The 56,544-nt window shown below is 42.7% G+C and carries 68 protein-coding genes (1 of these 68 only partly in view); 8 read left to right on the forward strand and 60 right to left on the reverse strand.

Going from position 1 to position 56,544, the window contains the following annotated elements; translation table 11 throughout:
• Positions 1–270 precede the first annotated feature (270 nt).
• Positions 271–807: an NAD(P)/FAD-dependent oxidoreductase gene (locus ACFOGI_RS15030; protein WP_390274304.1), complete on the reverse strand. Its 537-nt coding sequence runs from the start codon at positions 805–807 to the stop codon at positions 271–273.
• 229 nt (positions 808–1,036) lie between these two features.
• Here ACFOGI_RS15030 and ACFOGI_RS15035 point away from each other — a divergent pair, with 229 nt between their 5' ends.
• A complete protein-coding gene (locus tag ACFOGI_RS15035; RefSeq protein WP_390274306.1) occupies positions 1,037–1,288 on the forward strand; it encodes a hypothetical protein in 252 nt (83 codons plus the stop codon).
• Between the two features lie 437 nt (positions 1,289–1,725).
• On the forward strand, positions 1,726–2,244 hold the full coding sequence (locus ACFOGI_RS15040; RefSeq protein WP_390274308.1) for a hypothetical protein: 519 nt from the start codon (positions 1,726–1,728) through the stop codon (positions 2,242–2,244).
• 439 nt (positions 2,245–2,683) lie between these two features.
• Here ACFOGI_RS15040 and ACFOGI_RS15045 read toward each other — a convergent pair whose 3' ends face one another.
• The 11 genes from ACFOGI_RS15045 to ACFOGI_RS15095 all read right to left on the reverse strand — a co-directional run bounded on the left by ACFOGI_RS15045 (position 2,684) and on the right by ACFOGI_RS15095 (position 9,842).
• A complete protein-coding gene (locus tag ACFOGI_RS15045; RefSeq protein ID WP_390274498.1) occupies positions 2,684–2,761 on the reverse strand; it encodes a putative holin-like toxin in 78 nt (25 codons plus the stop codon).
• 167 nt (positions 2,762–2,928) lie between these two features.
• Positions 2,929–4,374, reverse strand: coding sequence for a vWA domain-containing protein (locus ACFOGI_RS15050; protein WP_390274310.1), 1,446 nt, complete (start codon positions 4,372–4,374; stop codon positions 2,929–2,931).
• A 76-nt stretch (positions 4,375–4,450) separates the two neighbouring features.
• Complete coding sequence (locus tag ACFOGI_RS15055; protein WP_390274312.1) at positions 4,451–5,575, reverse strand: AAA family ATPase; 1,125 nt, start codon at positions 5,573–5,575, stop codon at positions 4,451–4,453.
• A gap of 95 nt (positions 5,576–5,670) precedes the next feature.
• Positions 5,671–6,561, reverse strand: a complete 891-nt coding sequence (locus ACFOGI_RS15060; protein ID WP_390274313.1) for a DUF6744 family protein — start codon at positions 6,559–6,561, stop codon at positions 5,671–5,673.
• Between the two features lie 158 nt (positions 6,562–6,719).
• Positions 6,720–7,277 (reverse strand): hypothetical protein, encoded by a 558-nt coding sequence (locus ACFOGI_RS15065; RefSeq protein ID WP_390274315.1) that lies wholly within the window; start codon positions 7,275–7,277, stop codon positions 6,720–6,722.
• Positions 7,278–7,401: 124 nt separating this feature from the next.
• Positions 7,402–7,689, reverse strand: a complete 288-nt coding sequence (locus ACFOGI_RS15070) for a hypothetical protein (RefSeq protein WP_390274317.1) — start codon at positions 7,687–7,689, stop codon at positions 7,402–7,404.
• A gap of 15 nt (positions 7,690–7,704) precedes the next feature.
• Positions 7,705–7,890: a hypothetical protein gene (locus ACFOGI_RS15075; RefSeq protein ID WP_390274319.1), complete on the reverse strand. Its 186-nt coding sequence runs from the start codon at positions 7,888–7,890 to the stop codon at positions 7,705–7,707.
• A gap of 110 nt (positions 7,891–8,000) precedes the next feature.
• Positions 8,001–8,645: a RadC family protein gene (gene radC, locus ACFOGI_RS15080; RefSeq protein ID WP_390274321.1), complete on the reverse strand. Its 645-nt coding sequence runs from the start codon at positions 8,643–8,645 to the stop codon at positions 8,001–8,003.
• 121 nt (positions 8,646–8,766) lie between these two features.
• Positions 8,767–9,138: a hypothetical protein gene (locus ACFOGI_RS15085; RefSeq protein ID WP_390274323.1), complete on the reverse strand. Its 372-nt coding sequence runs from the start codon at positions 9,136–9,138 to the stop codon at positions 8,767–8,769.
• Entirely contained in the window at positions 9,135–9,377 is a 243-nt protein-coding gene (locus ACFOGI_RS15090) for a hypothetical protein (protein ID WP_390274325.1), read from the reverse strand. Before ACFOGI_RS15090 ends, ACFOGI_RS15085 begins: the two co-directional genes overlap by 4 nt.
• 72 nt (positions 9,378–9,449) lie before the next feature.
• Positions 9,450–9,842 carry a hypothetical protein gene (locus tag ACFOGI_RS15095; protein ID WP_390274327.1) on the reverse strand — a complete coding sequence of 131 codons (393 nt, stop codon included), beginning with the start codon at positions 9,840–9,842 and terminating at the stop codon, positions 9,450–9,452.
• A gap of 358 nt (positions 9,843–10,200) precedes the next feature.
• Here ACFOGI_RS15095 and ACFOGI_RS15100 point away from each other — a divergent pair, with 358 nt between their 5' ends.
• Entirely contained in the window at positions 10,201–10,371 is a 171-nt protein-coding gene (locus ACFOGI_RS15100) for an ion channel (protein ID WP_390274330.1), read from the forward strand.
• Between the two features lie 65 nt (positions 10,372–10,436).
• Here the strand turns inward: ACFOGI_RS15100 and ACFOGI_RS15105 are convergent, their stop codons facing one another.
• The 3 genes from ACFOGI_RS15105 to ACFOGI_RS15115 form a co-directional block, all read right to left on the reverse strand.
• Positions 10,437–10,556, reverse strand: coding sequence for a YjcZ family sporulation protein (locus ACFOGI_RS15105; RefSeq protein WP_390274334.1), 120 nt, complete (start codon positions 10,554–10,556; stop codon positions 10,437–10,439).
• Positions 10,557–10,740: 184 nt separating this feature from the next.
• Complete coding sequence (locus tag ACFOGI_RS15110; RefSeq protein WP_390274336.1) at positions 10,741–11,415, reverse strand: DUF421 domain-containing protein; 675 nt, start codon at positions 11,413–11,415, stop codon at positions 10,741–10,743.
• A 131-nt stretch (positions 11,416–11,546) separates the two neighbouring features.
• A complete protein-coding gene (locus tag ACFOGI_RS15115; protein WP_390274339.1) occupies positions 11,547–11,957 on the reverse strand; it encodes a hypothetical protein in 411 nt (136 codons plus the stop codon).
• 157 nt (positions 11,958–12,114) lie between these two features.
• On the opposite strand from ACFOGI_RS15115, the gene ACFOGI_RS15120 reads away from it, so the two are divergent.
• The gene (locus ACFOGI_RS15120; RefSeq protein WP_390274342.1) at positions 12,115–12,507 is read left to right on the forward strand and encodes a DUF1259 domain-containing protein; all 393 of its coding nucleotides are present in this window, start codon (positions 12,115–12,117) and stop codon (positions 12,505–12,507) included.
• Positions 12,508–12,599: 92 nt separating this feature from the next.
• Positions 12,600–12,884, forward strand: a complete 285-nt coding sequence (locus ACFOGI_RS15125) for a YrhK family protein (protein ID WP_390274344.1) — start codon at positions 12,600–12,602, stop codon at positions 12,882–12,884.
• Between the two features lie 55 nt (positions 12,885–12,939).
• Here ACFOGI_RS15125 and ACFOGI_RS15130 read toward each other — a convergent pair whose 3' ends face one another.
• Positions 12,940–13,113, reverse strand: coding sequence for a YjzC family protein (locus ACFOGI_RS15130; RefSeq protein ID WP_390274347.1), 174 nt, complete (start codon positions 13,111–13,113; stop codon positions 12,940–12,942).
• A gap of 302 nt (positions 13,114–13,415) precedes the next feature.
• On the opposite strand from ACFOGI_RS15130, the gene ACFOGI_RS15135 reads away from it, so the two are divergent.
• The 3 genes from ACFOGI_RS15135 to ACFOGI_RS15145 all read left to right on the forward strand — a co-directional run bounded on the left by ACFOGI_RS15135 (position 13,416) and on the right by ACFOGI_RS15145 (position 15,167).
• A complete protein-coding gene (locus ACFOGI_RS15135; protein ID WP_390274349.1) occupies positions 13,416–14,138 on the forward strand; it encodes an oxidoreductase in 723 nt (240 codons plus the stop codon).
• Between the two features lie 67 nt (positions 14,139–14,205).
• Positions 14,206–14,535 carry an oxidoreductase gene (locus ACFOGI_RS15140; protein ID WP_390274501.1) on the forward strand — a complete coding sequence of 110 codons (330 nt, stop codon included), beginning with the start codon at positions 14,206–14,208 and terminating at the stop codon, positions 14,533–14,535.
• A 407-nt stretch (positions 14,536–14,942) separates the two neighbouring features.
• Entirely contained in the window at positions 14,943–15,167 is a 225-nt protein-coding gene (locus tag ACFOGI_RS15145; protein WP_390274351.1) for a hypothetical protein, read from the forward strand.
• A gap of 316 nt (positions 15,168–15,483) precedes the next feature.
• Here ACFOGI_RS15145 and ACFOGI_RS15150 read toward each other — a convergent pair whose 3' ends face one another.
• From ACFOGI_RS15150 to ACFOGI_RS15365, 44 genes are all read right to left on the reverse strand, one after another.
• The gene (locus ACFOGI_RS15150; protein ID WP_390274353.1) at positions 15,484–16,197 is read right to left on the reverse strand and encodes a RecB family exonuclease; all 714 of its coding nucleotides are present in this window, start codon (positions 16,195–16,197) and stop codon (positions 15,484–15,486) included.
• A gap of 149 nt (positions 16,198–16,346) precedes the next feature.
• Complete coding sequence (locus ACFOGI_RS15155; protein WP_390274356.1) at positions 16,347–16,619, reverse strand: AbrB/MazE/SpoVT family DNA-binding domain-containing protein; 273 nt, start codon at positions 16,617–16,619, stop codon at positions 16,347–16,349.
• Between the two features lie 77 nt (positions 16,620–16,696).
• Positions 16,697–17,122: a single-stranded DNA-binding protein gene (locus tag ACFOGI_RS15160; protein WP_390274358.1), complete on the reverse strand. Its 426-nt coding sequence runs from the start codon at positions 17,120–17,122 to the stop codon at positions 16,697–16,699.
• Positions 17,123–17,180: 58 nt separating this feature from the next.
• Positions 17,181–17,936 carry a hypothetical protein gene (locus tag ACFOGI_RS15165; RefSeq protein ID WP_390274360.1) on the reverse strand — a complete coding sequence of 252 codons (756 nt, stop codon included), beginning with the start codon at positions 17,934–17,936 and terminating at the stop codon, positions 17,181–17,183.
• 8 nt (positions 17,937–17,944) lie between these two features.
• Positions 17,945–19,234 carry a RecT family recombinase gene (locus tag ACFOGI_RS15170; RefSeq protein WP_390274362.1) on the reverse strand — a complete coding sequence of 430 codons (1,290 nt, stop codon included), beginning with the start codon at positions 19,232–19,234 and terminating at the stop codon, positions 17,945–17,947.
• A 396-nt stretch (positions 19,235–19,630) separates the two neighbouring features.
• Positions 19,631–20,845, reverse strand: a complete 1,215-nt coding sequence (locus ACFOGI_RS15175) for an ROK family protein (RefSeq protein ID WP_390274364.1) — start codon at positions 20,843–20,845, stop codon at positions 19,631–19,633.
• A 129-nt stretch (positions 20,846–20,974) separates the two neighbouring features.
• A complete protein-coding gene (lhgO, locus tag ACFOGI_RS15180) occupies positions 20,975–22,180 on the reverse strand; it encodes an L-2-hydroxyglutarate oxidase (RefSeq protein WP_390274366.1) in 1,206 nt (401 codons plus the stop codon).
• A 67-nt stretch (positions 22,181–22,247) separates the two neighbouring features.
• Positions 22,248–23,516, reverse strand: a complete 1,269-nt coding sequence (locus tag ACFOGI_RS15185) for a lactate racemase domain-containing protein (protein WP_390274370.1) — start codon at positions 23,514–23,516, stop codon at positions 22,248–22,250.
• Positions 23,517–23,591: 75 nt separating this feature from the next.
• A complete protein-coding gene (locus tag ACFOGI_RS15190; protein ID WP_390274372.1) occupies positions 23,592–24,575 on the reverse strand; it encodes a 2-hydroxyacid dehydrogenase in 984 nt (327 codons plus the stop codon).
• 151 nt (positions 24,576–24,726) lie between these two features.
• Entirely contained in the window at positions 24,727–25,722 is a 996-nt protein-coding gene (locus tag ACFOGI_RS15195; protein WP_390274374.1) for a TAXI family TRAP transporter solute-binding subunit, read from the reverse strand.
• Between the two features lie 37 nt (positions 25,723–25,759).
• The gene (locus ACFOGI_RS15200) at positions 25,760–27,700 is read right to left on the reverse strand and encodes a TRAP transporter permease (protein ID WP_390274376.1); all 1,941 of its coding nucleotides are present in this window, start codon (positions 27,698–27,700) and stop codon (positions 25,760–25,762) included.
• A gap of 128 nt (positions 27,701–27,828) precedes the next feature.
• On the reverse strand, positions 27,829–29,547 hold the full coding sequence (locus ACFOGI_RS15205) for a dihydroxy-acid dehydratase (RefSeq protein WP_390274378.1): 1,719 nt from the start codon (positions 29,545–29,547) through the stop codon (positions 27,829–27,831).
• 26 nt (positions 29,548–29,573) lie between these two features.
• Positions 29,574–30,299, reverse strand: coding sequence for a FadR/GntR family transcriptional regulator (locus ACFOGI_RS15210; RefSeq protein WP_390274380.1), 726 nt, complete (start codon positions 30,297–30,299; stop codon positions 29,574–29,576).
• A gap of 260 nt (positions 30,300–30,559) precedes the next feature.
• Positions 30,560–31,030 (reverse strand): hypothetical protein, encoded by a 471-nt coding sequence (locus ACFOGI_RS15215; protein WP_390274382.1) that lies wholly within the window; start codon positions 31,028–31,030, stop codon positions 30,560–30,562.
• A 309-nt stretch (positions 31,031–31,339) separates the two neighbouring features.
• The gene (locus ACFOGI_RS15220) at positions 31,340–31,429 is read right to left on the reverse strand and encodes a putative holin-like toxin (RefSeq protein ID WP_390274384.1); all 90 of its coding nucleotides are present in this window, start codon (positions 31,427–31,429) and stop codon (positions 31,340–31,342) included.
• A 125-nt stretch (positions 31,430–31,554) separates the two neighbouring features.
• Complete coding sequence (locus ACFOGI_RS15225) at positions 31,555–31,752, reverse strand: hypothetical protein (RefSeq protein WP_390274386.1); 198 nt, start codon at positions 31,750–31,752, stop codon at positions 31,555–31,557.
• A gap of 156 nt (positions 31,753–31,908) precedes the next feature.
• On the reverse strand, positions 31,909–32,055 hold the full coding sequence (gene sda / locus ACFOGI_RS15230; protein WP_390274388.1) for a sporulation histidine kinase inhibitor Sda: 147 nt from the start codon (positions 32,053–32,055) through the stop codon (positions 31,909–31,911).
• 48 nt (positions 32,056–32,103) lie between these two features.
• Entirely contained in the window at positions 32,104–32,790 is a 687-nt protein-coding gene (locus tag ACFOGI_RS15235; protein ID WP_390274391.1) for a hypothetical protein, read from the reverse strand.
• Positions 32,791–32,802: 12 nt separating this feature from the next.
• Complete coding sequence (locus ACFOGI_RS15240; protein ID WP_390274394.1) at positions 32,803–33,648, reverse strand: S1 RNA-binding domain-containing protein; 846 nt, start codon at positions 33,646–33,648, stop codon at positions 32,803–32,805.
• Between the two features lie 85 nt (positions 33,649–33,733).
• A complete protein-coding gene (locus ACFOGI_RS15245; RefSeq protein WP_390274504.1) occupies positions 33,734–35,989 on the reverse strand; it encodes a type IV secretory system conjugative DNA transfer family protein in 2,256 nt (751 codons plus the stop codon).
• A gap of 105 nt (positions 35,990–36,094) precedes the next feature.
• A complete protein-coding gene (locus ACFOGI_RS15250; RefSeq protein ID WP_390274397.1) occupies positions 36,095–36,268 on the reverse strand; it encodes a Spo0E family sporulation regulatory protein-aspartic acid phosphatase in 174 nt (57 codons plus the stop codon).
• Between the two features lie 252 nt (positions 36,269–36,520).
• Positions 36,521–36,802, reverse strand: a complete 282-nt coding sequence (locus tag ACFOGI_RS15255; RefSeq protein WP_390274400.1) for a hypothetical protein — start codon at positions 36,800–36,802, stop codon at positions 36,521–36,523.
• A gap of 112 nt (positions 36,803–36,914) precedes the next feature.
• Positions 36,915–37,139, reverse strand: a complete 225-nt coding sequence (locus tag ACFOGI_RS15260; RefSeq protein WP_390274401.1) for a hypothetical protein — start codon at positions 37,137–37,139, stop codon at positions 36,915–36,917.
• A gap of 16 nt (positions 37,140–37,155) precedes the next feature.
• Complete coding sequence (locus tag ACFOGI_RS15265) at positions 37,156–38,205, reverse strand: replication-relaxation family protein (RefSeq protein ID WP_390274403.1); 1,050 nt, start codon at positions 38,203–38,205, stop codon at positions 37,156–37,158.
• 266 nt (positions 38,206–38,471) lie between these two features.
• Entirely contained in the window at positions 38,472–39,131 is a 660-nt protein-coding gene (locus ACFOGI_RS15270; RefSeq protein WP_390274406.1) for a hypothetical protein, read from the reverse strand.
• Positions 39,132–39,400: 269 nt separating this feature from the next.
• Positions 39,401–40,483, reverse strand: a complete 1,083-nt coding sequence (locus tag ACFOGI_RS15275; protein WP_390274409.1) for a peptidoglycan DD-metalloendopeptidase family protein — start codon at positions 40,481–40,483, stop codon at positions 39,401–39,403.
• 15 nt (positions 40,484–40,498) lie between these two features.
• Positions 40,499–41,176 (reverse strand): hypothetical protein, encoded by a 678-nt coding sequence (locus ACFOGI_RS15280; RefSeq protein ID WP_390274412.1) that lies wholly within the window; start codon positions 41,174–41,176, stop codon positions 40,499–40,501.
• An 18-nt stretch (positions 41,177–41,194) separates the two neighbouring features.
• Positions 41,195–43,636, reverse strand: coding sequence for a CD3337/EF1877 family mobilome membrane protein (locus ACFOGI_RS15285; RefSeq protein ID WP_390274415.1), 2,442 nt, complete (start codon positions 43,634–43,636; stop codon positions 41,195–41,197).
• A 73-nt stretch (positions 43,637–43,709) separates the two neighbouring features.
• Positions 43,710–44,339, reverse strand: coding sequence for a hypothetical protein (locus tag ACFOGI_RS15290; RefSeq protein WP_390274417.1), 630 nt, complete (start codon positions 44,337–44,339; stop codon positions 43,710–43,712).
• 20 nt (positions 44,340–44,359) lie between these two features.
• Positions 44,360–46,951 carry an ATP-binding protein gene (locus ACFOGI_RS15295; protein ID WP_390274420.1) on the reverse strand — a complete coding sequence of 864 codons (2,592 nt, stop codon included), beginning with the start codon at positions 46,949–46,951 and terminating at the stop codon, positions 44,360–44,362.
• Between the two features lie 22 nt (positions 46,952–46,973).
• The gene (locus ACFOGI_RS15300) at positions 46,974–47,438 is read right to left on the reverse strand and encodes a TcpE family conjugal transfer membrane protein (RefSeq protein WP_390274423.1); all 465 of its coding nucleotides are present in this window, start codon (positions 47,436–47,438) and stop codon (positions 46,974–46,976) included.
• Positions 47,439–47,512: 74 nt separating this feature from the next.
• Positions 47,513–47,737 carry a TcpD family membrane protein gene (locus ACFOGI_RS15305; RefSeq protein WP_390274425.1) on the reverse strand — a complete coding sequence of 75 codons (225 nt, stop codon included), beginning with the start codon at positions 47,735–47,737 and terminating at the stop codon, positions 47,513–47,515.
• Positions 47,738–47,771: 34 nt separating this feature from the next.
• Positions 47,772–48,797 (reverse strand): conjugal transfer protein, encoded by a 1,026-nt coding sequence (locus ACFOGI_RS15310; RefSeq protein ID WP_390274426.1) that lies wholly within the window; start codon positions 48,795–48,797, stop codon positions 47,772–47,774.
• Positions 48,798–48,825: 28 nt separating this feature from the next.
• Positions 48,826–49,047: a hypothetical protein gene (locus ACFOGI_RS15315; protein ID WP_390274428.1), complete on the reverse strand. Its 222-nt coding sequence runs from the start codon at positions 49,045–49,047 to the stop codon at positions 48,826–48,828.
• A 131-nt stretch (positions 49,048–49,178) separates the two neighbouring features.
• Positions 49,179–49,901 (reverse strand): hypothetical protein, encoded by a 723-nt coding sequence (locus tag ACFOGI_RS15320; protein ID WP_390274431.1) that lies wholly within the window; start codon positions 49,899–49,901, stop codon positions 49,179–49,181.
• Entirely contained in the window at positions 49,894–50,262 is a 369-nt protein-coding gene (locus ACFOGI_RS15325) for a hypothetical protein (RefSeq protein WP_390274433.1), read from the reverse strand. Before ACFOGI_RS15325 ends, ACFOGI_RS15320 begins: the two co-directional genes overlap by 8 nt.
• A 3-nt stretch (positions 50,263–50,265) precedes the next feature.
• The gene (locus tag ACFOGI_RS15330; RefSeq protein ID WP_390274436.1) at positions 50,266–51,318 is read right to left on the reverse strand and encodes a ParM/StbA family protein; all 1,053 of its coding nucleotides are present in this window, start codon (positions 51,316–51,318) and stop codon (positions 50,266–50,268) included.
• A 102-nt stretch (positions 51,319–51,420) separates the two neighbouring features.
• The gene (locus tag ACFOGI_RS15335) at positions 51,421–51,873 is read right to left on the reverse strand and encodes a metal-dependent hydrolase (RefSeq protein ID WP_390274439.1); all 453 of its coding nucleotides are present in this window, start codon (positions 51,871–51,873) and stop codon (positions 51,421–51,423) included.
• Complete coding sequence (locus ACFOGI_RS15340; RefSeq protein ID WP_390274443.1) at positions 51,874–52,020, reverse strand: hypothetical protein; 147 nt, start codon at positions 52,018–52,020, stop codon at positions 51,874–51,876.
• Entirely contained in the window at positions 52,017–52,163 is a 147-nt protein-coding gene (locus tag ACFOGI_RS15345; protein WP_390274446.1) for a hypothetical protein, read from the reverse strand. The genes ACFOGI_RS15340 and ACFOGI_RS15345 overlap by 4 nt, the downstream gene beginning before the upstream one ends.
• 434 nt (positions 52,164–52,597) lie before the next feature.
• Positions 52,598–53,242, reverse strand: coding sequence for a hypothetical protein (locus tag ACFOGI_RS15350; RefSeq protein ID WP_390274448.1), 645 nt, complete (start codon positions 53,240–53,242; stop codon positions 52,598–52,600).
• Between the two features lie 29 nt (positions 53,243–53,271).
• On the reverse strand, positions 53,272–55,482 hold the full coding sequence (gene recD2 / locus ACFOGI_RS15355) for an SF1B family DNA helicase RecD2 (protein ID WP_390274450.1): 2,211 nt from the start codon (positions 55,480–55,482) through the stop codon (positions 53,272–53,274).
• On the reverse strand, positions 55,479–56,372 hold the full coding sequence (locus ACFOGI_RS15360; protein WP_390274453.1) for a transcription termination/antitermination NusG family protein: 894 nt from the start codon (positions 56,370–56,372) through the stop codon (positions 55,479–55,481). Before ACFOGI_RS15360 ends, recD2 begins: the two co-directional genes overlap by 4 nt.
• A 27-nt stretch (positions 56,373–56,399) precedes the next feature.
• Positions 56,400–56,544, reverse strand: the 3' portion of a protein-coding gene (locus ACFOGI_RS15365) for a hypothetical protein (protein WP_390274455.1). Its footprint extends 176 nt past the window's final position; only the last 145 of its 321 coding nucleotides appear in the window; the start codon falls outside the window, past its right edge — the gene reads right to left on this strand; its stop codon occupies positions 56,400–56,402.

Genomic DNA, 56,544 nt, shown 5'->3' on the forward strand with positions numbered 1-56,544 from the left:
TGCCTTTAGCTAACGGTTACAATGACCTTCACCGCTCGGGACTCGAACCCTAAAGCGTGCGCACATGCCGGGCACACAAAAAAGACCTCAGGGTTGAACCCTGAGGCTTAATCTAGAAAGAGGTTTTTGAAGTTTCAACAACAGGAACGGTAACAGTATTACCGGATATATGGAAGGTATACATTCGACATACAACCGAGGAAATAACTTCGGCTTCAATTGCTGTACCAATAATATGGGGTTGACTCGCGCGGTTTTCATCACTAATCGTTATAAGAGAATATCATGGCTGTTTCTGGAGACAGCTGAATTAATATATTTCTTCACGCTGTTCACTGCCCTCAACGCGTCTTGCTTTGCTCCAGCCAAGGAATTCACCTTTCCCTCAGAGCAGATGTTATCTCCCGCTGCAAATATCCCTTCCTGTGTCGTACATCCAAAGGTATCCCCTCTATCTCCATTCGCCAAAATGACCGCCTTAGAATAATGCATAACCCCATCGTCCGTGGTAATGACAAACCGAGTGTTGCTCCGTTTCTCAATCAATTCCACCTTCTTCTTTGTAAAGATAGTCGGCTGAAACGTCAGTACCTGTTCTACCAACCGCTTTGCGAACATACCTCCTGATACAGGGCTTTGCTTCCCAGCATCCCAAATCTTTTTTTTCGGGTATAGTGTAATCTTTCCACCAATAGATGACTGGGCTTCTAAAATCTTCGTTTTCAACCCACACTCACCACTATAGAAAGCAGAATACAGTCCTGCAGGCCCTCCTCCAACTATGGTGACGTCATATAAATCCTTCATGATGTCCACTCCAATCACATATAAAAAGTTTTTACATTCAGCAACCTTTGAGACAAGAAGAAAAACATTTAGTATATTTCATTAAAATATTACCCTTAAAGACATTCTTTCTTCAATTAAAACCTCAAATAAATCTATGTCGAATTATGTTGTATTTCTCCCTATTCTTTTTTATGATATAACTAAATTAGTTTGCGGAATAACTACATTCAAAGAAGTGGGTGCTTGTATGGCAAAAATCATTCCCTTTAAAACCCGTGCCCAGTTAGAACAAGAGCGTAAAGCGAAGATTCAGTCTGAGTGGGAAGAATGGTTGAGTTTTGAAGACCAGTATCTTAGAGAAACATTAAATAAAGAGAGAGCTACAGAAGCGACGGAAAAAGAAATAATTGATGATGTTAAGCAGCGTCTTACTGAAGGAGAAATGCAAGGCATTAAAGAGATTGCAGCACTTTTAGATCGTGACCTTGGCAAACAATAAAAAAGAAGTTTAGCTTGATTAGAGATAGGGTATGTATAAACATCCGCTTACTTAGCGGTGCTTATCCCTTCATAGAATGGTGCACTCCTTAGTTAGGCAACTATCCAATAGCTTTCAGCTATGGATAGTTGCTTTTCTTTTCGTTGAAAATGTTGCTTGGCTTACACACTAATAAGATAGGATGGCCCCCAAAATCAGTATCCCAATGTCGGTTAAAGTCATTGGAAAAGATGTACCAAAAAATCTGTAACACACGATTTCACATCTAAAAAGCTTTATCTTGTTCTTTTCAATAAGCAATACTTTTATTAACAAGAGCTAGGAAAACATCCTAACAAGAAAACCTCTGATTGATATGATACTAAACATTTTTAACAAGGACTGGTCCAGAATCATATTCTTGTATAAGACGTACATCTCTAGAAGAAGGTGATTATATGGCAATGTTGCCGTCGGTAGACCTCGGGCTAATGGCCGAACATCTGAAAGCGCATGAAGGTGTGATAAGCAAGTTACAATTTTATCAAAGCCAGGTTGATGATAACAAACTCAAAAAAATTCTTGAACTGCAGGAGAACATGATGCTTGCTCATGTAAAGGTCATGTTAGGCCTAATCCATCCTTATGAACAGAACTATATAGAAGTTCCTCCGCTAGTCTTCTCAAATCATCATCACGATCCGGTCTTCAACATACCCAATTCCCATCAAAAATGGATAGCATTAGAAGCTAAAAATACTGCTAAAAGTATGTCCAATAGAAACTACGTCTCTGCCTTAATGATGAATAACCAAAACGCAAGGAATGCTCACGTTGAAATGGCTTTGCAACAGTTAGCTATACAGGAAAGACTTGAAGCTTTTATTAATAGGATGGGGTGGGGATTCTTTCCAAAGGCAACGAGGGAAGAGCAAATTCAAACCTATCAACAATTCCACCACTTGTTACAGGCTTAATGTCTTCCCCTTTGAATCAAATTGATTCTGTCCAGAAACCAGTTAGAAGTTATTATCTTGGAAGAAGTCAAGAGAGGTTTAGCTTTTCCCCAAGGAGGGTATATAGTAGTGTCTGCACGCTCACACCATTAACTCCTTCATAGAGTGTGCACCTCTTACTTAGGTAACTGCCATAGCCCATGGCTATGGCAGTTGCTTTTCTTATTCTATTTATCCTATGCTGTATCATCGGCTATTCAGGAATGCTCCATGTTGTATAATCGGGATAAAAGGTTTTAACTTCTCCAAAATTGAGGTATACTGAATATAGAAATTCATAAACTAAAAAGACCGAATGGTGCTGTGAACACCAAACGGTCAAGTGTAATAGCCCTTCAAGGGGGCGACTCACTTTCGGGCAAAATAACCACCTTAATCGCTTGCCAGGCTTAAAGGGTGGTTATTTTTTATCCGACAGCATGGCTACGATCAATGTTCCGAAGGAAACCATTAGAATCAATGCTTCGAATACTGTCATCAGGCATCACCCCCTTTCTTCATACCATGAAGAGGGAGTAAGCCACCACCCATGAAAGCCTTATACACTTGACACTATTATATCAAAAATGATTGGTGAATAGTGCCTTTCTCAATAAATTGAGCATAAAAATGGGCCCCGTATAATTACGGAGCCCATACCCTTCACTAGATTTCAAGCGCGGTAAAACTCCCTTCATCGGTAAAATCTTTAATTTCTACGGTTTTATCAGAAAAGCGTTGAGGTGTGTTTCTTTTTGTTCCGATTAAGAGAGACAACACTTGGAAGCCTTTATCATGTTTTTGTTGCTTAAAGGATTGTAGATACTCCTCTGATATAGGAGCTTCCCCGTCGGTAACAAAGATAATATCCGCCTGTTTAAAACTGCTGGTCTGTATGACTTCTGTTCCCTTCCTTAACGGAGCCTCAAAATTCGTCCCGCCACCGAGATAGTTCTGGCAGACCTCTACCATCTTTTTCCCACTGATTTTCCCTTTCGAAAAGATATATTTATAAGCACTTCCTGAAAAGGGAATGAACGCAAAGTCACGCTTCTGCTTCTTCGCAATGCTCATCAAAGCAAGGGCGAACCCTTTAGACTGGGTATCTAAACTCTTCATACTGCCGGATTGATCCAGACAGAGAATGATGGGACCCTGTCCCAACGTGTCCTTCCCTTTGGTGTCATGCTGTCTCGTTTTACGCTTAGCAAACCGTCGGAGGAACTCTGTTCGGGTGGCTTCATTCTTGTACAGGGCAAGCTCTGATGGCAGTAGTCTTTCCGGGTTGTTTCCCAAGGTCACTCCACTCCTGCTGGTTGCCTTATCATGCTTCGACTTTTGTTTTTTACGGGCTATCTGCTTGAAACGTCCTGCCCAATCGGCAATCTCTTCCATCTGTGTATCCATTGCGAGAGTATCAGCTAGTTCCAACTGATCACGGAGGGGCATCTTCTTCAGTTCCGCCTCTCCGCTTCCGGCCTTCGTTCCGCCCATCAATGATTTCAGATTCTCTTTTGTATCTTTGGTGTCTTGTATTGCTTCTTCCATGACCTGTTCAAAACTTCTTTTATCCTCGGACAATGCCTGTTCGACATGGTTATGCAGTTCCTCTGATTGTTGCTGCAAATCCTGTTGAAGCTGCTGATTTTCCAACCCATCCCCATGGTCTCGACGCTGTTTCTCCAGATGGTTCTGCATGTGTTGCATTTCCCTCATATGCTTATCGAGTGCTTCATTGTCTTCCCTCTGCTGTTCCATCCACTCTTTGGTTTTCTTTCCAAACTGTACGGTGCCGATGGCTGATGAGAGGTCATCCAGACGGGTGGTCTCCCGGTAATGTTCAAAGCTTTCATCCTCCATGATTCGCTGCATGAAGGCATGATTCGTCTGGAATGAATTGGTCACTGCCTCCCTTTCTTTCAACTCGGGTTTCATTTTATACAGGGAACCCCAGATATCATTCAACAGAGCATTATAGGTCGGGAACAGGGCATCAAATTCATTCAAATCCTGTAACCCCTGCGACATGTCGTAAAGCTTTTGGAATCTCCGTCTGTCAAACTTATCACTATTGATTACCGATTCCTGTCCATTCCATGTTTGATTTTTCATGGTATCCTCCTTTTGAAAAGAGAAAAATGCCAAAGTCTATCACTTCGGCATTTTTTCCCTTCATTCTTTTTTATTTTTATCTTTCAATTGGCTCCAGCACCGAATTTGTCAGCTCATCTAAATGTTGTTTTAACTCTCTTTGGGCTGCATCCAACTCATCCCCTCTCTCGGGATACTTGGTTTTCAGGTTGGATATTTCATTCGCCAGTGATTTCATCTTCTGTGTGGCTTCCAGTACATACTCCGTGGAGGAATCTTTGCTCATCTCATCCAGGATGTCTTTGGCATCTTCTGCTATCGCCTCCAACGCATGAGCGACTGCATCTTGGGCGTAGCGATGGACAATGTCTCTCACTTGTTCCCGCTGATCCGCGTTCTCCCAGAGGACATGTTCCAGAAAAAGAATGTCTTTTACTTCGACGATTTGTCGCTGTTCAATCAATGCCTTAGCCTGCAGTGCGGAGTAGGAACGCTGCAGCCGCCTGTCGGATGGGCGTATCCCTTCGTCTTTCAACTCTTCCCAGATATCTGCCAATGTTTCATAGACATTATCAGGGATATCCACCATTTCACGAAGAAACTGCAGTCCTTCCAACTCTTTCAGCGTTATCGTGGGCATGGTCTGCCCTTTTCCCGTTCCTTTCATCATGGAAATAAGGTTTTGGCGGTCTTTGATGTAATCCACTTCGAAACGCAGAAGGAACCGGTCGAATAGCGCATCCAATCCTTCATCCTCCTCCGGATACTCGTTGCTTGCGCCCACCAGCGTCATGAGCGGCATATCCATTTCATCGGGTCCATTTTCAAACGTCCGTTCATTGATCGCTTTCAGCAGGGAATTCAAGATTTCCGAGCTGCCCTTGAATATCTCATCGAGGAATACCAGGTGTGCTTCCGGCATTTTGGAAGCTGTATTATGCCTGTAGATGCCCTGTTCCATCTCTTTCAGCATGATGCCGCCGAATACCTCGTCCGGTGTCGTATACTTGGTCAGCAGCCATTGGAAATAGTTGGCTCCGTCCATCATGTTGGATAGTTCATTAGACAGCGTGCTCTTTGCCGTACCCGGCGGACCAACCAGTAACAGATGCTCCTTGGCCAATAAAGCCACGAGCATGCCTTCAATCTGGGTTTCCCTTTCCAGATACTTTGTGTTCAATGCCTGCTTAATTTCCTTTAACTTTTCCAGGTTATTAGACATATGGATCGACCCTTTCTTATACTCTAAATAGTGATCTGTTTTCAACTTATTGGTTTTCTTACTGCCCCCGTAAGAAGGCCTTTTTTATTTCTCCATTAAGTTATTTCTCTGAGGAGCTGGTTCATCTCCGAACGAATCATCAAGATGGTTTCCTCCATCTGTTCGGATTGCTCCCGTATAATCGTTTTATAATTGCGGTAGTTTTTTATGACGGTATTAGCTTCATCGACCAATTCCTTGACCTGCCCTCTTTTCAATCCTTCTCTATTCCTACAGCCTTCTAATACGGATTGCAGATGCTCCGCCAATTTGTCGTTTACCATCTGACGGTTATCCGTCGTATCAATCACCGGAATCTTGTATCCTTCACTGTTTTCCAAAGAAGAGATGAAGCCCACCAAATTGGATAAGTCCATCGTCTTGGACGAAGGGACAAAATAGATGCCACCGTTCTTCCGTACCGGTGTCGGTGCAAGATATTGAAGGATTCTGCTCACCATGACCCGGATTTGCTGAGCTGCATAATGGTTTTTATATACATCGAATTTTCTTTCCGCTTCCTGACACAGCGGATGTGCCGCATCTGTATGGACAACAGAGGCGATCCTGTTTTGTTTTTTATCCAAGGTAATGATGGCCGCCTCGGCATCATAGGAGAGACGCTTCCCATGCTGATCCACACTTTCGATGACCAGGTTCCGCTGGACGGTGGTGGCATCTGAAAAGACCTCCCTTACCAGAACGTTCTCAAACACATCCGGGTTGGTGGTGGTCTTCCGCTGTTCCAATTCCTTGGTCGCACGCCGGAAAGCGTCCGGAGAACGAATGGCTTTCGGCATCCAGCATAAGTCCAATCCAGCCTCGGCCAGCTTTCTTTCCAGCTCGCCCGTTTGAGTCAATTGCTTTCCCACGCTGTACCACATCAAGTGGCCCAAAAGATACGAATGTTTACTTTTTACTACTGCAAGATTAGCTAACTCCGCCATCATTAAACTCCTTCATCTGAAAAGATTTTTGACAAGTAAAGGAACGTATTTCCTCCAACTTATAGCGAAAGTTGAACAAAAATACGTTCCTAAACCGCCCTGTTATTCAGCTTTCATATTTTCACTGTGCTTTTGTATTCCTCGGTTGAAGCTTCTCTTCAGTTATTAAAGGATAGTTTGTTGAGTATCCTCACCTTAATTCCTGAAATGATGGGAATACGATAAAGCCTTTTACCAGCCTCGAATCCACTGTCATAGTAAGTGACTTTCCGTTTATCATAGCCTTCTCTTGAGTCTTTCAACGTTTGGCTCAGTTCCTTATTCTCACCTTTCATTCTTTTCGTTTCTGTTCTATACCACTCATTTTCTTCTATGAGTTCCTCCATAATTAGGGAAGGCATTTTTTCAATAAGGGCATCCAGTTCAATAGTTAATTGAGGTATATGACTATACCAACCCTTACTCCAATTTTCTCCATCAATATCATAGTAATAAATGTGAACAACCCCTGTATGTCTATCGATAGAAACCTTCTTATTTCCTTGGTCCCAAGTATTAAGGGAAGGGAATTGTTTAAATTCCAAAATGTACGAATCTTTTTCTTCCGTCACTGCTGCATCTTTATAAAATAGGTTTTTACTTTTTACTCCGATGGCATAAAGTCTTATTAATTCCAGATTAATTTTGTCTTCCAATACTTGTTGAATATGTTCCATCCGTCTATTTCTCCTCCTTTTATTAATCGCTTTTCCTGCAGTTTCTAATAAAGAAAACACCTTTCCTTACCTTGTTCTATTACAAGAAGAAAAGATGCTTTCAGGTCTTTATTCACATGTTCATCTAGTACTCTCTCGGCAGCATTGCCACACAAGTGGTATGGGCATCCGTTTCTTCCAATACCACCCATATATTCTCCGGCAAGGACAGGAACAGCTTCTCTAGGACATTGCCATCCCCGTCGATCACCAGTGTGGTTCCTTTCTGTTTATGGAAAGCGATAAAACAGCTTGTGTCCGCATGCTTTACTGCCGTCTTTATCACCTCCACCATGTTTTCATGGCTGCTGATATTGTCCTTCAAATAGTTTTCCAGTTTTGGCGTAACTGCCACCAAGAAATCTTTCACCATGCATTTCTCCCCCTTTTATCCTGCATACACATGCAATTCCTTGTACTGCTCCACAATGTCATGGAAGTTATCATCCGCCCAGTCCTCAAAACAGCCATTATCACAGAAGTAAACTTCCGCCTGTTCATCGAAGAGGGCATCATCCAAGTTGGTTGGAGCATCACAGATTTCGCAGGTAACCCGTTCATCGTTCACTTTCATGGCATCGTTCTCCTTTCCGGTATCTTTTATCGGTATTCCAAAATTAAAAAAGACACTCCGGCAACCTATGTCTCCGGAATGTCTTTTCACCATTTCTATACTTGTTCTTTTTACACAATGCCTTTCTCTTTCAGACTGACAAAGTTTCGGTCTCCCAGTATCACGTGATCCAGCACCTCGATTCCAATAGTCTTTCCCGACTCCGACAACTTGTGGGTGATATGGATATCCTCTTGTGAGGGAGACGGAGTTCCACTGGGATGGTTGTGAGCCACAATCACGGAGGAAGCCGAACACTTCACCGCTTCACGAAAAAGCTCTCTCGGGTGAACGACCGAAGAATTGAGACTCCCGATGAAAATCGTCTTTTTATGCGTGACTTCATTCTTGGTGTTCAGCATCAGGGCGACGAAATGCTCCTGTTTGTACTGGCGCATTTCCTCCATGAGGTAGTCGGCGGCATCATCTGGTGTACGGATGACGGTTCCGTGCTTGTTCTCTGTCTGGGTGTACCGCTTGCTCAACAGCATCGCCGCATGGAGGGTCAGTGCCTGGTTATGCGTCAGCCCTTCCGCTTCCAGCTCATGGACGGTCATTTCAGCCAGACTGCGTACGGAATGCTCACTCAGTTTCAGCACCGTTTCTCTCGATGCGAATGGTCCCAGCACCACCGAAAGAATATCATACGTGCTGATCATGCCTTGTTCCCCGATGGAATCATACGTTGCCACTGCTTCTCTCGCTTTTTCTATCACGCTCATATTATCTCCTTTCCACACAAGACAGGAACCAGATGGCACCCGTCTTGCATGCCATCTGATTGTATGCCTTGATGGAAGGCTTATTTTTAGTTATACTGACTTTAACAAATAAATTTTATTTTTTACGTGACGTAAACCTTTGCGTCACTTTTTTTGTGCCCAATTTGGAAAGGCGCTGTTCCTCCCAGTCCAACTTGTTGAGGTTGGCTTTGGAGATGTTCAGCATCTCCCATGGGTCAATGCCTTCCAAGGCCATTTCCCCTGCCAACTCTTTCAAGTGCTGCCGATCGAATTTCCAGGAAACAGATTCATAGAAGTCCCAGACTTCCTCACCGGTATCGATTCCCCCATGCTCTTTCACATAGGATTTCAATACAGCTTTCATCTGTCTCAGTGCAGCTTCCAACCGGTTGATTTCATTGGCTAGTTGAACTGCCTCCTCCTGTGTTTGCAATTCCTCTTCTTGTAATTTCAATGCGGTGCTCAATTCACTTCCACTCCTTTATTCATGTTTTGAAAAGAACCAATGCCCCGAAATTCCACTTCCTTCGTGGAGATCAAGAGAAAGATCTGATAAGCCTCTTTCAGACTCAATCTCCTGACCTCTTTTTGACCGGATAGGTGGAAATACTGTTTCCCCTTCCGTACCAGGAACTGGTTCTTGTTGTCCTCATCTGCAAATGCGATGAACACCTTCTTCTGCTTTTTGTACCATGCATAAGACATGGACATCCTCTCCTTTGGATAAATTTTTATATTAAAAAAGCCCATTAGTCCCGTGGGGTCTAATCAGCTTCTTTAATCGGTGTTTATAGAGTTACGTTTTGAATGGAGAAAGTCATCTTCTTCCTCCCGGGTCAACACATGAAAATGAGATTGAAGGAACTCATCCAGAAGCATATGCTGCTCACCAGCCAGTCCGATGAGATCATCGATCGGTATGATGCCTTTTACCTTCTTAATGCCTAGGGATTGCTCGATGGTATGCATTTTCTGCGCACTACGTTCACCGACTACAACCAGCATCAATTCTCCTTGCCTAATTGGAAACACATCCTTTTTGGCACGGCTGGCACACACTACCTCCGCAAGCAGCGGCGACTTCTCTTTGAATCTTTCCTTGTACTGTTTCCATTCATTTCGTAAATCTTTTTCAGTTTGGAATCGAATATAGGATTCCTGATATCCCATTTGTTTTTCACTCCCTTTCTGTTGATTTTTATATAATAAAAAAAGCCGACCAATCCTCGGAGGGATCAATCGACTCTTTTATTAGCATGAAAAAAGTATTGCAGACAGCAATACTTGCTATATCTAGATTTGGCATTTATTTGTATTTATCGTGTCCGATAATATACCGCCTTTTTTCGTTTCATGTGGAAATCACCAAAACCAAAGGCCAGAGATGCTTTATGCCGACTCTCCTTCTTGAAGAAGGTGTGACGACCGCTGCACAGGATGCAGATTGAATACTTAATAATATACTGTTAGCTTACTGGAATAGTCTGAATTTGTCAAATATGAAATGTCAGTTGGACAACGTCCCTAGTTGTTAGTTCTGGTTTTAGTCACCATCCTATCCGTAGGTTATGGTGACCTTGTTCCGGTAGGACCAGCAAGACTTTTCGCCCTCCTAGAAGCCGGAATCGGTCTTCTGCTGCCATCCGCCTATTTCATGAAAGCCATCAGCAGTTCTGATAATAAGAAAGAGGAAAATTAAACAGCAAGAACCCATCATACCTTTGTCGGGTTCTCTGCTTTTAAGGGAAAGCCATTATTTAATGATTAATAACCTCCTCCGAAACTACCTACATATCCGCCTGCACCAACAATAATGAGCAGGATAAAAAGCACGACAATTAAAGCGAAGCCATTTCCAGAACCGAAACCTTCACCATAGCCCATACATATTCCCTCCTTTACTGTGGAATCACTATTAAGGTATGGCAGGGAGAAAAATCAGTGAGGTATAACTGTTTATTTTAGCAGAACCTGTACATTTTGCTTACACACATCAAGTATCAGCACTATCATTCGATCTCACTAAAAATGGGAGTACTCTCTGAGCACTCCCATTTTTCTGGATGCATTATGACTGTAGCTGTACATAAAATCCCTGGTTCGGATTCCATTCAGCAAATTGAATGTCACTTAATGGATAATTTCTTTTCTTAAGTTCGTTCAACAGCCAATTCCTGTCTTTTCCTGCCTGTTTGAGAGCAGGATTGTTTATATCTCCCTCTTCCACGAGAAGGTAAGTCAGACTATTTTCAGGAAATTCTTCTTTAAACTCCTGCCGGGAAACGGGTTCCTCTCCAGCCCTTTCCAGTACGGTCAATTGGCCGCTGTTTTCCAAAATAGCATAATTAACTTGGCCAATCGAGAATATTCCCTGCATCCGAAGCAGTTCACGGACCTGTTCCGTTTCCAGCTTATGCTTTTTCATTGCCTTCATATTGATTTTCCCATTTTCAATAATCAAGGTAGGGCTTCCTTTTATAAGGTGACGCCAGTTATCAAACTTCTGCGTGGTTGTTTCAATGATATAGATCAGAATGGTCCAGATAGCTAAAGCTGTCAATATGTGGCCCACGTTCGTCGAACTGCTGTAAATTCCCTCTTCAATTATTCCTCCTAAAATCAGCGCATAGACGAAATCCAAAGGAGTGACCTGGGCCATTTCTTTCTTGCCCAGTAATCGGGTCACAATGATAACTCCAATCATGCCTACTGCTAATTTGATGGCAATAGATAGAAACATCATCTTAAGCTGTCTCCTTTCCGTGTGTTTGATTGATACATACCCCTGTGTACAACAACCTAAACGATAAGAACCCCTTCAAAACGGATCGATTCTTCTTCAAACAACAAGCATAGTAATAAACAGGCATCCTATTAAATAAGGAGCAGGAGAACCGTATATAACCCACCGCCTAAGAAGAATGCCATGAAGCTGCTCCGCCTCTCTTCCGGCAGTTCTTCTTTCATCACATTCAAGAGGACACTACCGGCAAGAAACGAGAATAACAATGCTGTAGCCAGTTCATTGATTTCCACAAACTCCCCTACCAGTCCTCCGAGAAGTATCCCAGCAGCCAACAACCACTTGCCATAATGGTCATAACTATCCTGATAGCTATCCCGTAAAGCATGGTCATTGGTAATAAATACATAAGCGACGGAGATTCCACCTGCGGCTGACAACAACTTGCTCCTAGGGATATGGCTGAGAAACGTCATATGTTTGGAAGACAGATGAACTGCTATAAAGCCGGCAAGGCATAGGATACTCCAAAGATAAAGCATCCTTCACCACCTTTTCTTCAATCTATAAAGTCCATTCCCCAACCATAGAGTTGGTATGTGTTTGCCTCGGGAATAAAACTCCCCGCCAAGAAGGTGTTTACCCATGCAACCGTGAAAGGAAATGGTATATGAGTCTCAAAAAAAGGAGCTGATTTTAATGGCCGATCTAGAGAGCATAGCAAAGAAATTCGGTGACATCTTGGGCGCAGAAGCCTCCACTGAGGATGGTATGGGAGCTGTAGAGAAGGAAAGAGATTTAGATGTGACGGTACAAGGACGCCCATTCAAAAGTGAACTGAGCATGGAAATTCACTTTGAGGCTTTAGAAGATGATGGAACTGCCCTCAACCATGCAGAAATCGTCCTTCTCCCCGAAGAGATTCCTGATTTCACCAGAGCCTTGGGTAAGAACGACCTGACCATTACAGCTTTGCATAATCATTGGTTGTTTGCCAAGCCAAGCATCAAATACCTGCATGTCCAATCAGTGGAAAAACCCGAAGAGTTCGCAAAGAAATTAGCCGATTCCATTGAAGTTCTGAAAGTCTAGATGATCAAGAAACTATCCCTGAATACACAACAGGGATAGCCTTTTTTTGCACATTATGTTTAAGAATTTATCACAGAAAAAGGAGGTGTAGAATGCCGGGAGTAAAAAACGAAAAGAATTACTATGATATTCAAATGGGTAAATTCGAAGTCTTCTTTCGGAAAAAGTATAAATTTCTATCTATCGCCAATGACATCGGCCTGGGCATATGGTTTCTAGTCGGAAGCATCTTATTCTTATTCCATTCGACTCAGACGGCGGGAACCATTCTCTTCATCATAGGCAGTGCGCAACTGTTAGGGCGACCCATTTTAAAATTGATGCACGCATTCTTTGTGAGAAAGGACACACAAAGGAGTCAGAGTGGTAATCACTGAATTGCCCATAACAAACCCCCATATCTTTTCCGATATGGGGGTATACCATTATTGATTACTTCTTCTCGTAGTAGGCTGCTTCCCTACTGGATGGGGACGGCGGGAAGTTTTCGCCTTTTTCCAAATCGATTTCCGTATCATCGCTCTCATTATTTCCGTTCACCAGACCGACGACTTTGTACGTTCCATTCTCAGGTGCTTCTTGTCCTGTCTTAAATTGTTCTGCCATTTTAGAACACCTCCAGATAATTTTAGGAAGTAGTTATTCCTTACAACCTCTATTACACTGTAAGCTTTTTCTTAAACCTCTTTTATTATAATCAGCCTGAATGCTCAACAACAACTTTGATAAAGTTGATTTCTTGATTATATTAAAGCATCAGCACCATAGACATAGAAACCTTCTAGGAGAGGAAAATAAAGATTGGGCAAATGGAATAACATTCTCCCATGAAGCAGGTTCATTGAAGTATCATACGAAGCCCTTTTATAATTTCATTGTGCATCTAATTGAAAGAAAGGACGTAGGTGATGACATACGATCAGTTATTCTCAACTTTTAGGCTAGGCAATCATTCACTGGATAGCCGTTTTGTTGTGGCACCGATGACACGAATTTCCGGAGAGAAAGATGGGCGTGCTTCGGAAGTGATGAAACATTATTATGAACGCTACGCCAAAGGAGGGTTCAGCATCGTCATTTCGGAAGGAATCTACCCGGATGAAAGTTACAGTCAAGGCTACCTGGGCCAGCCTGGCCTTGCCAACGATGCTCAAGTCCAATCATGGAAACCTGTCGTTGAAGCAGTCAGAAATCATGGAGCAAAGTTCATCGCCCAGCTTATGCATGCAGGCGGGCAATCTCAGGGGAACACGTTCACCGATGAAACAATCGCCCCTTCTGATATCGCACCCAAAGGGGAACAGTTAGGTTTCTATGGAGGTTCCGGGCCATTTCAAACCCCAAAGGCCATGACCAAGGATGATATTACGGACGTAAAGGATGCATTTGTACAAAGTGCTTTACGTGCTAAAGAGGCTGGTTTTGACGGCGTAGAATTACATGGTGCCAATGGTTACCTACTTGACCAATTCCTTACCGATTACCTTAACAAACGGGAGGATGAATACGGTGGTTCTGTAGAAAAGCGCCTTCGATTATTACTAGAGGTGATTGAGAAAGTTCGAAGTGCGGTTGGTGAAGACATTGTCGTAGGCATCCTCTCAGATCAAAGTAGCAGACTCTGCTCATAAATGGACAGGCGGCGAACAAGAGGCTGAGTACATTTTCTCCAAATTAAGTGAATCAGCCTTAGATTATATCCACGTTACGGATGGAGATGCAAACGCACCGGCGTTTGGAGAAGGTACTCGCACATTAGCGGAAGCAGCCAAAGACTTCGGTAGTCTCCCTGTCATAGCAAACGGCAAACTTGGTGATCCAGAGAAAGCTGAGCAATTGTTAAAAGAGGGAAAGGCTGACCTTGTATCACTCGGTACGAGCGCTTTAGCTAACCCTGATTTTCCAAACCGCGTCCAACAAGGCAAAAAGTTAAAGAACTTTGATTTTGAGAAAACACTCTTGCCTCAAGCTGGAATCAAAGAGCATGAACTTCAAGCGGAACTTGTCCATAGTCGCAAGCTCTCTTGAAATGACAAGATATAAATTACAATAAGAAATAAAACCGCACTGGGACCAGAAATATTATGCCCTTACCCATAAGAAACGCTGGTAGGCTATTCGCCCCCAGCGTTTCTTATAGTTTACACATATGCTAAAGCTTCAATGGACCAAACTGAGGATAAACTTCGAAGAGGAGCCAAAGTTGGGGCCATTTCAGGTTGCACCTTCTGCAGTCTTGCAGGCCTGATTGCTAAATTCGGGCTTATTGACTGTGTCGAGATATTTTCTCATTTCCTTCCCCGTTTTTCGCTTACTTATCAGTGAGCATCAAACTTCATCATTCTATACCCCAGACCTAGGCAGTCACCCACTCCTTTTTCAGCTAGGTGAATAACATGAAGTGTTGTGCTATTAAAAATAACGGGGGTTTTTTCATGCAATTTGATCAAAAGCTAAAAAGTCTTTTGGACGAAGCGAGCTTATATGGCTTGATGGCTAAAAGGTATGAATACAGCGATCCACAACGACATATGTATTTTTACCAAAAACATTTTCAAGCAGTAATGAAATTGGAACAGCATTATATGATGATGGAAAGTCATAACAACAGTAGTCATAATCATAGCCATCATCAAGCCGGCAACTTTCCGATGTATTAGCATACAATAATAGGTTCAAACATAAGAGCCTTTTCCTTATTCCTCTCCTTGAATAAGAAGCTAAGGATGTTTTTAAACGATGTTATTAATCATGATAAGATCATAACTGAAATATATGTACTGCGGGACACAATCTTAGTATATCTTTAGTTGATTAGGGAAGAATTCTATTGCTGGCTCTTAATACTCCCTTATTAGCCCCTTCACGTTGAAGGGGCTTACTTTATGACTATAAATTTGAAGGAAAATGAGTTTTACTATAATTCTAGTTACAAGCCCGGTTAATACATTCTACACCCAAAATACCACACGGATATCATCCAGGCGGTATTACTATCATATTTTCTAAAATACAGTGACCAGCAAACGGGCAGTGACCACACTGGCGTGATGGCTTTGTCGGGAATAGCCTATCTGTTCCTTTCGGCATAATTTCCAGCAGCTCCAACCTTTCATTGATTTCATCTGCTGTATCCAATGCCCACCTTCTTGCTTCTTCCATTTCTTCCTTACTGAATATCTTTCCCTTTTCTTTTCTAAAACGTAAGAAGTACAGGATTCCCTCTACTCTATCTATGTCTATTTCTTGGCTGATGGCCCAAGCATATAAAGCCAGCTGCTTATTATCCTTTACTCCGTAAATTGATCTGTTCGTCTTCCAGTCTGTAATCGCTCCATCAGGTGACACCAGATCAATATAGCCCTGGATTTCCGGTGCGTTATGTCTCTCCGATAGAGGGAGTTTAAAATACACCTCCGTTTTTCCCATATTAGGCCTAACGGGTGCGCGTTCCACCAAGTTTGAAATCTCCTGATGCATCAGTTCTTCATGGAACCCCGCCGCTGCATATCCATTCATAACGGCCTCTTCATGGCTGAATCCATTGATTATATCGTCGATGGACTGGTGAACCGCCTTTCCAAGAGCCAACGGCTTTGTTACAGGCTCTTCTTTTCCTAAGATATACTTGTTATAGAACCGGTAAGGACACTGTCTGTATAGATTCAAGCGTGAGAATGAAAATATCAAAATATCACCTCTTCGTGAAAACATAAAAAAGAGGAAACCGGGATTAACGCCAGATTCCTCTCCATAACTAATAAAGTGTTTATTATTACATTCGCTTAAAACGCCTTCTGTTAATTAATATTCTAAATCTTCTTCTTTTACAGGGACAGTCACCATACTTCCTTACCTTCAGGCTTTCCCCAATCCACTTCTTCATGCTTATTATCTTCCGTGATCTGGGAACATAACTCTTCTAAACTCGGCTTCCGATCAACCGGCTTTAGGACCATGTTATTTCCTTGCACCGTCAGTTCCAATTCAGATCCCTTATCTATTCCCAGCTGTTTTGCAATACTTTGTGGGATAGGAATGCCCAAACTGTTTCTCCATTTCTTTACCTTGATTATCACTATGGTCACCCTTTTTCCAAATTGTCTATGCATTATAGCTTCATCCTTCACTTCTGTACCTACCAGTATATACATTTTAAGAGTGGGGATGCATTAGGATAACCCAACCTCTAAAATGGCAAATCGTCATCATTTATTTTCACAGGTACACCCTGACTCTGATATGGATTACTCTGTGAACGATCCTGGTTATTTTTTTGATTCCCCTGTCCATTCTGGTTACGGGTGTCAAGAAACTCCACGTGATCGGCAACCACTTCAGTAATGAATACCGTCTTTCCGTCCTGCCCTTCAAAAGAACGGGTCTGGATACGGCCCGTCACCCCTACTTGAGAACCTTTCCTGCAATACTGTGCCGTGTTCTCCGCGGGTTTCCTCCATACCTGACAGCGAATGAAATCTGCGTCCTGACTGCCTTGATTATTCTTGAACGGACGGTTCACCGCGAGCGTGAACGTTGCCACGGCATTTCCTTTTTGGGTATATTTCATTTCCACATCTTTTGTCATACGACCAATCAATTGTACGTTATTCATTTCATAAAACTTCCCTTCGATTTGATTTTTGTTTTTAACCTTGGTAGACTGAACCAAGTTAAATGACTTTTTGTGTGACACGTTTCTCTTTCGAAACGTGTCTTTTTTTAGTTTCCATGTGGGCTGCATAGTGGATGAACATGATGTTCAGAAGCAATGTCTCCAGTTCGAAGTCCATGGTTTTCAAACAGACCCTCCATGCACTCCTCCCCAGTTCCGTTCCTTCTCTCGCCCAATCCGCTGCAGCTTCCCACGGTTTCAAAATTTCATCTTGGATCCGTGTGTACATATTCGGGATATAAGACTTCCAACAGCTTTGTATCAACCATACCAATAACTCCTCTTGGCGCTTCTCCTGATTTTCCAGATGAGCGATGCAGATGAACAGGGCATAATGCACCACCAGTTCATCGTGCACATATCGCTTCCAATCTTTGATGACTTCCTCCCGTTTCTGCAAGAAGTCTTGGAATGATTTTCTCTTGTATTCCTTCCAACCGATTCGATCCAGTTGATAAGGATTCAGCAAGCAGGCCGGATGCAGCTTTCTCTTCTTTTTACCAAAGTACTTTTCCTTCACTTCGTTGTAAGACTTGCCGCTGAGTTGCATTTCAAAGTCGAGCACTCCACCGGAAGCCTTACAGTACCAGCACTTATAGACGTTATCGACCGTGTTCAAGGAAAGATAGTATTTCTTCGGCTTGTTGGCATCCTCCTCGCAAAACGGACATTTGCACCGAGTTTCCTTCTGGCCGTAACTCCTGGTTTCGAAACGTATTCCATACTTTTGAGCAACATCCAGAATGCTAGGCAACACGACGATCACCCCGCTTTTTCGGCTGGCTGAACAACATCAACCAGAAAAAGGAATCCATTTTCTTTTTTCAAGATGAGACTGGCGTCAGCTCCTTGTTCCAACCTCTCTGCCTTTTGAACAGCTACATTTCCACGCGCAAGGATCAGTTGATTTTTGCCATCAATAACGCCGGCGATCTTCGCGAATTTCTCCGATGCCTTTTCACCGATTATGACGTTTTGGATGAAGACGTCATAAGCATTACCGGATTCTCTCTGAGCTGAGGGCTCCTGTCGTTCGCTCTCAGATTCTTGAGCAGTCTCTTCTGGCTGGTCTGATGGCTGACCGGTTTGGCTCACCTCTGCGTTTTCACCGTCGTTTTCTTGATTTGGAGTTGTTTCGGCATAATTTTGAAGGAAATAGAAACTGTTTTCCTCGTAGAGTTCCAACTCTAAAATTTCTCCTTCAGTTACCTGTTTTAAGGATTCTATTAATCGTTCATCCTTCACCAATACCTGAAATTCCTTCTCTGATTCTTTGCTTTGAACTGCCAGCAACCCGTATTTCTTCTCCGAGGAGGTCGTCTTGATATCAAACGATTTCACTGCCACCTCATGAGTGAGTGTTTTTTCATCCGGTTGGGTCGCTTCCTGTTGATCTTCTTTAACAGGTTGCGGGCTTACGGACGCCTGCTGGTTCTGTGATGTTTGTTCTGCGCCCTCTGTCGGCATGTCTTCATCCAGCCCGATTTCCTCCTGCGTATGAAGTCCTCCCAGTGGGAATTGCCGACGCAACACAAAAGTTTCTGCTATCTTGACAATCATGGCGCTCGGTAAGGTATCCCACACATTTGGATTGCCATACCGGGAATTCTGCCTTCCACTGTTGGCTTGGAAGTACTCCTCGAAATCGACAAAAACTGCGACTGGATGATGGGTCTTATGCTGCATGATGGCATATGCGCCTAGAATCTTCCCCCGTTTGGTGCCGAATTGGTGCCTGACCGTCCCCTCAGAAGGCAAGAATTCGAAATGGTCGCCTTCTTTCACAACGTTGGCGTTAGGAGGTCCGACATACCCCGGCTGGCGAGTGGCTACACGAAGGAGCCCGTCCCTTGTGGTGATGAACTGGGTCTTGGCTCCACGTTTGGTTTCATAGCGCTGGAAGACGATATCCCCCAGCAGAGGATTCAGCCCGAAGTTCTCACAGACTTCGAGGAAATGTTCGGCTTCTTCCTGTGTGCCATTGGCTGGTTTGATAAACCGATTCCAAATCAGCGACTTTTCATTGTTAGTGAATTGAATAGCTTTTCCCATGATTTCACCCACTCCTTCATAAAATTTTGTGTGATATGGCTACAGACAAAAACTCGGTCAGGTCATACCATCACTCCCTTCATTGAGGTTTTTATATACATAAAAAAAAGCCAGTTGACCCCATAGGTATGGGATAAACTGGCTTTTATAAGCAATAAAAAGCGTATTGCGAGAGCAATACACTACATTTTTTAATATCTTGAGTTTCTATCGCTCACTTTACTAATAAATTAAACCTTCCTAGAGGTAGAAATTCATCGGATGGTAAGAAACATTTTATGTCGACTCTGCCTCAAAATTGAGGATATGACGACTTTCATCATTCAGATGACTAGCATACATAGTTTATATACAATTAAAATAACAGAGAATTGTTAATACGTCAATTTGTATCCTTTATAATAGGGCTATCTGTCTATCCGTATTAAGATGCTGAGAGGTTTCAACCGGAAGAGTTAAGCTCAAGTTGGATATCTTTAGATAGTGTTGAATAGCAAGTGCACAAGCACCCATTACGCAGGCGTTATTATCAAAATTCGATATAACTACTTCACATTTTCCACCTACTGCAGTAATCAGTTTGCTTCTAATCTTTTTTATAATAAAGCGATTAGATTTAATTAGCTGACTATCTAATACAATAGTTTCAGGATTACATAGTCTAATAAGATTAACAAGACCAATAGAGAGATTGTCTATAAATTGTTCCATTAAATTACAAACAATAGCATTTTGTTCTGAAATGCCTTTTTGTACATCTTCATAAGTTATATCATTATTATTCATCTTCATTGATAACTGTTCAAAAAAACTTAACTCTGAAACATATAGTTCCCAACAACCTAAGTTCCCACACTGGCAGGGATAACCATCTGGATATATAATCATATGACCTACTTCTCCAGCATTACCATTATAGCCTTTATAAAATTTACCATCAATTAAGAGGCCAGCGCCAACACCAGAAGATAAATTAACAGCTAATAAATTATTTGATTTGTGGTATTGGTAGACCTTCTCCGCATATGAGGATAAGTTATTATTATTCTCAATGGATATAGGTATGCTTAAATTCTTCTCTAAATCTCCTTTTAAGTTTTTATGTCGCCATTGAAATTCTGGAACAAATAGAACACTTTCGTCTTTATTAACAGGTCCATGAACACCTAACATTACACTAACAATTCCATAAGTACTTGTTGAATAGTAATCCATAAATCGTTGAATGTGTTTAGCCAACAATTGAATAATGTATTCATAGGAATGGGTGGCTATATTAACCTTAACACTCTGAACTGGCCACCCCTGTAAATCCGATATGTTGTATTGGATTAGATTATAGTCAAGATCGATTCCTAACACATATCCAGAATTACGGTTTATTGAAAGCATTATAGGTTTCCTGCCGATAGTATGATGTTCTCCCTGTGGCTGTGTCTCAATAATTAAATCTTCTTTTAACAGATTTGCCACCTGGCTAGAAACTGTTGATTTATTAAGCCCAGTGTTTTTTGATAAACTAGCTCTTGATATAGTTCCATGTTCTATTATTTCTTTAATAATTATGCTTCTGTTTATCTGTTTTATATAACCTCCATCACCTTTATGCATGTCCACCCTCCCAAGTATTTTTAAAAATATAGACATAGGAAACGACTAAGTATCCTCAAGAGGTCTCACAGAAATACAATTTCCAAAGAGACGTAGTTATAACACAAGAGCCCTCACTTCGAATCTAAACTATCGTACTGCATAAGCAGATCTATTTGTGATTTTACTAACAACTTCCTTTCCTATTTCTAGAGAAGCTGTTGCTGCTGGAGAAGGTGCATTACAGACATGTAGACTATTTTTTCCTTGAATAATGTGAAAATCATCGACAAGCGATCCCTCGCTGTCTAATGCTTGTGCCCGGACACCAGTGGGTCCTGTTTCCAAATCATCTTCTTCAATTGAAGGAAGTAAATACTGTAAACTTTCTACAAATTTCTTCTTACTTAAAGATCTGGTCATTTCTCCTAAACCCTCTTTCATATATTTACTTGCTAGATTCCAGAAGCCTCTATAACTCAGGACTTCAGTCAAATCTTTAAAGTTTATATCAGTTTTTTTATAACCTTCTCTTTTAAAGCTTAATACTGCATTTGGTCCTGCCTCAACGTCTCCGTTAATCATCCTTGTAAAATGAGCTCCTAAAAAGGGGAATTCTGGATTAGGCACAGGGTAAATTAAATTATTTACAATTCCTTTTTTATCTTCTTTCAGCTTATAGTATTCACCCCGGAAGGGTACAATTTTCATATCAGTGTAATAACCCGAAAGCCTAGCAATTCGGTCACTTTGGAGTCCTGCACAGTTAATTAAAAATTTAGTTTTATAAGTGTGTTTATCTGTTTCTATAGTAACTTCCTCTGAAAATTCATTTATCAATTGAACCTGTTCTGATAGGTTTATCTCCCCTCCATGTTCATTAATGATTTCAGCAAACTTACTTGAAACTAGTTTATAATCAACAATGCCTGCTTCCGGTACATATATGGCCTCTACCCCATTTACATATGGCTCAATTTCTAACAACTCTTCTTGATCAATTTTTTTTAAAGAAAGACCATTATGCTGTCCTCTTTGGTATAAGTTTTCTAGGAGTGGTTTTTCTCTTTCATTTGTGGCAACAATTACTTTTCCACATATTTCATGATTAATTTCATGCTTTTGGCAGAATTCTACCATTGATTCGTTACCTTTTTTGGCAAATCGAGCTTTTAAACTCCCAGGTTTATAATAAACTCCCGAATGTATAACACCACTATTGTGACCCGTTTGGTGTACGGATAGATTTTTTTCCTTTTCAAGAATAAGTATTTTACTATCCGGGTATTTTTCAGTTAAAGCTTTCCCCACTGACAAACCTACAATTCCTCCGCCAATAATTGTAAAATCATACATATAAGTACCTCCTAGTTTTGAAACATTTCTACCTTTTACATCGTCAGCCTTAATGTGTGCTAATGATTTAATGGTTAATTATATTTGCATTTGATAGTCTATACTTTAGTTCATTATTAACATAGTCCAACTCTATCTCTTTCACTATTTCATAATCTGCATTTTTATTATTTAATTTATCTATAACAACTTGAGAAACAAATATATTAGTTAAATCAAGCGTATTAGCTATTTGAATTAAGCTAACTTTATTTATTTCTATTCCAGGACCCAAACTTTTTAAAGCTGATTCAATTGTTTCTTGTTCCCCTTCATATGTGAGTGGAATCATTGCCCTCTGTAAATAAGTACTAGTAACAGCATTCATATAGGTGGATTTCCTGTCAATTTTTTTTACCAATTTTTCTGTAGTGAAATCAGCCAAACCTATTCCCTGGGCATTACCATGGGACTTCTCAGCTAAGTCAAGAACAGCAATCTTTTTAATATTTGGAACCTTAGGTTCAGGGACCCCTTCTATTCTCCAACGACCAATTATATTGGGATCCATCCCAGTTCCGCTATAACATTTACCCATTTCTTCAACTATCAGTAAATCAATATCTTCTATAGGAAGTGCTGGCATTAATTCTTTTGATTTCTTCAGTAATTTGGTTTCTTCTTCATGCCAATTCTCGGGGTCAACCCCTTTAATAATCGAAGTTTGTTCATAGCCGTTCTCTACAATGGCAAGACCTATGCAAATTTTAGAATGTTTAAGTGCATAATTTGATACCTGGAGAATATTATGCTCCATTTTATCGGCGCCCTGTGAATGGACGAAACTGGCTCCCTTTTGTTTACCAAGACCAATTGTAATCATTTTACTCAAACCACTTTCTACTTTTCCTTTAAATGCAGTATGTACCTTGATACGATTGACCACAATAATACCATCTGCTTGAGCAGCATATTTGTCTATATAAACCGGTAAACCGTCTCCGGTAGTGCCGAGTTTCATTACGTCCATTGAGGAATAAATAGGTGCCCCAACAGATTCTTCGGTAATCCCGATGTGCTGAAGAACTTCTAACTGTCCTTCTTTTGTTGCCCCCCCGTGACTTCCCATTGCCGGTATAATAAAAGGCTTCAGTTCTTTTTCTTTCAAGTAAGTAATTGTTTCTCTTAGAATCTTCACGATGTTTTCTATACCTCTACTACCAGCAGTTACAGCTACCTTTGACCCTTTCTCAAGTTGTTTTATACTCTCACTATTTTGCAGTTCTTCTCTAACACTTTTTTTAATATTAGTTATTTCTTCCCCACTAAATTTTTGTCTAATTTGATATAATTTCATACTCCTTACTCATCCCTTTTATTGTTTTGAAGTGTGAACCCACCTTCTAGAAGATCCGTACATCTACACAACAAGTTAATTAATATTTGAGATACGTAGCTCTTGAACTATATTTTCAGGGGCTTTGTTATAAACACCTGCTACAAGATTTTCAGCTGCTTTAAATGCCATATCTAGTCTGGTCTTCTTTGTGGCGGAACCTACATGAGGTAATGTGATAACATTACTCATATCTAGGAATGGGTGGTTTATTTTAATCGGCTCTTCCTCATACACATCCAGCCCTGCTCCCCTTATTTTGTTAGCTTGTAATGCGTTTATTAAAGCTTTTTCATCTACTACTTTGCCTCTTGAACAGTTAATTAAATATGATGTTGGTTGCATCAATTCGAAGTCTTCTTTTCCAATAAAATGATATGTTTCGGTGGTTAAAGGAAGCATTATCAAAACAAAATCTGAACTCTCCAATAATTGATTTTTTTCCATGTATTTTATGTCGTATTTATCTTCTAATTCCTTCTTTCTAGTTCTTGAGTGGTAGGAGACTTTCATTTCAAATCCTAGCGTAGCCCTTCTGACTACTTTTTCGGAGATGCGTCCCATTCCTATAATGCCCAGATTGGAATGATGAACATCCTGTCCAAAGAAGGAAATCTCGTTTGTTTGGCCCCATTTACCTTTCTTTACATACTCGTTAAGTTCTCCAAGTTTCCTAGAGGTCATGATTATCAGCCCCATTATTGTATCGGCAACTGTTTCATCCAACACATACGGTGTATGTGTGCCTAACACACTTTTGTCTTTCATCGCTTGCAGATTAAAATTATCATATCCAACAGATATATTACTTACAATTTTCAGACAAGGGGCTTTACTCAATAGCTCATTTGTAATATTTAAATTGCGTGTTAATAGCCCATCAACATTTTTTATTTCCCTATAAAATAGTTCCGGTGAGTTCATCCATCGCCTATTGCCTATTTTATATTCACAAAACTTCCCAATATATTTTTCTACTTCAGGTGGTATGGGATCTGTTATAAAAACTTTAGGCTTCATAATTTTTCCCCTCTACAATTATTTTTCCTTCCTTGTACTATACTCTTTTTGAGATGGTAACTTTTTGTCGATTAATTCTATCTTCGATCTATAAAAGAATATAGGGCAAGGCTTCTTCCTTGCCCTAATAAAGGTTTAAGAAGCTAAAAGTTTAGTCTTCTTCGTATAAATGGTCTGGAATATCAATCCCTTGCTCCTCATAAAATTTAAGAGCACCAGGATGTAATGGAGCAGGTAACCCATCCAATGCAGATTCAAGCTCTATGTTCTCTGCTGAAGCATGAATTGCATGTACTTCGTTAAGATTTTCATACATTGATTTTGTTAACTGATATACCACATCCTCATCAAGGTCAGCCCTTACAGCCAGCAAATTAGGCTGGGCAATGGTTGTTATATCCTCATCTGTGTTTGGATAAGTTCCGGCAGGGATATTAAATTCGAACCATGCACTAGCAACTTCATTAATAGCTTCTAATTGTTCGGGAGTCACTTCCAATAAGGAAGCATCCACACCACTTGCATACATATCTGTGATTGCTGCGACCGGTGTGCCACCAGGTAGTGAGCCACCATCCAAACGACCATCTCTCATTGCAGAAATAATATCATCATGCCCTAGATGTTCGGGGTCAACATCATCTCTCGAAAGACCAACTCCCTCCATTATTGCAAGAGTAGAAACCTCAGTACCGCTGGCTTGAGCACCAATAGAGAAAGAAGAACCTTCAATATCTGAAATTGTACCGCTTTCAATGGCGTCATTCATCAAAACAAAATGTTCTACATTTGGCCATAACATCGAGATAGTACGTAAATCCTCATAAGCGTTTCCTTCAAAATTCGCGACTCCATTATAAGCTCTGTCTGCCATCAAACCTTGCACTATTGCTAAATCCGCTTCCTCATCTCTCATTAAATCAATATTTTCCACAGACCCAGCAGAGGATTGTCCAGTTACACTAATACCCTCTTCCTCAAAATGTTCCGTCCAAAAATTCCCCAACCCAACACCTATAGGATAATAAGTCCCCCCAGAGGGAGCTGTTGCCAATGTCAGAAACTGATTGGCATTTCCAGCTGATTGTGAGCACGCTGCAAGTACAAAGACAAATAGAACCATTGCAAAGCTTTTGATCATTCTCATTCTAAATTCCTCCTATTTTTGGTTTTATCTTTTTGTATTAGGCTACTGATGTTCGTTTATTTTTCTGTCTTCCCTTAAGACTATGGAAGACTAGTACCGCAATCAAGATAGTAATACCGCTTAAATCTGTTAGCAAGCCCGGCTTTATCAGTAAGAATGCAGTAGCAAAGAAAGCAACAGTTTCTGGGATGTTTAATTTGGCTGTTAAGTAATTATTAGTAGCTACAGAAAAGGCAAATACACCTACCCCCCCTGTAACTAATGTGACAATAACATTTAAAATAGAAATCGGTTCCCCTGTAGAGGATTGCATAACCATTATTGGGTTATAGGCAATCATGAAAGGAATAATAAAACCAGGAAGAGCTATTTTTAATGCAGTCCATGAGGTTTTCATTGCATCTGCTCTCGCGATACCGGCAGCCGTATATGACGCCAATGCCACAGGAGGTGTAATATTTGATAAAACACCAAACCAAAACACAAATAAATGCGCTGCTACCGGGTTTACACCGGCTTCAATTAAAGCGGGAGCCACTGTAACTGCTACGACAATATACAAAGCTGTTGATGGAAGTCCCATACTCAAAACAATACAAGTAATCATAACCATTAAAAGAATTACCCAAAGATTTCCACCAGCAATTGAAATAATATTATATGCTATCGTTGATCCCAGCCCAGTCATCGTGACCACAGCTATGATAATACCCACTGATGCACACGCAATACCAACTTGAACGGATCCTTTTCCCCCATCAATTAATGCGTTCAAAAACTTAGTCAGATTGATACGATTTTCTTTTTCTGTGGTAAGCCAACTGGCTACAATAGCCAATATTATTCCAGCAAATCCTGCATATAGAGGAGTTCTCCCCATTATTAGCGCAACAAGCACAACTATAATTGGGAGTAAAAGTGCCCCTCGACTCTTAAGTACTTCCCATACTTGAGGGATAGAGTCTTTATTTAGTCCTTTAAGTCCTTGTTTTTTTGCTTCAATATGAATGGAAATAATCAAAGCTAAATAATAAAGAAAGGTAGGAATAATAGCTGCAAACACTATCACCGTATAAGAAACCCCTAAGAAACCAGCCATTATGAATGCAGCTGCACCCATTATTGGTGGCATGATCATCCCACCCGTTGAAGCAGTAGACTCGACTGCGGCTGCAAACCTAGGTTTTAGACCTATACTTTTCATTAGTGGAATTGTAAAACTTCCGGTGGTTGCAACATTGGCTACGGCACTGCCATTCAAAGACCCGGTTAGTGCGCTTGTCAATACAGCAACGTGAGCTGGACCACCTCTCCGCTGCCCTGCGATAGCAACTGCCAAATCATTAAATAACTTGGAAGCGCCACTTGCGTTTAGGAAGGCTCCAAATAAAATAAATAATACAATATAAGTAGAAGCAATAGATAGAGTCATTCCAAAGATACCTTCCGTAGTCATATATATACGATACATCAGTCTTTCTAAAGAAAACCCGGCATGACCAAACATTCCCGGAAAATAGGGCCCAAACAGAGCATAAATCAATGCCAAGCCAGACAATAAAGGTATAAATATACCTATTGCCCTACGTGATGCTTCTAGTAAAACCAGAATGGTAATCACCGCGAACACATAGTCTTGGAGGATAGGTTGTGATGCGCGTTCAACGTGTATAGTGGTATATGAAAAAAATATATACATTACACCGACAATACCAATCAAAGTTAAAATTACATCAGAGAGTTGAAATCTGGATTTTAAGGAATTTTTCCTGGGGGGATAGAGTAAAAAGGTTAGTATTAACAAAAATCCTAAAAATGCCACGTTTCTATATATTTCTTGTATGTTCATCAGCCCATTTACAGTGATAGCAAAACTGGATAGGGTAGCCGCTACAATACTAATAACCAGTTTTTGCTTTCCTGTTAAGTTTCTAATTTTCCCACCTGCCCCTTGCTCCTTCAACTGTTCATCAGCCATGTAATATCTCCTCCCTTTTGTTGATACAGTTGTTCCCCATTATATAGAAACGCTTACATCCTTAGGTTAACTAGTAGGCCTCCTTTGCCGTAACTACATTACTATTATACTTTTCTGCCCTAAAGCAATCAGCTATGGGTAAACCTCATAGATGTTTGACTCTTATTTGACGTTAGGAAATCAAAATCACAACCCTCATCTGCTTGTAGTACATGCTCTCTATACAATTTTGGATAGCCCCTGTCATAATCTGTGAAAACAGGTGGATTAAAGTCTAGTTTTCGTTTCTCTAATTCTTCTTCAGAGATTAAGACGTCTAACACACCTTTCTCCATATTCAATTCAATAATATCCCCCTCTTTAATCAATCCAATTGGACCACCAATTGCTGCCTCAGGAGCCACATGTAAAACTACTGAGCCGAAGGCTGTTCCACTCATACGACAATCAGAGATTCTTAACATATCCCTCACACCTTGTTTAAGTAATTTATCCGGTATTGGAATCATTCCTGCCTCGGGCATCCCTGGTGCACCAACAGGACCAGCATTCTGAAGAATCATTACACTATCTTTATCAACTTCTAGTTCAGGATCGTTGATTCTATTCTCCATATCCTCCAATGAATTGAAAACAACTGCTCTGCCTTTATGCTGGAGAAGTCTTTTTTCTATAACAGCTTTCGGCTTCATTATAGCTCCATTGGGTGCAAGATTACCGAACAAAACCCTAATACCTCCTTCAGGGTATAATGGATTATCTAATGGCTTAATAATATTTCGATAGACAGGGTTTACCACGATATCTTCTATATTCTCTCTCAAAGTATTACCTGTAACAGTTACTTCTTCTAAGTTCAGTAATGGCTCCATTTCCTTTAGTAAAGCCGGAACTCCACCAGCATTATAAAAATCTTGCATTTGATATTCTCCTGCTGGTCTGAGATTTGCCAAGAATGGAGTGGAATCGCTAAGCTCATTAAAGCGGTCTAATTCCAAGTTAATCCCCAGCCTTTTTGAGATAGCAGTTAAATGAATTACCGCATTAGAGGATCCTCCAACAGCCATAAGAAGCCTAATTGCGTTTTCAATAGCCTTCTCTGTCATTATGTCAGAAGGTTTTATATTTTTTTCTACTAACTCAACGATACTTTTCCCTGTTTCCTTTGCGAGACGAAGTCGTTCATTCACTGTGGCGGGCGTAGCAGCTCCCCCAGGCAACATCATTCCCATTGCTTCAGCACAAGATGCAATTGTACTGGCAGACCCCATAACCATACAATGGCCAGCAGTAGGAGCAAGTTGGGCATTTATATTATTTATTTCTTCCTCACTAACTTCTCCAGCTTTATATTCCTGCCAATAGAAACGGCAATCAGAGCAGGCACCCAAAGTTTGTCCATTGTATTCTCCATTTTCCATAGGGCCACCAGTGAATAGAATTGCTGGTTTATCAGCACTAGCAGCTGCCATTAGCTGCGCAGGGGCCATCTTATCACAGCCACCAATTAGCACTACACCATCTATAGGTTGGGCAGAAATCATCTCTTCAGTATCCATTGCAACCAGGTTTCTATACAGCATTGTAGTAGGACTAGTAAACATCTCACCTATTGAGATGGTTGGAAATTCAAGAGGAATTCCTCCAGCCATCAAAACACCCTGTTTGATAGCGGCTACCATTGGCTGTACATGAGAATGACAACGGTTAACCTCACTATATGTATTACATATACCAATTACTGGTTTTTTAAAATCTTCTTCGTCATAACCAAGGTTTCTTCTGAAAGCCATCTTTATAAATTCACTAAACCCCGCATCTCCATAAGAAGTGCTTTCTCTTTTCATAATGAATCCTCCTCTATAATATTTGATTACAATGATGACCCTCTTTGACTTATACTCTCATTGAGATTGGTATAGCCATAAATCACCACCTCTTTATTACTCTCCATGTGGGAAGCCATATACTCACGAGCTTTCTTTGATTCCCTTTTCTCTATTGCCTCAGCAATCATAAGATGATAATTAACCGCCTTTTCTTTCATTGGTTGAATATTTGTGTAAGATCTAGCTTTCCTTAATTTATCCTGTAATTGCTCGTACATTTCAATTGACACATCATTATGAGTGGCTTTAACAATAAGTAAATGGAAATACATATCCTCTTTTTTAGTTGATTTGTTTAGTTGGACTAACTTTTCCATACGTTTTGCAGAATCCATAATCCCTTGAATCTCAGTCTGGTAAGCCTGTTGAGCAGCAATTTCTGCAAAAGCCGGTTCTATAATACTTCGAACCTGTATTAAGTTCATAAGTTCAATGATTGAGGCTGAAGGCTTCAACTTAGCATTTTCTTCTAAAACTTTATCCTTGCCGAGCTCATTTAAGAAAGTCCCTCGTCCTTGTTCAATTCGGAGGATATTTCTGCTTTCCAACACCCTAAAAACTTCCCTAATTAGTGAAACGCTTACATTTAATTTATTAGCAAAATCTGTTAGGTTCGGCAATCTATCCCCTTGTTGCCATTCACCTGATTGCAAGATGTCTTCAACTTTAGTCATAGTATTATTAAAACGATGATTATCACGAATTGACACTATTTTTCCCTCCCTTCTAAATACATCTGATATATCTTTAAAAATTAATATACATCAGATGTATTTAAGGGTCAAGCCGTAAATCCAAATTTTCTCAAAATTTTTCTTATTAATAACATTTCGATCGTGGTATAGGAAGATTTAAATAATGAAATAAAATCGTGAAAAAAAGCCAGTTAACCCCATCTACATGGGTTTAACTGGCTTTCCTTATCTATATTTATTAAGCTTTTGTTCTCCTTTACAATTTAGAATTCTATTTACACTCTATTTGTAAATTGGAAAATCAACCTGACGATGAAAGATATCCCAATAAATATGAGTAACCCAAAAAACAGATTTTTTACCGTCATCCAAAGCATACTAGGCTCCCCACTATCTCCATCGCTTCCTTTAATTCGTGTAAATTCTCCAATTTCTTGTTCTACTTCTCCATCGCTTACTTTATAAAGAAGTGTATCTCCATCTGTTAATTCAAAGTACACCTCTGTAACCCAATCTTTATAATAATAATAAACGTCATCCTGTACAACTTCTAAACTATCTCCGTCTCTCTCATATTCTACTGTAAACATATCTTCTATATTTATTGTTGCTGTATTATTATCCATAATTTTAATATCGTACCGCGGTTCGCCGTCTGTGCTATATTCTCCATAAAACTCCGGTTTACCACACGCACTAATAACCAAAAGCATAATAAATATGGCAAATATATATATTCTTTTCACTTTATCACCTCCTCTTGAAATTACACTTTAGGATGGGGAAAAGACTAGTATTATAACGAACAACCATCTTTATGACTATTTTGAATTAAAGAATCAGGGTTTTCAACTCCTAATTAATATCAACTGGGTTTCGGAGGGGTATCTTAACTTAGTTTTAAAATCGAATAACTTCAGGTATAATAAATATATAATCATCGCATAAAATAAAAAGAGACCGCCAGTGCGGTCACACTAGCGGTCTTGTACAACAGCCCTTCAAGGGGGCGGCTCACAGAGTGGGAAAATAACTACCCAAACGCTTGCCAGCTTTTATGGGTGGTTATTTTTATGACTTGACTGAATCGCAACCAGCAGTGTTCCAAAGGAAATCATCAGAACCAACGATTCAAATACTGTCATCAGGCATCACCGCCTTCCGATATGGAAGTCAGGGAGTGAGCCACTACCCATGAATGCCTTGCTGTACAGGATAAGTATAGCAAAGATTACCGTTCAATAATAGAACATATCTTCTCTTAGTTCATTTATGCTTGCCTGTTTAGACGATTCCTCTTACCCATCACCGATTTCACTTTCCATTGTTTATCCGTTTCCATGTTATCATTTAGCTTATATGCGAATTTCTTAGCTGTTTGAAGATCCGGGAACGTTTTAGGTGTTTGGCTGTTGGATTTCGTCAGTATCTCAGTTGAATCTTTTATTCTCCGTACAAGAATAAACATTTCATTCAACTCCCTTCATGATTCAGCTAGACTCGCTCTGGTATCATTTTCTCATATCCCTCCTTATATATGTGGCAATTAACAAAATCGTCATTATCCTTTAAAATCCGTAAATTATTGAGCCTTCATTATACATCTCTGCCGTAAATGGAAAGGTTAATTTTTGGATGATTGCCTTAAACGATGCCACAATTGTCTCCTCTCCAGCTCCTCTTCCAACAAAGAGATGAAATCTCCATCTAAATTCATAGACAGAGCCTTTTCATACGCATGGATCAACAGTTCATCTGATAGATGTTGCAACGTCCTCCCCCTTTTTTCTCCTTCATTCAGATAGACACATGAGATAAACTAACCTTCTTTGACAAATTCCCCATCTTGATTCAGCAGATAAAACAACTTTCCCTCGCCTGCATGTAGGTCTTCATCCGTGGTGATACGCAACTTTATTTCTCTAGCATACATCGCTAAGGGCTGGAGATGGTTCAAGGACTCCACCACAATGATAAGCCGTTCCTGTCCAATCCCTTTCCATTTCAGGTGCATGATCAAGTCCTTGATGTCACCCCGGGATACATAGATATAGAACAGCTTCCCTTGAAACTCGATGGCCCCTGTAAAGGGTTCGGGGGCTGGGATGATTGTCGACTCGGGAAGATATGGATACAGTTCAAAGAACATCAATCGTTTCAAAACGTCTTTCATTCGGTATTCCACCCAGTAGTTCGGTTCATAAGGGACACCGGCAATCACCGCTCCCACCTGTCCCAACGTATAAACAGGCATGATTTGCTTGTTCACACACAGTTCATGACGCACGATTTTCTGTTCTTTTTCCATCCGTTTCAATCGCTTTTTCGGTAAGCGGAACAACCGGGAGAGCTGTCTTCCCCCGGCTATTCCTATCTTAGCTATCGCATCCAATGCGGCACATTCCTTGGGTGATTCGTCATTGACATAGTTCATTTTTTTCAAGTTGGACGGCAGGCGTTTCCAGTGCAGTTCCCACGGCCGTTCGATAGAGAAAGGGCTTGTCATTGGGATGCCTCCTTATAATACCCGGGTAATGCGCGTGCGGATCTGTTCTTTCTCCGTATTGATGTTATCCACGCGCACCAGTACCCGGTCGTCTTTTTGGACGTTCTGGAATTTCAAGTGACTGGAGAGGGAATCGACTCCCGGTTCCAACCGGACGAACACGCCATATTCCCGGACTCCTGATACCTTTCCAACGTATTCCCCGTTCTTCTGGTACCGTTTCACGCAATCTGGCCATGGATTCTGTTGCAGGGCCTTCGCGCTGACCTGTACTTCCTTCTTGTCCTCGTCGATGGACAAGACTTTCACTTTCAAGGCATCGCCTTCCTTGAATTCCTCATGCAGATCGTCAATCCAACCGTAGCGAATCTCCGCTATCGGGAGGAACACCTGAATGCCGCCGATATCCCCGAGCATATAGTCATCGCCCACGTGGCGGACGACTGCCGGGATGACATCGCCTTCCTCTATTTTCCGGAGGGTGATGTCAGCCATCTTTTCCAGCGCCTTGGTCCGGGACCCGGTGAACAGTTCATTCTCCTGGTCGTAATTGAGCACCATGAAGGCGATATCTTGTCCCGTCATGGAACGCAGCTGCCGGAGGTTCTGCGCCCCCGTGAATTCCAGCGGAATCAATCCGCGAATCGAACCGACACGGACGACTGCACAGGCGGTCTTCTCTTCCCCGTCCGGTCCTACTTTTTCGATGCCGGAGATCGGGGCATAAAGGATTTTGTTGTTCTGGTAGGCTCCATAGATTTTCATCCAGTTCTCCATCGTGTGGTCCTGCTCCTGGTCCACCATCTTGGCTGGGTCAAACCCCTCGATCATTACCTTTTCATCCAATTCTTCTGCCATTACAAATCTCTCCTTTTAAAGTGATTTTGAATTCCTTTTAGATACTTTTATATAGAAAAAGCCCCTCTCTCTAGAGAAGGACTTTCTAATCCCAGAAGCCGTCGCTGGATGCTTTGGGTTTTGCCGTTTCTAATTGGTTCTTGTGTTCCATTTCTTGTGTGCTTTCTTCCTCTTGCTTTGAGGCTTCTGTGGCTGACTCGTCATTCTCTATTTGTCCCTGCAGATAATCTATAGGTGCATCCACTGGATTGGATGGTTCTGGCTCAGGTTTTTCATCAACCGATTTATTCTGTATTTCATCTTGATCTGCAACCGTAGGCGGTTCGTGCTGAACAGGTGTGGACGGTGGTTCTTCGTGCATTGATACGTGTTTTGTTTCTTCCATCGCCTGCCGGTCACCCCAGTGTCCAACAGTTCGCTCCATTGATGTGTGATTTGCAGGCTGAACCGTATGTGACTGTTGCAGGGTCCTGCTTACGTTTGAAATCCGTTTTAATCGAGCCATTGTCCCAGCCCCGGCTTTTTTCAACCCGTTATGCAGCCTGACCCTGAGGCGGTTGCCTTCCCACTCCCTCTTTTCCTTCCAATCGGCTGGCACCAAGTTCCCTCTCGCAAGGGAAGGTTTTTGCATGGCCGCTTCATACATGATTTTGTGAATGAAGCTGTATTTCGGCAGGTTATCCATGATGTCGGTCGGGTCGAAACGGTACTCCTCCGACTCTGTATCCCTATAGGAATCCGGGAAAAGGTTCGGCAGGAAGATCCGGTGTTTGTACGTCGATTGCCGCATGACGATCTTGTCCTTCCCGAATTCATCGGCAAATTCCTGTGCATCCCGGAAGCCGATGCCGTTGAAGCATAACTTGTTCCGGCAATTGGTCATGATGGCCTGCTTCATGGCACGCGGGCTGATATCCCCCGCTTCCACCTCCAGCTGTCCGAGGGATTGTGAAGCCAGAATGCCGGACACTTTGTAACTGGCAGCGAGCGACAGGAAAATCTCCACCTGCGGGTTGATGTAGCGTTTGTACTCATCGATGAACATGAAGTGCGGCGTTCTGGTGTCTTCGGTTCCCGGACGACGGAAGGTACCGTTCTGCAAATGCATTATAAGGAACTGTCCAAACGCATCCCCGGCTTTCTTGAGGGTTCCGAGAGCCGTATTCACGATAAGCACCCCGTCGTTGGCAAAGTGTTCATCCACCTCCAGGTCGCTTTTTCCGCACATGATGTTCTTCAACAGCTCATTGCTCGTGATATTCTCCAGCTGGGCGCGCAGGCCGATGACGAACTGTTTGTATTTCTCCGCCATGCTTCCGAGCAATTCATTTTCAATGGAATGGACGAGGTCGGTTTCCCCATCCCGCATCCGCAGCTCATTGGTCCGCTGCTCCAAGAGTTTCAAGTCTCTCAACGTCTCCAACACTTCCATCAGGTCCACTTCATCGCCCTTCAGTTCCTTCAACAGCCTGGTAACATTCCGGGCTGCCAGTTCCTGTACATTGGCGAAGAAGGCGTCCTGTTTCCCGAACAAGCCGCGCAGGACAATGACGGTGCCTTCCACCACATCTTCCACATTGCCCTCCATCGGATTGAACTTATGGGTATCCGGGCTGGTGGGGTCGATGTAAATATAAGGAATGTCCATTTCATCACAGAATTCCTTCACCTTCTCGGCGAACTCCCCTTTGGGTTCCACCACCGACAAACCGAGCTTCTTCCCCTGTTTCTTCTGCATGAGGAGTTGATAGATCATCGGCTCCAAAACTGATGCTGTTTTCCCGGACCGGGTAGCTCCGACCACGAGCATATGGGTGAACATGTCTTTTCCTTTCCACACGATCGGAGTGTCGCTATGTTCCAGAGAGTTTCCCAGCACGGTCACGATCTCCTCGCTGTTTTTACTCTTCGACTGTTTCAGGTCTTTTTTGTATTCCGTGTATCCTTCCTGCGGCTGTTCCGTAATCCGCTGGTTGCCCCTCTTTTTGCGATAGGCGGACTCCGCTCGCATGAACATAACATTCAAGTAGATTCCCAGCGTCCCGAACAGGAGGAGGGTCATCTTCATCATGAATTCCCTTGTCACCATCTGTTCCCATTGCCAAACCTCATATGCCATGGCACTGAGGAACATGACGATAAACAGCGTGACGGTAAGACCGACTAGGCGTTTCACCACGGGCGAAATGGTTATTTTCCCGCTCCATTTATGCATTAAATAGAATGCCAAAAGTGTTCCGGCTGCACCCAAAGGAAACAGCGGACTGGGGATGACTGCCCCCTGGAATAGGAAAAAGCATCCCGTCAACGCAAGAGTGAAGCCGATCAGGGTTATGGTCATTAGCAATTTGTATCACCTCATTATATAAATTGAGCATAAAAATAAGCACCGCTCACACGGTGCCCTTGCCATTTACCTTATTCTGTTTTTTGTATATATGGTTTTCTAGTATCGTTTTCCTTGTTGCAATTGATTTAAAAGGTTGTCCAATTGTTGGCTGCATCTGACGGTCATCGGGTCTGTCAGTCCTAACATCAAGCCGAATTGAATCATTTCCTGTTTTTTTCGCTTTATGAGTGCAGATAGGTCCATGTCCACGGGTTCGATCACTTGCTCCATGATTCATTTCTCCTCTTCTTCATCTTTAATAGGCCTTTCGTTTGAAGACCCAACGAAATTGATTATGACAACTTTCCATCATCAGGGCAACAGTTTCGACAAAAGAAGTCATATTACCGCGAATTTAGGTAGCCGATATGACAATCACTGTGTCGATGATTATCACATTCGCCTTTACTTTCAGTTTGAGCCATAAAAATAGCACCGTCATAAAGAACGGTACTGCATTGGAATGATTTTATTTCCTTATCGCTAACTCCTGATCCTATCCACCTTCTGCCTCCCCTTTTCCAATAGATACGAAGTTATCATACTGCATAAGGAAGCAAAAGATAAGAGATTGCCGTATGCCAAGAAATATATACTGTACCCGAAGTCAAAGCCGATACCAACGCTGCCGAGTATCAGACCAATCGTCAGTATAGAGCCGAATATCCAGAGATTAATGTCTGCACTAGTTTCATATCTTATTTGTATGGTTTTCAACATGATAGACGTTAGCAGGAAAGCAACGGTTACATGTAGATAGATCATTTTGCTTCTCCCCCTTGCTGTATATATTGTAGTGAATTGCAATAACTGTGCGGCTTAGTCTTATGTTTCTTCATATACCGGACTCTTTCCTGCATTATTAATCAAATATTTGCTAGTAGTTTTCCCTATACCGTCTCATATTCTCGATGGAAATCACATAAGCCAGCTCATCGGCGAGCAATACTTTCATTGCCTGCAATATCCGTTTTTGTATCTCCGGCTGAAAGGTTTGCAGTTCCTTGTTCAACGACCGTTCCGAATGGGTATGCCGGGTAATGCTTTTCAACTCCCTCAATATTTCATACGTAGGATAAGCATGCTGATTTTCAGCTATCATGTTTTTCCTCCTATCATTATTTGTTCCTCAATACCGGCTCCAATATCTCTCCACCTACTTCCAGAAAATGCACATGATGGACATGCTGCAGAAGTGATTCGTGTTTCGGGCGGAGTCCCGGATGTGTGAGCACCAGTACCTTGCGACCGTTACGCTCGTACCTGTCTTTCCGGTATTGCAGGATGTGTTTGATTTTGATGAGGTCGGTGTCCAGCAGATTGAGAAAGTACATTTCCTCACCTTGATAACGGACTATTTGGCTGAGCCCGTCTGGATGACCTCTTGCTGTATTGTCTGTTTCACTGGCTGGTACGTGGAGTATCCCACGGTATGCCAATTCTCTTATTACCTGTTCTTCATTTGCCCGGAATGCCAGAAGATAATTGATCCCGAATGTTTGCGGGAACACCTTCAGGCTTTTACACTCCGTGATGACCCTGCTGTCCATCAAGCGATCCACCACCTGGCTGAAGCTTTCCTGACCCTTCGTGAAGAAGGCATAGGTATCGAAAAATCGGTGCTGTTCCATCTCCCGGATGATTTTCTGCAAATTTTTGGCCGAGGTGCTGTGCAGGAATGTGTAAATGACAAAGGCCATGCCGTCCGGGGTTGTCACTCTCCCCTGCACATTGGTGGAACGGTTCAATCGGTACTGCTTCTTCACGTCCCGGCTGTCCTGGACCGTCCACCCGGCTTGTTCCAGCTTGATCAGGATATTGTTGGTGGTAAGCACGAAAGGCAGGTGGAACCGTCTGACCCGGAGATCGTCCGCTCGACGCTCCGCCGGATAGCCCTGCTTTCGCAAGCAGGCGATACCGGCCTCGCTGATGCGGTGGTAGTTGCCCTGTCTGCTTTGTCCCCTGATATAACCGCGTATCGGCTCCGACCGGATGTAGCCCGTATTGCGGAGGATGTTCAGCTTGCGATAGGTGTAGGGCATGCTCATCCCGTGGAATTCGCTCACCTGCCCGGTGCTCAACGCGCGGTAGTTGTATAGGTTTTTGAGTATCTCCACGTCCAATGGCTGGAGCTCTTTCACTACCGGCTTTTGAGTGGTTTTCGGCAATGTTTTCACCTCCTTTCTCCGTTCGTGCGGTGGCTGTTTTGTTTCGCCATTTCTTCGTGACCTCCGTACTGTCTCAACAAAACTATCCAAAAATCCCCTTACCCTCCCAGTTCGTACCCGAGTTCCATATATGCCTGTAAATTAACTGTGTTCAAGCAACACTGCATGTACAATATCAATTTAAATTCATATAAAATATTGAGCCATTTAAAAAAAGCTAATATTATACATAGGAAAATGTGTCATCCTCCATGTAAAACATTAGCTTACTTCCCCCATAATTCTTGCAAATGCTTTGTCTCCAGGTAGTGGCTCGTCTCCGGTTCTTCTGGCGCTTGTTGCCAGCCTTCTATCAGTCTCCTCCTACCGACCTCTGGTATCTTTTTCAGATGGTGGCTATGCTGTTCAAGATAGTTCAGGAAGTCCACCTTGTTCTCCTTCTCCAGGAGGTAGACTTGTATATGGTTCTGCTTATCTGGTAATCCTTCTTCAACAATAGATAGCTCCTTCCAATTATCATCCTCCACCAGCCTCGTCTGCCGGATCGCATCGATAATATACTTCCGATTCCTGTTATCCAAATCCCGAATGATACCATCCTTGAAGTGATGCTGAATAACTAAAACTGCGCGGTTCAACGGTGTTTCAACTTTGGAGTAATCATATTCCTCTAAGGTAATACGGTGATAATAGTTACGGATCAAGGCCAGATACTCCCTATCACCCTCTTTATACAATGGGAGCATCCCATCATAGGAAAACTGGTAGACCGGGTAACCATTCACCATAAGAGGTGTAGCTTTTGCCAAGGGGTTGCCCGGTGCAGAGGTATTCCTCTCTTCCGGTTCAAGTTCATATAGTCGCCGCATAGTCTCTTCCTTGAACAGTTCCACACATTTCAGTAATTCCAGGTAGTGTGTTCTCATTATTTCATCTTCCTCTCCCATGTCCGACGTGATTTTAGCTAAAGATACATTGATATACCTAAAAACTACTTTCCATTAGTCAGACGTTACTAGAAAAATAAGTTTACAATATAATGAACGTCCGACACAGACATAGCACATCTTTGTTATACTAGGATTCTCCCCCTAAATATATGTCCGACGTCTGTTCCCTCCGGCGTCGGACGGTTTAATTCATGCATGCCTTTACAGCGATACATCCACCCCCTTTTTAACGTCATACATATTGATTAACCTCCCAAGAACTTCTGCACATAAGGCATGGGATCAACTTGCTGAAAATCGCCATCTTCTTTAATATGGACTTCGAAATGCAGATGGACTCCAGTCGAATTACCGGTAGTCCCCATTTTCCCTATGACTTGCCCAGCCTTCACCTCTGTACCGACCGGTAGTCCCGGTTCCATCAAGTGCGCGTAGTATGTCCGCATTTTGTCTCCATGCTGAATAACAACCAGGTTTCCGAATCCACCGATACCGTTTTGGGAAACTACCACTTTCCCATCCATGAATGCGACAATCGGCTGTCCAAGGTCATTTCCTCCGGCCACGTCAATACCAGCATGAAAGTCCCGGTTCCCCCTTATTGTTCTGTAACCATATTCTGAAGTGAGGTTTTTCGTGTGAGGCACCATCCATGCCATGTCTCCATGGATTTCCACGTTGCCTCCCTCTTTCGGGTCGTACCCATCGTTATACAACTGGTAGTAATACAACACATCATCTGCATACCAAGTGGCATGGTTATAAGCCAATAACGCTTCTCGCAAGCCTTCATTCCCATTGATATAGGGAGACAAATGGTTGGCGGCAGCGAATATCGCGTCCTCTTCTTCCCACGGACTCGCCTTTCCATTACCATTTGCATCGACCCCGAATCCCCCGTACTCCTCAATTTTGTCTGGATCTGTCTTAATCTCTTCAGGTATCTCGACACCTCCCAGACCTTCGCAATCCGGATATTCCCAGCCCAGCCAGCTGCATGGCATGAATTGTAAATGTCCTTCAGCTTTTACCGGAGAAATCATATCTATGGAAGAGAACACCGTTTCGACTCGATGAACCGCTGCCAATAGAAGCCAGGGTATCCCGTATTCCTCTCCAGCATCTTTATAGATAGGAATGAACTGTTCGGGTATCTCTTCTTCCGCTATTTGTGATGGGGCATGATGATATAGATATTCTTCCTTCTCCCCAAACTCAAAACCAATAACAAATAATAGGATAATCCCCAGACCAAACAAGATGGCGAGACCACCCAGGAATCCTAAACCGATGAATGAGCCTAGTATCCATTTGATTATCTTCCCCATGGCTATCCACTCATTTTAATAAGGAACATTCAACATGTAGTTTTGTACTTTGAATGTCCCTTCTTCCTCTTTCATTTGGAGTGTATAATCCATGCTTTCTTCTGCTGTTTTATTTCCCTTACTGTCAAAAACGCTTCCTTGTATACGTACTTTCCAGATTAACTGCTCCTTGTTTGGTTCATAGGGTTCATAAACATCCATGGACTCTATTTCTTTATAGGACACCGCAGCTGTCGGCCTCGGATTCTCCCTTTTCAATTTCTGGTACATCTCATCGGTCATATATGGTCTGGCATTTTCGATATGTTCCTGTGGCTCCATCCCGTTAAAGGGATAATACTTTTCTGCGAAGTTTCTAGCTGCTTGACGAGATGCCTCAATTGCGTCTTTAGAAAAGTGATCGGCATATTGCCCTTCCGGAGGAGTGAGCTTTTCCATTTCAGGTATGTCGATTTGTACCTCCTCATCGTGTTCCTCCGTGATTACATCACTTTCCTTTGGCTGATCGTCTGTTGCAGGCTCTCCCACAGCTTCATAGCTTCGAACTTTCTCGCTCTGTTCCTTGCCGGAAGAGGGACTAGTCTGTTCCTCCAGTTGTTTCTGCTGGTTACCAACGAAAACAGCATAAATAAAAAGCGCAATGGCAACCGCCATCACGCTGTACACGATAATGTTTTTTGTTCTGTCACTCATTACTCGGTCACCTCTTTCCTAATCCAACGTCGGGTAGTCATCTTCCTTTTCTTGTGGTGGCATCGATTTTTCTAAAGATATCATATTGGCTGAAGCCGTATCTCTTTCCTTTACTTGCTCCCGGTAGCTATTAAAATTTGTTGTATCTGCCTCTGGTGGCTCTTTCATAGATGGCTCAGTTTCCTTTGGCTGAATGGATGTTCCTTCAGGAATCTCATTTTCTAATACGGGACCGGTAGATTTGATATGTCCTTGTCCCTCCATAGCTGGAACTGAATTACTTTCCATCTCCCTCTCCGTTACATTCCCTTTTTGGATGCTGCCTTCCATTTCCGCTGACCCCGTGATTGGTGAAGTTACATTTTCACTATATAAATCAGGGTTCTCATCCATCCACTCACTCACTTTATAAGAATCATCATGGAGTACTTCACTTTTGGCTGGATCAACAGACGGTGTGCTCGGAATATAATTCGTCTTGTCAGCATACATATCCGGTGAATCTTCTACCCAGTCACTAGATTTAGGCAAAGGCTGTGTTCGTATACTCGGGTGTTCACTTTCATTCTGCGAATCCATTCCGTTCATAGGGCGGAGGCGAGGATATTGTCCCTCTAATCCTCTGTCTTCTTGATTTACCTCTCTCTCCATTGGTTCAGCCTGCTGACTGGAGGAATCGGACTCCTTTATATTCTTAAGGCTTACACCTTGTTCACGTTGCTTGTCCTTAATAAGCTGGGACTGGCCACGTTCACCAAAGGAAGTGATATGATGAACTCCTTTACCTGACATATGATTGTTGTCCTGCTGATTTTTCGTTGCATTATCAGACGGCAACTTTCGTAAGGAGGCCATTTGATGTGAACGGTGAGCATGCATTCCGCTTTTGGCAATGTCACCGACATTCCCCTCTCCGGTTGCTGCCCTTCCTATTGCTCCACCTACATTCGCTCCTGCAATAGCTCCTGCTCCACCGGTTGCTACTGCCCCAACTGCTGCTCCTGCCGCCGTGCTGGTTCCCTGTACACCCTTTTTCAACGGGTTTGTCAAACTGCCCATTCCTTCTCTAAGTTCCTGAACACCTTGAGATCCAGCTGAGAATATGTTTCTAATCCTATTCCGTAGAAGGAAAATAAGGATTAACAATACAAAGTGGATGAGAGCCGCGGCAGTATATGCTTCCACCGGGCCGTTGTTATCTGCAACTATAAAATCAGCTTCGTATAATAGATCGGATATGGCAAAAACGACGAGAGCCGTAAATGATACGACGACTTTAAGAACCAATGGCAATCCCAATTCAATGAAATACCGTTTAACCACATTAAATTGTCCTGGAATAGCCCCAAACAGCAAAGCGAAAGGGGCGAAAATGGCAATCAGCATAAACCAGAACTGAAAGACCAGCAAAGCGATGGATAGCAAATAAATCGGAATGGACACAACCCCATTAATTCCCAAGTACATAACCGTAAAAGATAGCCGAGAACGGATATTATCGTAGAGTAAATGTTCATTTTGATAAGCATTTAGCTCACTAATTATCGCTTCATAACGTTCTTCTGAATTTGGCTGCTCCTTCAAAATGTTATTCACTCTATTAACAGCTTCGCTCTTGCTATCAGCTAAACTGTTCAAGTCGGTTTCCCCATACATCATATATAAATAGGGGCGATCTATAAACAATCCCCAAATGTTATCCTTCATTCCATCTTTTAGGCTCTCTTCATCTAGACGAGAGGTTGTAGAAGGTTGGGCTCCATCATCCACGTCCTTGGAGTTACCTGCTAAGACTAGAGAGCTTGCCTGTGTAGTGATTTGGTTCAGCCCAGTTAAAAATGGGGAGTAGTTTGTAAATAGCAGAATAGCAACCGTTAAAGCAAGTGTCGTCTGAATAATCGTTCCAATTGATGCAACCATCGATCTTTTCCATACCATGAGAAACGCAGCATAAATAACCGCAAACACGGCTGCAAAGATAGCTAGATTTCCGAAGATACCGGAGCTGGTGATATGTCCATCCCCACTTATCCCTGTTATGCCTCCCATGATATCGTCTAGTTTCTCAATGATTGTATTGATGAAGTTAAATTCATACGCAAAATCTAGGGAGGAGAGCATGAAGTTAGTCATAAGGATGTTCATATCAAATGCGATATTGGCTAGATAATTAAACATTTCACTCATTTTCTGTGTTATTTCATCAGTATTAAGAAACCAAAGATTGCCCCGGATATTATCCATGAAGTTTTCATCTTCATTTATATCTTCCGGAACCGCATCTAAATAATAGTATGATTTACCGCCTTCCTTGAAATCTCCTAACTGGTCTTCATGTGTCTCTTCCTCGACTCCCACACTATCCTCTGCATGTATTGGTTGTATAATTCCCATACCGATACTTAGCAAAATTACTAGCGTAATAACCCTATTTCTTTGACTCAAAATTGTTTTTTTCATATATGAGCATAAAAAATAACCCCTTCATAGAAGGGATTATCCTTAAGCTGAGTCCTCCTTTCATGTTTAGGTTCTACTCAAAACCATACTCATCTTCCTCAGAGTCTTCAGCTTTCTTATATGGATGAATAATTGTTCCTGAATCTTTACCATTTACATCTTCAGGTATACTGTCTATAAATTGTTTAATCTTCCACTCGCCTTCTTCGTTTTGTTTCATACTAATAAAGTTTGAATCTCCATCTTTAAACTCATAGCCTCTCCAAGGTTTGACATAGTATATAATCTCTTTAGAGTCTTCATCATAAACATAGTCATATCTTCGTATCTCATACTCATCGTTCAATTTATCAAAGTCTTTAAACCCTTCCGCTCCGGATTTCTTATATTTTCCATACTCTTCAGGGTCCACTAAGTCACTGGCATGCAAATCACTGCCATCTTCTTTCACAATACCTGTGACATATGGCTCGTTTTCAAGTTTTTCTTGGCCAGCTGGTGACAACATGGAATGTGCCTTAGGGATATTCAGCTCAAACCCAGCTTGGTAGAACTCTCGTGCTATTTCATCGGTTTCCTCAAATACCTTCTCCTTTTCCGTTTCAGCAGATTCGTCCGAACTAGCATCACTGTTTGATGAGCATCCAACAATCGTCAACAAGCTAACAATCAACAATGCCAGCCCTATCAATTTCTTGTTCATGTGTTCACCCCTCTGTTAATTTAGGAAGTCTGCATCAACTCCCTTTTTCGTTCTTCCTCCGTTGCAGTGGAAGAGTCAAAAGCTTCTATTAAATCTCTAAATATCGCATCGACGTGGATGACTGCCGTTCGGCCGAATATATCCTGAAACAGGGCATCTCCACGCTCCAGATTCTTCAGAATATCGATATTTTCCTGTGTCTGGGGTAAGTTGAAGTAATTCAGCATTTCTTTGGCTTCTTCTGTTTTCCTCAAGCCAAAGCTGAACTTCATCCCCATGTTCGCAACTTCTTTTCCGTGGTCAGAAGCATTCTGGGACCCTTTGATCAGCGTGGTGTTGTAGTAACGGCCCATCCGTATAATGAAATCCATCAATTCCGCACCAACTGCACTCCGCTCAATCACACTTGCTTCATCCTGCAAAATGAACTTGTGCTTCATCCGGTCCTGGTTGAACATATATTGTTTGGTGAATGCAGTTAACGATATCATAATCGCTTCAGAGATTTTGTGCTGCGGTCGTAACTTCTTTGCCGAACCGCTGGGCAGATTCAAGTTTTGAACCATGAGGACCTGGATTGGCACCCCCGTCTTCAATACTTTGTATTCCTGCCCAACTTCTCCAAACAGCAATTTGGCCAGCTGGTTGCGACGCAGGGTTTCCAAAGTGCTCTTCAGCCTCTCCACCGACGTATGCCGCACCGATGTCATATGCTCATGCTGCTCTTCATAAATGTTCTGCAGATACGTGATAACTGCCCCGATACAAGGGTCGTCTTGTTTTGCCACTGCTTCGATCGCTTCACTGAGCAACGTATACGCATCATCGTCGATATTCACGTTGACCAGGTGTGACAGGATATCCATGCAGATGTCTTTGCCCTCTTCGATGTTTGTACTCGTACGGAACGGATCCAGAGAGCCGGCATCCCTTTCATCGGTGCCCATTTCCCAGACAGAAATGTATTCTTTTGGGATGTAGGGCAGCCCATTCTTCCAATCCTTCCGGTCACCTTTCGGGTCAATGATCAATCCTTGTGAGCCCGTCAGTGTAGCCAGATAGACGAATAGATTCATGAAAAAGGATTTTCCTTTCCCCGTCATCCCGGCAACTAGTACGGAGATGGAATCGAAGACGTTATTCAGATTCTCGTAAGCTTTTGCTGCAAGGTCCGGCTTGATGAAAACCGGCTTATGAAACTGCTTGGTATAACCAATATAGAAACCACGGTTGTCGCCAATATTCGTAGACGCCCCGAACATCATCCCTGCCAGAATGCTCGGTGAAACATGCATTTGGTAATCTTTATTGAAGGATTTAGAGCCAGGGATTGTTTCCATCATGAGATTCAATTGCTCCCCATATGGAGGAAGTACAGAAATGCCGAACCGGGAAAGTTCATTGGTCAATTGCTCCACCCGCGTATTTAAGTTCTGCTTATCTTGGGCACTCACCTTGAACACGAAAGAACAACTGTAACCCGGCTGCCCTGTCTGTTTGAAGTAGTTCTCCATCTGGATGGCGCCCTGTTCCGATTCGGTAACGCTCAGATCAACAGCTTCCTCTCCTTTGGCAGCTTCCTGCCGCTGGTCCTTGAATTCCAATCTGGCATTGCTTAATTTCTTTCGTATGAACTTGTTAGATTGATAGTTTGCCCGTATCGATACACTGACCGGGAAAGGCATGCGGGCTTGGATATGGTACAACCACTCGAAGCCAGGATGCATGCTCATATCATCCATGTTACTGCATATCACATACTGGGAATATAGGTCTTTCACTTCATTATCAATGATTTTACTGGATAATAGGGTCTTGGGACCAACTTCTTCAATATTGGCATTTTGCAAATCGACAAATGCTTTTTCACTCGGCCGTACAGCTTCATGCTTCTTCTCGTTGGAATCAATTCCCTCTACCATATAACCGGATGCAAAACCTTTTCGGTACGTGACATCCTCATGAGTCGGAGAGACCGAATAGGTCTTTTCCGCCAAATAAATGATTTCTGATGTAGTCGCAGGTTTCACCAGCGAAGAAAATCCGTTAACCATGTTCACAATCAAGCTCTCTGCCTGTTCCTGATAGGCTCGGATGACTTCCTTCGGGATATCGTATGGATCCAATCCTACTGCATGATATACGGGGGAACGCAACCCCTCTAAAAAGTTCTTCAGCTGATAGATCGCTGAGTTCCCCATATTCAGGGACTGAATGCTGTTTTTGGCTGGGTCCAATTGGATACCCAAGTAATGGACATACTCTCCCGACTCGTTTCTTGACCGTTGCTGATTGAGTTCATCCTCCACTTGCTGCATCAAATGGATTCCATTTTCTTTTAACGGGTAATCCAACCGTTCCAATTCCTGCTTGGTCTGGTTCATGATACCGCTGACATTCATGGGTGTCGGATCGATGAGGAAATGCAGGTCATGGCCGTTGTTGGCTAAAAACCCCAATTGCCTCTGGAATGGTTTTATTTTATCATCGAAATCCAGAAAGTCATAGCCGAACCCTTCAATCCGATAGTACGCCCAGACCGTTTCATCCCGGGCAAATACTAGATTGTCTTCGATATGCTTCATCGGGAATTCGAGAATACTGGTTCGCATTTCTATCTCCTCCCAACCTTATTTACTTGTAGGTAACGAACCCACTGTATCGGTATCTTTTCTTCCTCCATAACCTCTTCCTAACTCCATAAGTGTAGTTACCGTGAAACACATGGTTCCTTTCTTTTGGGATCGCCCTCCCTCGCACGTAAGTGACAGAGCTTGATTGACGCAGATGATAGGAAATCAACGACCGGAAGAAAGCAACCGGGGAACGGTTCTCCGTCCCCACATCAGTTAACAGCCAGGCAAAAGTGATGGGCAGAACAAACAGGATTCCCGGCGGCAGCCATTGAATCAATCTGCCAAGCACTGGCGTGACATACCAAATTCCTTCGATTGCCGCGAATACGAGAAAGTACAATAACCCTTTTAACGGTACCGGCCTTCCGAGTTTCACTCCGAAGATTTGGTAGATTTTCCGCTCAAACTTCAGAAAGTTATTGATAACGTACAGTGGAATACGTTTCTCTTCTCCCTCTCTCATTCTTCTCTCTCCTCCTATCTTTGTACCAGTGAAAGAGGAGCAAGTGTCATGCCCCTCCATTGGTACAGCATCTCTTATCCACCCCCGATATTCAATTTATCGCTGAACCATTCGGACAGGGCTAAGATTGAGGAAGGATTCAATACAAAGATGCCGATGAAAGCACCTGCAATCAGGACACCTACCGCAAAGATCCATGCCCGTTTGGCGACAGCGACAAGCAGCAATACCAGGATGACGAAAAACAATACATATTGTAATTCGCCTGTGAACCAGTTGAATAATGATTCCAATGACATTGCGCATCATCTCCTTTCTAATTTAATTAGCAATCTACTCATTGCTGATCGCTTCTATCTGCTTCTCTGCGTTCAGTTTAGAGACGACGTAATGACCGTCCTTCTTTTCCACGACGAGTTTATAGACCGCTCGGAATGCAGTATTCAATTCCGGCTCCTTGAAGGTAGCTTCCGTAATGACAATAAACTGATTGTCCCGCTTTCCCTCATACACTTCTGCATTGTTCACTTCCACAAAATCCAATGCCCCGTGTAGTCCGTTCTGATATTCCTCATCCGTCAGAATATAGCTCAGCTGGTCCTCCGAATCCTCCACATAACTGGAGAAGAAGGTGTCCAGAAAACTCTCGATGTTTTCCACCTCGGTGTTGTCTTTGACGGAAGTCAGTGTCGTTTGGTATCGATTCTCTTCAATTTTTACATCCGTTTCTTCTACGACATGGGTGATGAATGGCAGCTCGTACACTCCGTATGAACTTCCGTTGTAGACGACCGGGACTGCAAAATATTTACTGATGGCCTCTGTCTCTTTCTCCTTTTTCATTTGCATGCTGACGTGAAAGATAATATGTGCTTTCCGGTCAGTGACCTCATCCACTTGGCGGAGATGAACCCCTTGGACACTCGAGTTCCACTCAAGTCCTTCGGTGACGAGTCCTGCTTGTCCATCCAACCCGTCTGCCAAGTACCGGGAGAGTCGCTCTTGGCGATCCTCCCAGCCTTCGTCATCTGACTTCCATGTGAAATAGTCTCTGGCAAAGCCTTTTGCAAACTGAATCGCTTCTGGTTTTGTTGCAGGGTTCAGCTCAACTTGTGCTTGTCCCTGATTGGACTGTGCGGAATTCGTATCTGACGTGATGGTGACCAGCACGACCAAAAACATGAACGAAAAAAGGAGCCAGAAAGTAACGGCTCCAAGCTTTCTCATTCGAAAGGTTTTTGGACGTATTGGTTTTTCTTTCTTCGGTTTTGCTGCTAGGAATTTTTTCAGCCTTTCCCATAGGCTTATGCTATCCGATTCCTTATGGAGCTTCTTTTTCTTCTTTTGAATCTGGTTCATTGCTCATCTCCTTTCTGCCCTCATCCCTTTATATCCGCTTGTTGGAGCCAAAGACGATGAAAATGGCGATGATAATCACGAAAGTGGTCACTGCGCCATAGCGGACGAGCGACATATTATATAACTGCACAATATGCGCTTTGAATTCCTCCCACAATGGTTGCAATGAGGGAAATTCTTCCAATACCAGGCTTCCGACAATGAGAAATAGAAAAATCCCCAGTATCAGTGCAAGAAAAAAACGAATCAATCTGCTCTCCCCCTTCCTTTTACTACTTGTCTGAGTTGAATCTGTAACCTGTCTTGTATTCCACATCCCCCCTTTCAAGGGCATAAAAATACCCTGTCTCAATCAGACAGAGCATTAACCATGCAAACTATTTAATTACCGATTTCTTTTTTAGCTTGGCGTGCCTTCTTCTTTCCTTCTTTGCGCCGATACCAGCTTATAATTTCCATTTGTGTCTTCTTTCCCTTGATATCCTCCCATTCCATCATCGCCATCATTTGCTTTAATACTGGAAGCGTCAGCAATTCCCTTGGAACGATGGAATCATTCAATTTCTTATTGATAGTTTCCATTGCCTTTCTCATATGCTGGATTAATTCCTGTTGTTTCGTTATCCTTTCTTTTTCCATCTGCTTTCTATTATAATTTATTCGCCATATATTATAGATTCCCAACACAATCATAAAAATGACGGTCCAAGAAAAGGCAGCCGCCAGATTTGCAATAAGATTTATCAACCCAAAGGAGGGTAGCACCCCCATTCCCTTCACGGACAGAGTAATCCCTACAAGAAAGCATATTAGAAGAATAAAAGGAGCTAACTTCCAATAGCTCGATCTCTTCCAAGCATATCGATAAGGGCTTATTTGGCCTATTCTTCTCTTTTCCCACCATTTGTTCAGGCTCTTACGGCAGTTTTCGATATACGGGTTCCCTTTTTGAAGGAGGTCCGTCCTTAGCAACATAAGCCGATAGGTCTGATGGATATCCAAGGTTTCCATTCGATTCACTTTCTTAATCAATCTGTTGATCCAGAAACGATTCAGCCGTACCTTTATCGGGATTCCCAAGTGACACTCGCCCCTTTCATCCATTCCCATTCATCCCAAAAGAAGAAAGAAAAGCATTCGCTGTATCAGTAATAGCCCGATTGCTCATATCTTCTTCCTCCCTATCTGTTGCTGCTTCTGGCATCTGGGTACTTCCCACCGTCAATTGCCTTATGATTTCTCGGTCACTATCCATTTGCTCTTGTATCTTTCTCAGTTCCTGCATCACCTGTTGAAAGTCTCCTTGTTGGTTCTGTTCTACATGGAGGTATTTCACCGCTGTACGCAGCAAAAACCGTATGGCTTCGCTTCTTTTGTTATCGGGCAGCCCTTCGAGAAATTCATGAATCGCTACATCTTTATCTGTCAGGCGGAAGCTATACCGTTTCTTCCAATTCGTTGCCATGGCTTATCCCATCTTTTTGGCAGGTTGCTGCTGGGACAGAGCTTTTCCCAACCGCAGGTACCCGATAGCATTCGCAAATTGATTTTCCAACACTTTTTCCAAGCGGTGGTCGAAATGGGGCTGGATGAACGCTTCAAACAGTTCCCCTCCTCCTCCAGCAAGAAAAACGGCATCGAACAGGTCGCTCTCTTCCGCCCAGACACCCTTCAACCGATCCGCTATATTTGCTGCGATGGACTGCTTGCTGTTTTGAATGGCTTCCGAGAATTCAATGCGCTTCCCTTTATAAGGGAGAAACTCATTCTTCAGTACTCTGCTGATGTTCGATTCACTCAAGTCAGCTCCGCCCGTTGTGGTCTTGAATACCTGGCGGATATCCCGATGAAGGTTGATCACACCTTCATCGACGGTTCCAGATAGCTTTGCCTTGGGAACGAATGAACCGTTCTTCTGCATCTCCACTACAACATAATCAGTGGTCCGGAAACCGATATCAATCAGTGCTATCATATTTCCTTCTTCCATCAGTTGTGGATAGACATATTTACCTTCATGATTCATGAGTGCAGAAAAAATTGCTGACGCTCCCTGTGGGAAAATCATCGCCTGATTGATGTTGATCCTCTTTTCTCTTCCAGCCAATGGTCCGGACTTCCATCTCGTAACCGGCTGTATTCCCAAAATGGACTGCCGAAATTCTTTCGCCTGTGACTGATAGAAGTCCAAAGGCAATCCTGTCGATACTTGCACCATGTCGTCTTCGGTCACCATTTGGATCGCCGCGTTCAGTAATATCTGCGTGTAGATGTGACTGAATCGTTCCCGTTCGAATATACGGGAGGCTGAGCGTGATTCTTTGGCCAGTTCTCCTACAAAGTATGCCTCCTCCTGATATTCCAGGTGTATATTTTGGATATCATCGGGAGTTTCACCCAGCACGCTTGTAATGCTCCGGTTAAAACCTTTCCCGACCAGAGATGGAAATACGATTCTCCTTCCTGATGAAGATATTGCCTTTACATATCCATAACCCAAGTCGACTGCAACTTGTTCCATATCTATGTCCTCCTTTTGCTTTCAATTCCAATGACACTCCATACATTGGAATTATCAACTAAATTAAATAAACAGTCGGATGTTGGCTGCCGTGCCGTGTTTTCAGATGAGAGTCGATATTGTTGTGTGAGCGATATACCATAATGCTAGAATCGCTGTTATCCGATCAATGATGATAAACATCATCCGATTAGTGCTTATTCCAATGAATTTTGGGGCTGGGTAAAAAAACTTCACCCTTCCGGTTAGCATATCACCTAGAATATGAGCCAATATCCCAGTACTGGTTCCCAGCCATACCCATGTCTGCGTAAAAGGGTATAGTATCATTCCCGTCAGAACTGCAAACAGCAAGGAATGGGTAATCGTCCGATGACCAAACACTTTATTGATCGGATAAGCAACGGGCCAGAAGAGCCTGCCAACTTTTGATTTGGGCTCATCCAAGTCTGGGATGACTGCAGCTATCCCTCCAATGATTGCTCCTCGCCAGTCTCCACCTGTAATTAGATGTCCGGCTACCATTCCGGATAAACAGTGGGTACTCCATTCCATTTATACTAACTCGTTCTCTCTTAATTGTTCCGTGATTCTCAGCTCTATCTCTTCGACCCATCCTATACACTCCGGGCAGATGAACCGGTCGTTCTTCTCCTCTACATCCTCTCTCTGACGCTTGCAGATCGAACAAGAAGTCTTCATCCTCCATCCCTCCTTATCTCAGTCAAAAAACGTTTCACAGCCTTTTCTGTCTCCCTTTCAAAGGCACTGTCGGATTTACTCTGCAGATACCACAAAAACCTTTCTAACTCATTCATATCTATCAACCTATTCTTTTCACTCATGCTTTCACATCCTCTCTATGATTAAATATTGCTTATTGCACAAGAAGACTAATATTGGGTTGAGGTTATTGAACCAGCCCATTTATCCCCTTTCGTATTCTCCTGTCCCTGTATTTAGAGAAGACTACATGATGATATTGCGCGACCAATCCTCCCCCCCCTAAAGCTTGAGCTTCACTCACCAATCTCAGTTGTATATATAGAGAGTGAGAAAAGGGCACCATTCCTGAAATGGCGATAAATCCTGCTACATCAACTTTCATAGCAGTTTTAGGGTGTGGCATTTTCGCCACACAGGTGTGGTTTTTTTGCCACACCCCCTTCTCATACGTCTCCCTTTGTAATAGGTGTGGTTATATTGCACACCCTACCCAGCGAGTTTCTTTTATCCTTGCTAAATCAACGATTTGCCGTGTGGTTATAGACCACAGGCACTATCGCTTCTTTAGTTGCAGATAGGTTTTTCTCCGATACAGCCTTCCGAACTCGCTGCCATTCTTCAGCCATAATTTCCATGGCAGGTGTACCTTTTTCCTCTCCAAACGATCAAATTCCATAACCAGTCTGGATAGCGTAGCATTGATACGGTTGCGGTCTCCCGAGTAGATGATTTCAGGGTTCATGAATAAAGGGCGTTGTGTAACACTCCGCTTATATTCCTTGATCTCCTGTACATTGGCAAATTCGAACAGCATCCCTTTCTGCAACAGCCGGGATATCAGCTTGCTCGTCGATGTCCTTTCCCTATCCAAGTAACGGGCGATGTTGGAGATGCTCATGAATTCATTGCTTTCCCGATCAATGATTGCGTTGGAATGCAACTGCACCAAAGGCATGAGAGAAAGGAGTAATCCGATCTCGCTGTTTGTCAGGAGTTTGCTTTTGATCACGGTGTCCAGATTTTCCTGTATAGCCTGACAAAATGGCGCATGGTTTTTCTTCTTCAGCTTAAAAAGACCATACCCCTGTTCATTCGCTTTGTTCTCTTCCAGGGATATGGTCGTTAAATCTATATGATTTTGTGCATCTCTTCGTCTAGCTTGATGTTCAGCTTGTTGAAAATCGTTCTTCCTGTTCATTGATCCTTCCACTCATTTCCGTCCAAATTTCACTGACTAAGGGCTACCCCTCCCTTTCTATCTTTTCGCTTTGCCTTTAACCGAACCAGCCGCTCGGCCAGACTGCTATTTCTCTTAGCTATTTGGTTGTTTTGAATGGCTATATTCATTGCTTTGTCGGTGCCGATGAACACCACCTTTTCCCTCGCTCTGGTCATGCCTGTGTATATCAGATTGCGGGCCAACATCACGTAATGGCTGGCGGTCACCGGCATGATAACGATGGGCGCTTCTCCACCCTGTGATTTATGAATCGTTATGGCGTATCCCAACTCCAGTTCTTTGACATCATTCTTGGCATAGGAGACGACATTCCCATCGAAGTTCACTTCCATCAGTTCTACCGGGTCGCCATTATCACCCCTCTCAAAGGTAAAAGATTGAATGATTCCCATGTCACCATTGAAAACTTGCTTGTCATAATTCGTTTGGATTTGGACGACTTTGTCCCCCTTGCGAAAAAGCCTTTTCCCTACCTTCCACTCCAACTTTTCGGGGGAACGCGGATTAAGAGCTTCCCGCAGCTGTTCATTCAAAGCTATCGTCCCTGCAGGTCCTTTCCTCATAGGGCTCAACAACAGAATGTCTGATAGGGAATAGCCCATTTCCATGAATCGCTTGGCACTTTTCACCATTAATTCTGCTATCTTCCCGGGATCTTCCTGCAAAAGAAAAAAGAAGTCACCTTTTTCTTTATCGAAAAGTATGGACTTCCCCTGATTGATTCGATGAGCGTTATTAATGATTTGGCTTTCCTGTGCCTGACGGAAGACCTCTGTTAGTCTTACAGTTGGAATACCTGCATGAATCATATCTCTCAGCACGTTCCCTGGGCTGACAGAGGGCAATTGATCAATATCTCCTACCATCAATACTTTCGTGTCAGGGTCAAGCGCCTGAAAAAGATAACTGGCTAAACTGACGTCCACCATCGACATTTCATCCAGCACCAATAGTTTGCATGGCAGCTTGTTATCCTTGTTATACTCCGGACGTTCACCCTGCCGGTAGCCAATTAGTCTATGAATGGTGGAAGCTTCGTGTCCGGTAATCTCGGACAATTTCCTGCTCGCTCTGCCGGTCGGTGCCGCGAGACTAATTGAATCTTTGGGATACATTTTCTGATAGATATCAATCATGGCCTTTACTACCGTTGTCTTCCCCGTACCGGGTCCTCCGGTCAGGATGAGGATTTGCTCACGAAACAATTGCTTGATGGCTTCCCGTTGTTTTTCAGCGAGGATCATTTGATTCTTCCTTTGATACTTTTCCATCTGCCTGTCACATTCGGGCATACCTCGCCCATACCGTGAACCTCTCATTTTGGAGAGTTTCCGGCTCAATTTCTCTTCCTGCTGATACAGGAATTTCGGGTATATACATTCGTCTTCGTTGACGATGAGTTTTTCTTCCAAGCACATCAAGCTGTCTTCCAACTCGTCCATGGAAACCATCTGGGACGGTTCCGACTGATGGTTCAAAGCCTTTTCCGTTTCTTCCAGCAATTCTTCTTTTGGGATATACGTATGCCCTGAGTCCATACACCTTCTCTGTAGAACATATTGCAAGCATGCTTCGATACGGTAGCCTGATGTCGGCATAATCCCTATCCTTCTAGCAATCTCGTCTGCTTTTTGAAACCCTACCAGATCTAATTCTGTGAGCTTGTAGGGATTTCTTTTGAGGGTGGCCACAGTGTTCGCCCCATACTCCCGGTAGGCTCGCAAAGCCATGTTCGCGGTGATGCCATACACGAGCAGTTCTGATACGATTCTCTGTACTTCGTAGGTAGATATCACACTATCTACAATCTTCTTCGCCCGTTTCTTGCCTATTCCCCTGATCCCCAAAAGGCAAGATTCCCGTTCATCGGAAATAACCTCTAGCGCTTTTCCTCCGAATTTCTGTACAATCTCCTCTGCCTGCTTCTTTCCGCATCCCTTGACCAGTGAAGAGGTGAGAAGTGCCAGGATCTGTTCTTCCGTCTGCGGGATAGGCCTTTCCCACGATTCCACAGCAAGCTGCTCCCCGTATTTCGGATGGTTTTCCCATATGCCCCTTACTGTCACCGTTTCCCCTTTTTCCACGCCGTAGATATTGCCTTTGATTTTAATCTCTTCAGACTCCGTCCGTAAGACTGCAATCAGGAAATCATCCTTTTGGTACAGAATGCGTGTAATCGAACCGGTTTCTTCCTTCATTCCAACACCGCCTGGGCATAATCAACCCAACGTCTTAAACGGTAGAGGAAATCAGTGGGGCTTTTCCATGTGGCTGAAGGCATACCAGTCCCTATTCCTTTCCTGTACAATTGGCGGAACAAGGCAACAGGCAGGCGAACCATCTCCCGCTTGTTTTTGATGAAAGCCCGAACTCGCTTCATCATAGGTAGAGGAGCTTGCTTCATATCTTCCACTTCCTCCACTACATCCGTATGCATGTCCTCAAGCGACTCATCCAATAACTTTCTCTCTTCACTATCCTGCGACTGGTTCACCCGTTCCAACAAACTGTTTTGTTCTTCCAGGTGCTCCTCATAAGAGAGAATTTCATTGAATTGCAGTTCCACTTCCGGTGACATTTCAACCTCTTCAAAAAAGGCATCGACTTCCTCTTGAGGGATGTTCATCTTGCTTGGAAAACCGGATACTTTGGGAATGGATTTGATCAAGTGCCACAAATGGTTCGGCAGATAATGGAAGTTGTTCTCCAATTCGATAAGGATATACCCTTTTAGAACACTTCCGATTTTCTTGGAGGAAGGTCGCAGATTTTTCAGTCTTGCCGTCAAGTGCTTGATCTGTCTGCGGTACTCGTCCATTATGTCGGAAGCACCCGTAGAGACTTTCATTTCTTCGTATGCGACACGTAAATTGCTCAGACTTGCTTGTATCCGCTGTACAAATAAATGATTGGATATATCTGTATCGGTTAATTCGTTAAAATCCATTTCCGTCCCCGTCTGAGTAAATGTCTCCAACGCGTAAATCGCTTTGACTGCATCATCACCTGACCGTTTTAACAGGTCGCCCAGCATTTTCTTGACCGCTATCTCAGATCCTGTGCGCACTTGAACAGCAAAGAATGACATATCTTCCACCTCCTTTTCACGTGAAACTTATCCAAATACCTTCTTTGGCATGTTTTGTGCCAGCCCATCGGCCAACACGCTGTTCTCTCTGATCCATTTGAATACCTCGTCTCGCGGATATCTGGCCTTTACGAACTTGGATTTAGGGAATCCAGGTGTAGCCACAATTTTA

The organism is Virgibacillus xinjiangensis (assembly GCF_042643145.1).
Classification (GTDB): Bacteria; Bacillota; Bacilli; order Bacillales; family Amphibacillaceae; genus Virgibacillus_O; species Virgibacillus_O xinjiangensis.

Bases quoted from the DNA above. Each gene is read 5' to 3' on its own strand.
- ACFOGI_RS15105 (WP_390274334.1), bottom strand. From the start codon at position 10,556: ATGGGCTATGGTGAAGGTTTCGGTTCTGGAAATGGCTTCGCTTTAATT.
- ACFOGI_RS15170 (WP_390274362.1), bottom strand. From the start codon at position 19,234: ATGGGAAAAGCTATTCAATTCACTAACAATGAAAAGTCGCTGATTTGG.
- ACFOGI_RS15270 (WP_390274406.1), bottom strand. From the start codon at position 39,131: ATGAGAACACACTACCTGGAATTACTGAAATGTGTGGAACTGTTCAAG.
- ACFOGI_RS15030 (WP_390274304.1), bottom strand. From the start codon at position 807: ATGAAGGATTTATATGACGTCACCATAGTTGGAGGAGGGCCTGCAGGA.
- ACFOGI_RS15250 (WP_390274397.1), bottom strand. From the start codon at position 36,268: ATGGAGCAAGTGATCGAACCCGTGGACATGGACCTATCTGCACTCATA.
- ACFOGI_RS15340 (WP_390274443.1), bottom strand. From the start codon at position 52,020: ATGAAGACTTCTTGTTCGATCTGCAAGCGTCAGAGAGAGGATGTAGAG.
- ACFOGI_RS15295 (WP_390274420.1), bottom strand. From the start codon at position 46,951: ATGCGAACCAGTATTCTCGAATTCCCGATGAAGCATATCGAAGACAAT.
- ACFOGI_RS15035 (WP_390274306.1), top strand. From the start codon at position 1,037: ATGGCAAAAATCATTCCCTTTAAAACCCGTGCCCAGTTAGAACAAGAG.
- ACFOGI_RS15160 (WP_390274358.1), bottom strand. From the start codon at position 17,122: ATGAATAACGTACAATTGATTGGTCGTATGACAAAAGATGTGGAAATG.
- ACFOGI_RS15235 (WP_390274391.1), bottom strand. From the start codon at position 32,790: ATGACAAGCCCTTTCTCTATCGAACGGCCGTGGGAACTGCACTGGAAA.
- ACFOGI_RS15125 (WP_390274344.1), top strand. From the start codon at position 12,600: ATGCCGGGAGTAAAAAACGAAAAGAATTACTATGATATTCAAATGGGT.
- lhgO (WP_390274366.1), bottom strand. From the start codon at position 22,180: ATGTATGATTTTACAATTATTGGCGGAGGAATTGTAGGTTTGTCAGTG.
- ACFOGI_RS15175 (WP_390274364.1), bottom strand. From the start codon at position 20,845: ATGCATAAAGGTGATGGAGGTTATATAAAACAGATAAACAGAAGCATA.
- ACFOGI_RS15205 (WP_390274378.1), bottom strand. From the start codon at position 29,547: ATGAAAAGAGAAAGCACTTCTTATGGAGATGCGGGGTTTAGTGAATTT.
- ACFOGI_RS15130 (WP_390274347.1), bottom strand. From the start codon at position 13,113: ATGGCAGAACAATTTAAGACAGGACAAGAAGCACCTGAGAATGGAACG.
- ACFOGI_RS15090 (WP_390274325.1), bottom strand. From the start codon at position 9,377: ATGTCTTATGCATGGTACAAAAAGCAGAAGAAGGTGTTCATCGCATTT.
- ACFOGI_RS15320 (WP_390274431.1), bottom strand. From the start codon at position 49,901: ATGGATGAAAGGGGCGAGTGTCACTTGGGAATCCCGATAAAGGTACGG.
- ACFOGI_RS15195 (WP_390274374.1), bottom strand. From the start codon at position 25,722: ATGAGAATGATCAAAAGCTTTGCAATGGTTCTATTTGTCTTTGTACTT.
- ACFOGI_RS15220 (WP_390274384.1), bottom strand. From the start codon at position 31,429: ATGACAGTATTTGAATCGTTGGTTCTGATGATTTCCTTTGGAACACTG.
- ACFOGI_RS15260 (WP_390274401.1), bottom strand. From the start codon at position 37,139: ATGATAGCTGAAAATCAGCATGCTTATCCTACGTATGAAATATTGAGG.
- ACFOGI_RS15185 (WP_390274370.1), bottom strand. From the start codon at position 23,516: ATGAAATTATATCAAATTAGACAAAAATTTAGTGGGGAAGAAATAACT.
- ACFOGI_RS15135 (WP_390274349.1), top strand. From the start codon at position 13,416: ATGACATACGATCAGTTATTCTCAACTTTTAGGCTAGGCAATCATTCA.
- ACFOGI_RS15330 (WP_390274436.1), bottom strand. From the start codon at position 51,318: ATGGAACAAGTTGCAGTCGACTTGGGTTATGGATATGTAAAGGCAATA.
- ACFOGI_RS15350 (WP_390274448.1), bottom strand. From the start codon at position 53,242: ATGAACAGGAAGAACGATTTTCAACAAGCTGAACATCAAGCTAGACGA.
- ACFOGI_RS15145 (WP_390274351.1), top strand. From the start codon at position 14,943: ATGCAATTTGATCAAAAGCTAAAAAGTCTTTTGGACGAAGCGAGCTTA.
- ACFOGI_RS15155 (WP_390274356.1), bottom strand. From the start codon at position 16,619: ATGCATAGACAATTTGGAAAAAGGGTGACCATAGTGATAATCAAGGTA.
- ACFOGI_RS15325 (WP_390274433.1), bottom strand. From the start codon at position 50,262: ATGGCAACGAATTGGAAGAAACGGTATAGCTTCCGCCTGACAGATAAA.
- ACFOGI_RS15190 (WP_390274372.1), bottom strand. From the start codon at position 24,575: ATGAAGCCTAAAGTTTTTATAACAGATCCCATACCACCTGAAGTAGAA.
- ACFOGI_RS15280 (WP_390274412.1), bottom strand. From the start codon at position 41,176: ATGAGTGACAGAACAAAAAACATTATCGTGTACAGCGTGATGGCGGTT.
- ACFOGI_RS15070 (WP_390274317.1), bottom strand. From the start codon at position 7,689: ATGGTGAAAGATTTCTTGGTGGCAGTTACGCCAAAACTGGAAAACTAT.
- ACFOGI_RS15290 (WP_390274417.1), bottom strand. From the start codon at position 44,339: ATGAACAAGAAATTGATAGGGCTGGCATTGTTGATTGTTAGCTTGTTG.
- ACFOGI_RS15060 (WP_390274313.1), bottom strand. From the start codon at position 6,561: ATGGCGGAGTTAGCTAATCTTGCAGTAGTAAAAAGTAAACATTCGTAT.
- ACFOGI_RS15225 (WP_390274386.1), bottom strand. From the start codon at position 31,752: ATGTTTATTCTTGTACGGAGAATAAAAGATTCAACTGAGATACTGACG.
- ACFOGI_RS15255 (WP_390274400.1), bottom strand. From the start codon at position 36,802: ATGATCTATCTACATGTAACCGTTGCTTTCCTGCTAACGTCTATCATG.
- ACFOGI_RS15200 (WP_390274376.1), bottom strand. From the start codon at position 27,700: ATGGCTGATGAACAGTTGAAGGAGCAAGGGGCAGGTGGGAAAATTAGA.
- ACFOGI_RS15345 (WP_390274446.1), bottom strand. From the start codon at position 52,163: ATGAGTGAAAAGAATAGGTTGATAGATATGAATGAGTTAGAAAGGTTT.
- ACFOGI_RS15240 (WP_390274394.1), bottom strand. From the start codon at position 33,648: ATGGCAGAAGAATTGGATGAAAAGGTAATGATCGAGGGGTTTGACCCA.
- ACFOGI_RS15335 (WP_390274439.1), bottom strand. From the start codon at position 51,873: ATGGAATGGAGTACCCACTGTTTATCCGGAATGGTAGCCGGACATCTA.
- ACFOGI_RS15115 (WP_390274339.1), bottom strand. From the start codon at position 11,957: ATGCTTTATCTTTGGAGTATCCTATGCCTTGCCGGCTTTATAGCAGTT.
- ACFOGI_RS15065 (WP_390274315.1), bottom strand. From the start codon at position 7,277: ATGGAACATATTCAACAAGTATTGGAAGACAAAATTAATCTGGAATTA.
- ACFOGI_RS15055 (WP_390274312.1), bottom strand. From the start codon at position 5,575: ATGTCTAATAACCTGGAAAAGTTAAAGGAAATTAAGCAGGCATTGAAC.
- ACFOGI_RS15110 (WP_390274336.1), bottom strand. From the start codon at position 11,415: ATGATGTTTCTATCTATTGCCATCAAATTAGCAGTAGGCATGATTGGA.
- ACFOGI_RS15275 (WP_390274409.1), bottom strand. From the start codon at position 40,483: ATGGGGAAGATAATCAAATGGATACTAGGCTCATTCATCGGTTTAGGA.
- ACFOGI_RS15305 (WP_390274425.1), bottom strand. From the start codon at position 47,737: ATGTCATTGGAATCATTATTCAACTGGTTCACAGGCGAATTACAATAT.
- ACFOGI_RS15120 (WP_390274342.1), top strand. From the start codon at position 12,115: ATGGCCGATCTAGAGAGCATAGCAAAGAAATTCGGTGACATCTTGGGC.
- ACFOGI_RS15050 (WP_390274310.1), bottom strand. From the start codon at position 4,374: ATGAAAAATCAAACATGGAATGGACAGGAATCGGTAATCAATAGTGAT.
- ACFOGI_RS15310 (WP_390274426.1), bottom strand. From the start codon at position 48,797: ATGAACCAGATTCAAAAGAAGAAAAAGAAGCTCCATAAGGAATCGGAT.
- ACFOGI_RS15045 (WP_390274498.1), bottom strand. From the start codon at position 2,761: ATGACAGTATTCGAAGCATTGATTCTAATGGTTTCCTTCGGAACATTG.
- ACFOGI_RS15040 (WP_390274308.1), top strand. From the start codon at position 1,726: ATGGCAATGTTGCCGTCGGTAGACCTCGGGCTAATGGCCGAACATCTG.
- ACFOGI_RS15285 (WP_390274415.1), bottom strand. From the start codon at position 43,636: ATGAAAAAAACAATTTTGAGTCAAAGAAATAGGGTTATTACGCTAGTA.
- ACFOGI_RS15300 (WP_390274423.1), bottom strand. From the start codon at position 47,438: ATGAGAGAGGGAGAAGAGAAACGTATTCCACTGTACGTTATCAATAAC.
- recD2 (WP_390274450.1), bottom strand. From the start codon at position 55,482: ATGAAGGAAGAAACCGGTTCGATTACACGCATTCTGTACCAAAAGGAT.
- ACFOGI_RS15075 (WP_390274319.1), bottom strand. From the start codon at position 7,890: ATGAAAGTGAACGATGAACGGGTTACCTGCGAAATCTGTGATGCTCCA.
- ACFOGI_RS15095 (WP_390274327.1), bottom strand. From the start codon at position 9,842: ATGGGATATCAGGAATCCTATATTCGATTCCAAACTGAAAAAGATTTA.
- ACFOGI_RS15360 (WP_390274453.1), bottom strand. From the start codon at position 56,372: ATGTCATTCTTTGCTGTTCAAGTGCGCACAGGATCTGAGATAGCGGTC.
- ACFOGI_RS15245 (WP_390274504.1), bottom strand. From the start codon at position 35,989: ATGACCATAACCCTGATCGGCTTCACTCTTGCGTTGACGGGATGCTTT.